The 57671-nt window shown below is 71.1% G+C and carries 45 protein-coding genes (2 of these 45 cut by a window edge); 14 read left to right on the top strand and 31 right to left on the bottom strand.

The genetic code is table 11. The features are described 5' to 3' along the window. The 8 genes from ACYU96_RS13020 to ACYU96_RS13055 all read right to left on the bottom strand — a co-directional run. On the bottom strand, positions 1–728 hold the 5' portion of the coding sequence (locus tag ACYU96_RS13020; RefSeq protein WP_460753940.1) for a dihydrodipicolinate synthase family protein. Its footprint begins 319 nt before the window's first position; only the first 728 of its 1047 coding nucleotides appear in the window; the start codon lies at positions 726–728; its stop codon lies beyond the left edge, outside the window. Beyond that, complete coding sequence (locus ACYU96_RS13025; protein WP_460753943.1) at positions 728–1744, bottom strand: NAD-dependent epimerase/dehydratase family protein; 1017 nt, start codon at positions 1742–1744, stop codon at positions 728–730. The genes ACYU96_RS13020 and ACYU96_RS13025 overlap by 1 nt, the downstream gene beginning before the upstream one ends. 97 nt (positions 1745–1841) lie before the next feature. Continuing rightward, positions 1842–2636 (bottom strand): sugar phosphate isomerase/epimerase family protein, encoded by a 795-nt coding sequence (locus ACYU96_RS13030; RefSeq protein WP_460753946.1) that lies wholly within the window; start codon positions 2634–2636, stop codon positions 1842–1844. Then, on the bottom strand, positions 2633–3649 hold the full coding sequence (locus ACYU96_RS13035) for a Gfo/Idh/MocA family protein (RefSeq protein ID WP_460753949.1): 1017 nt from the start codon (positions 3647–3649) through the stop codon (positions 2633–2635). The genes ACYU96_RS13030 and ACYU96_RS13035 overlap by 4 nt, the downstream gene beginning before the upstream one ends. Before the next feature lie 25 nt (positions 3650–3674). Next, positions 3675–4544 (bottom strand): carbohydrate ABC transporter permease, encoded by an 870-nt coding sequence (locus ACYU96_RS13040; RefSeq protein ID WP_460753951.1) that lies wholly within the window; start codon positions 4542–4544, stop codon positions 3675–3677. Beyond that, positions 4534–5490: a carbohydrate ABC transporter permease gene (locus ACYU96_RS13045; protein ID WP_460753954.1), complete on the bottom strand. Its 957-nt coding sequence runs from the start codon at positions 5488–5490 to the stop codon at positions 4534–4536. The genes ACYU96_RS13040 and ACYU96_RS13045 overlap by 11 nt, the downstream gene beginning before the upstream one ends. A gap of 5 nt (positions 5491–5495) precedes the next feature. Further along, positions 5496–6812, bottom strand: coding sequence for an ABC transporter substrate-binding protein (locus ACYU96_RS13050; RefSeq protein ID WP_460753956.1), 1317 nt, complete (start codon positions 6810–6812; stop codon positions 5496–5498). A gap of 60 nt (positions 6813–6872) precedes the next feature. Then, complete coding sequence (locus ACYU96_RS13055) at positions 6873–7982, bottom strand: GntR family transcriptional regulator (RefSeq protein WP_460753959.1); 1110 nt, start codon at positions 7980–7982, stop codon at positions 6873–6875. Positions 7983–8142: 160 nt separating this feature from the next. On the opposite strand from ACYU96_RS13055, the gene ACYU96_RS13060 reads away from it, so the two are divergent. After that, positions 8143–9318, top strand: a complete 1176-nt coding sequence (locus ACYU96_RS13060) for a mandelate racemase/muconate lactonizing enzyme family protein (protein ID WP_460753961.1) — start codon at positions 8143–8145, stop codon at positions 9316–9318. Positions 9319–9380: 62 nt separating this feature from the next. On the opposite strand, the gene ACYU96_RS13065 is transcribed toward ACYU96_RS13060, so the two are convergent. The 3 genes from ACYU96_RS13065 to ACYU96_RS13075 form a co-directional block, all read right to left on the bottom strand. Next, positions 9381–10361 carry a hydroxyacid dehydrogenase gene (locus ACYU96_RS13065; protein ID WP_460754644.1) on the bottom strand — a complete coding sequence of 327 codons (981 nt, stop codon included), beginning with the start codon at positions 10359–10361 and terminating at the stop codon, positions 9381–9383. A 236-nt stretch (positions 10362–10597) separates the two neighbouring features. Further along, positions 10598–11665: a substrate-binding domain-containing protein gene (locus ACYU96_RS13070; protein ID WP_460753964.1), complete on the bottom strand. Its 1068-nt coding sequence runs from the start codon at positions 11663–11665 to the stop codon at positions 10598–10600. 57 nt (positions 11666–11722) lie between these two features. Next, positions 11723–15160, bottom strand: coding sequence for an early set domain-containing protein (locus ACYU96_RS13075; RefSeq protein ID WP_460753966.1), 3438 nt, complete (start codon positions 15158–15160; stop codon positions 11723–11725). A gap of 405 nt (positions 15161–15565) precedes the next feature. Between ACYU96_RS13075 and ACYU96_RS13080 the strand changes: the two genes are divergently transcribed. Together ACYU96_RS13080 and ACYU96_RS13085 are read left to right on the top strand one after the other, a co-directional pair. Then, positions 15566–16525 (top strand): SDR family NAD(P)-dependent oxidoreductase, encoded by a 960-nt coding sequence (locus ACYU96_RS13080; RefSeq protein WP_460753969.1) that lies wholly within the window; start codon positions 15566–15568, stop codon positions 16523–16525. A gap of 4 nt (positions 16526–16529) precedes the next feature. Beyond that, complete coding sequence (locus ACYU96_RS13085) at positions 16530–17132, top strand: TetR/AcrR family transcriptional regulator (RefSeq protein WP_460753971.1); 603 nt, start codon at positions 16530–16532, stop codon at positions 17130–17132. Positions 17133–17317: 185 nt separating this feature from the next. Here the strand turns inward: ACYU96_RS13085 and ACYU96_RS13090 are convergent, their stop codons facing one another. The 4 genes from ACYU96_RS13090 to ACYU96_RS13105 form a co-directional block, all read right to left on the bottom strand. Further along, the gene (locus ACYU96_RS13090; protein ID WP_460753974.1) at positions 17318–17806 is read right to left on the bottom strand and encodes a Rieske (2Fe-2S) protein; all 489 of its coding nucleotides are present in this window, start codon (positions 17804–17806) and stop codon (positions 17318–17320) included. A gap of 8 nt (positions 17807–17814) precedes the next feature. Further along, positions 17815–18378, bottom strand: a complete 564-nt coding sequence (locus ACYU96_RS13095; protein ID WP_460753977.1) for a DUF6529 family protein — start codon at positions 18376–18378, stop codon at positions 17815–17817. Next, positions 18362–19063, bottom strand: a complete 702-nt coding sequence (locus ACYU96_RS13100; protein ID WP_460753979.1) for a hypothetical protein — start codon at positions 19061–19063, stop codon at positions 18362–18364. The genes ACYU96_RS13095 and ACYU96_RS13100 overlap by 17 nt, the downstream gene beginning before the upstream one ends. A gap of 124 nt (positions 19064–19187) precedes the next feature. Then, on the bottom strand, positions 19188–19775 hold the full coding sequence (locus ACYU96_RS13105; protein ID WP_460753982.1) for a TetR/AcrR family transcriptional regulator: 588 nt from the start codon (positions 19773–19775) through the stop codon (positions 19188–19190). A 64-nt stretch (positions 19776–19839) separates the two neighbouring features. On the opposite strand from ACYU96_RS13105, the gene ACYU96_RS13110 reads away from it, so the two are divergent. Then, positions 19840–20598: an SDR family NAD(P)-dependent oxidoreductase gene (locus ACYU96_RS13110; protein WP_460753985.1), complete on the top strand. Its 759-nt coding sequence runs from the start codon at positions 19840–19842 to the stop codon at positions 20596–20598. A 120-nt stretch (positions 20599–20718) separates the two neighbouring features. On the opposite strand, the gene ACYU96_RS13115 is transcribed toward ACYU96_RS13110, so the two are convergent. Beyond that, on the bottom strand, positions 20719–21957 hold the full coding sequence (locus ACYU96_RS13115; protein WP_460753987.1) for a sulfotransferase family protein: 1239 nt from the start codon (positions 21955–21957) through the stop codon (positions 20719–20721). 185 nt (positions 21958–22142) lie between these two features. Continuing rightward, entirely contained in the window at positions 22143–22727 is a 585-nt protein-coding gene (locus tag ACYU96_RS13120) for a hypothetical protein (RefSeq protein ID WP_460753990.1), read from the bottom strand. A 158-nt stretch (positions 22728–22885) separates the two neighbouring features. On the opposite strand from ACYU96_RS13120, the gene ACYU96_RS13125 reads away from it, so the two are divergent. Genes ACYU96_RS13125 through ACYU96_RS13140 form a run of 4 tightly spaced genes read left to right on the top strand, consistent with a single transcriptional unit; the run spans position 22886 to position 26569 of the window. Next, on the top strand, positions 22886–23800 hold the full coding sequence (locus ACYU96_RS13125; RefSeq protein WP_460753992.1) for an ABC transporter ATP-binding protein: 915 nt from the start codon (positions 22886–22888) through the stop codon (positions 23798–23800). Continuing rightward, entirely contained in the window at positions 23800–24621 is an 822-nt protein-coding gene (locus tag ACYU96_RS13130) for an ABC transporter permease (RefSeq protein WP_460753995.1), read from the top strand. The genes ACYU96_RS13125 and ACYU96_RS13130 overlap by 1 nt, the downstream gene beginning before the upstream one ends. Positions 24622–24671: 50 nt before the next feature. Beyond that, the gene (locus ACYU96_RS13135) at positions 24672–25844 is read left to right on the top strand and encodes a sensor histidine kinase (protein WP_460753998.1); all 1173 of its coding nucleotides are present in this window, start codon (positions 24672–24674) and stop codon (positions 25842–25844) included. Then, positions 25841–26569 (top strand): response regulator, encoded by a 729-nt coding sequence (locus ACYU96_RS13140; RefSeq protein WP_460754000.1) that lies wholly within the window; start codon positions 25841–25843, stop codon positions 26567–26569. Before ACYU96_RS13135 ends, ACYU96_RS13140 begins: the two co-directional genes overlap by 4 nt. A gap of 232 nt (positions 26570–26801) precedes the next feature. Here ACYU96_RS13140 and ACYU96_RS13145 read toward each other — a convergent pair whose 3' ends face one another. Continuing rightward, on the bottom strand, positions 26802–27188 hold the full coding sequence (locus ACYU96_RS13145) for an MmcQ/YjbR family DNA-binding protein (protein WP_460754003.1): 387 nt from the start codon (positions 27186–27188) through the stop codon (positions 26802–26804). 132 nt (positions 27189–27320) lie between these two features. Beyond that, positions 27321–28160, bottom strand: coding sequence for a DUF1206 domain-containing protein (locus tag ACYU96_RS13150; protein ID WP_460754006.1), 840 nt, complete (start codon positions 28158–28160; stop codon positions 27321–27323). Positions 28161–28445: 285 nt separating this feature from the next. On the opposite strand from ACYU96_RS13150, the gene ACYU96_RS13155 reads away from it, so the two are divergent. Further along, on the top strand, positions 28446–29774 hold the full coding sequence (locus ACYU96_RS13155) for a phosphoheptose isomerase family protein (RefSeq protein WP_460754008.1): 1329 nt from the start codon (positions 28446–28448) through the stop codon (positions 29772–29774). Positions 29775–29868: 94 nt separating this feature from the next. Further along, positions 29869–31461 (top strand): FAD-binding protein, encoded by a 1593-nt coding sequence (locus ACYU96_RS13160; RefSeq protein ID WP_460754011.1) that lies wholly within the window; start codon positions 29869–29871, stop codon positions 31459–31461. 213 nt (positions 31462–31674) lie between these two features. Here ACYU96_RS13160 and ACYU96_RS13165 read toward each other — a convergent pair whose 3' ends face one another. The 7 genes from ACYU96_RS13165 to ACYU96_RS13195 form a co-directional block, all read right to left on the bottom strand. After that, positions 31675–34686, bottom strand: coding sequence for a glycosyl hydrolase (locus tag ACYU96_RS13165; RefSeq protein ID WP_460754014.1), 3012 nt, complete (start codon positions 34684–34686; stop codon positions 31675–31677). Between the two features lie 288 nt (positions 34687–34974). Next, the gene (locus tag ACYU96_RS13170) at positions 34975–38913 is read right to left on the bottom strand and encodes a PQQ-dependent sugar dehydrogenase (protein ID WP_460754016.1); all 3939 of its coding nucleotides are present in this window, start codon (positions 38911–38913) and stop codon (positions 34975–34977) included. 64 nt (positions 38914–38977) lie between these two features. Further along, positions 38978–39754 (bottom strand): ABC transporter ATP-binding protein, encoded by a 777-nt coding sequence (locus ACYU96_RS13175; RefSeq protein ID WP_460754018.1) that lies wholly within the window; start codon positions 39752–39754, stop codon positions 38978–38980. Beyond that, positions 39747–40502: an ABC transporter ATP-binding protein gene (locus ACYU96_RS13180; RefSeq protein ID WP_460754020.1), complete on the bottom strand. Its 756-nt coding sequence runs from the start codon at positions 40500–40502 to the stop codon at positions 39747–39749. The genes ACYU96_RS13175 and ACYU96_RS13180 overlap by 8 nt, the downstream gene beginning before the upstream one ends. Further along, on the bottom strand, positions 40499–41692 hold the full coding sequence (locus tag ACYU96_RS13185; RefSeq protein WP_460754023.1) for a branched-chain amino acid ABC transporter permease: 1194 nt from the start codon (positions 41690–41692) through the stop codon (positions 40499–40501). Before ACYU96_RS13185 ends, ACYU96_RS13180 begins: the two co-directional genes overlap by 4 nt. Then, entirely contained in the window at positions 41676–42560 is an 885-nt protein-coding gene (locus tag ACYU96_RS13190; RefSeq protein ID WP_460754025.1) for a branched-chain amino acid ABC transporter permease, read from the bottom strand. The genes ACYU96_RS13185 and ACYU96_RS13190 overlap by 17 nt, the downstream gene beginning before the upstream one ends. 4 nt (positions 42561–42564) lie before the next feature. Next, a complete protein-coding gene (locus ACYU96_RS13195; protein WP_460754028.1) occupies positions 42565–43806 on the bottom strand; it encodes an amino acid ABC transporter substrate-binding protein in 1242 nt (413 codons plus the stop codon). A gap of 171 nt (positions 43807–43977) precedes the next feature. Between ACYU96_RS13195 and ACYU96_RS13200 the strand changes: the two genes are divergently transcribed. Further along, on the top strand, positions 43978–45039 hold the full coding sequence (locus ACYU96_RS13200) for a LacI family DNA-binding transcriptional regulator (protein WP_460754031.1): 1062 nt from the start codon (positions 43978–43980) through the stop codon (positions 45037–45039). 117 nt (positions 45040–45156) lie between these two features. Here the strand turns inward: ACYU96_RS13200 and ACYU96_RS13205 are convergent, their stop codons facing one another. Continuing rightward, complete coding sequence (locus tag ACYU96_RS13205) at positions 45157–47133, bottom strand: thioredoxin domain-containing protein (protein ID WP_460754034.1); 1977 nt, start codon at positions 47131–47133, stop codon at positions 45157–45159. A 245-nt stretch (positions 47134–47378) separates the two neighbouring features. After that, positions 47379–47882: a hypothetical protein gene (locus tag ACYU96_RS13210; protein WP_460754037.1), complete on the bottom strand. Its 504-nt coding sequence runs from the start codon at positions 47880–47882 to the stop codon at positions 47379–47381. A gap of 301 nt (positions 47883–48183) precedes the next feature. Between ACYU96_RS13210 and ilvD the strand changes: the two genes are divergently transcribed. Both ilvD and ACYU96_RS13220 read left to right on the top strand, forming a co-directional pair. Next, a complete protein-coding gene (ilvD, locus tag ACYU96_RS13215) occupies positions 48184–49890 on the top strand; it encodes a dihydroxy-acid dehydratase (protein ID WP_460754040.1) in 1707 nt (568 codons plus the stop codon). A 109-nt stretch (positions 49891–49999) separates the two neighbouring features. After that, positions 50000–50872 (top strand): oxygenase MpaB family protein, encoded by an 873-nt coding sequence (locus tag ACYU96_RS13220; protein WP_460754042.1) that lies wholly within the window; start codon positions 50000–50002, stop codon positions 50870–50872. Positions 50873–50926: 54 nt separating this feature from the next. On the opposite strand, the gene ACYU96_RS13225 is transcribed toward ACYU96_RS13220, so the two are convergent. Then, the gene (locus tag ACYU96_RS13225) at positions 50927–51292 is read right to left on the bottom strand and encodes a hypothetical protein (RefSeq protein WP_460754045.1); all 366 of its coding nucleotides are present in this window, start codon (positions 51290–51292) and stop codon (positions 50927–50929) included. A gap of 188 nt (positions 51293–51480) precedes the next feature. Between ACYU96_RS13225 and ACYU96_RS13230 the strand changes: the two genes are divergently transcribed. Continuing rightward, positions 51481–52707 carry a helix-turn-helix domain-containing protein gene (locus tag ACYU96_RS13230; RefSeq protein WP_460754047.1) on the top strand — a complete coding sequence of 409 codons (1227 nt, stop codon included), beginning with the start codon at positions 51481–51483 and terminating at the stop codon, positions 52705–52707. Positions 52708–52776: 69 nt separating this feature from the next. Here ACYU96_RS13230 and ACYU96_RS13235 read toward each other — a convergent pair whose 3' ends face one another. Both ACYU96_RS13235 and ACYU96_RS13240 read right to left on the bottom strand, forming a co-directional pair. Continuing rightward, the gene (locus ACYU96_RS13235; protein ID WP_460754050.1) at positions 52777–53232 is read right to left on the bottom strand and encodes a DUF6328 family protein; all 456 of its coding nucleotides are present in this window, start codon (positions 53230–53232) and stop codon (positions 52777–52779) included. A 171-nt stretch (positions 53233–53403) separates the two neighbouring features. Continuing rightward, positions 53404–57671, bottom strand: partial view of a S8 family serine peptidase gene (locus ACYU96_RS13240; RefSeq protein WP_460754052.1) — the 3' portion only. The gene runs 262 nt beyond the window's last position; the window shows 4268 of its 4530 coding nt (coding positions 263–4530); its start codon lies beyond the right edge, outside the window — the gene reads right to left on this strand; its stop codon occupies positions 53404–53406.

The following is a 57671-nucleotide window of genomic DNA, read 5'->3' on the forward strand; positions in this document are numbered from 1 at the left end:
CGCCGGGTCCAGACCGCCCACTGGCCCAGCAGCCCGCCCACGACCGGCAGGTCGACGGGCGCCCGGTCGGGGCCGCGACCGGGCAGGCGGCTCATCAGGTCCATCACGATGCTGTCGTCGTTGCCCGTGTAGAGCGCGACGTCGGTCCGTCCGCTGGCCGCGACCCCTCGAGCCACATCGAGGGTCGCGTATCGGTCGAACGGCGCGATCTTGACTCCGACCACACCCGGGATCTCGGCGAAACGGCGCCAGAATGCGGAGTCGAGACGACGTCCTCCGATGGCTGCCTGGATGTAGAAGCCGATGACCGGCATCACCTCGGCGACGCGCACCGCGCGTTCGACGAGCTCCTCGTCCGTGGCGTCCGCCGCACCGAACGGAGTGAGCAGCACGAGGTCGTAGCCTGCCTCGGCGGCGACCCGTGCCTCTGCGACGGCCTGCTCGGCGTCGCCGGCGACGCCGGCGACGAGGACCGGTGCGTGCCCCGTGTACTCGGCGGCTGTCTCGGCCGCGAGCTCGAGCACCGGGGCGAACAGGTCACGGTGGGTGCTGTGCAGCTCGAACTGGGTGGTGTGGACGCCGACGGCGAGCCCCAGTGAACCTGCCTCGACGTAGTAGCGGGTCAGCGCACGCTGGCGTCGTTCGTCGATGCGACGGTCGGCGTCGAGCGCCAGCGGGTGCGCGGGGATGACTCCCCCGTCGCGGAACCTCGTGATGGCGTCAGGCATCAGAACTTCCCGTCTCGTTGCTGGAACTTGGTGGGCTTCTGATGCACCGACCCGCCTGCGAGGACCCACTCGGCGGTGAGGCCGATCAGCTCTTCCAGCGTGGTGTCCGGGTAGCCGAACAACCCGTGGCACGCACTCGCGTCCGAGAGCAGGGCGCTCGGCGACTCCTCACCCGTGAACTCGACGGGCAGGTGCATCCGTTCGGCGAGCCGCTCGGCGGTGCGGCGGACCGATATGGTCTCGGGCCCCGTCAGGTTGAGCACGAACGGCGGGACCGACGCGTGCAGCAGCGAACGGAGTATGACCTCGTTGGCGTACCCCTGCCACACCACGTTCGCGGCACCCATGGTGACGTCGACGGGCTGACCAGACTTGATCATGCGAGCCAGGTCGACGAGCACACCGTAGCGCAGCTCGACCGCGTAGTTCAGCCGGATCAGCGCGGTGGGGGTCGACGTCGTCTCAGCCATGTGGGTGAGGATCCGTTCACGGCCGAGGCATGACATCGCGTAGTCGCCGACCGGCCGCAGGTCGGTTCCCTCGGTGGCTCCGCCCGACGCCACGGGCATGAACGGGTAGACGTTACCGGTCGACAGCCCGACGAGGCGTGAACCCGCGTACCGCCGGGCCACGCCACCGGGAAGGTAGGTGTTCGTGGCCCAGGTCGCAGCCTCCTGCCCGGTGCTCCCGAACTTCGCACCGACGAGGAACACCACGTTCGCGGCGTCCGGGAGCTCGGCCAGCTGCCCTTCGTCGGTGACGTCGGCAGGAATCACCACGGCTCCCGTGGCCTCGGCCGCGGACCGGGCTTCCGTGCTGGCGAACCGTGAGACCGCCAGCACGCGGGAGTCGGATCCCGCCGCCTCGAACGCCCTGACCGCCATGCGGACGAGGCTCGGTCCGAGCTTCCCGCCGGCTCCGACCACGAGGAGGTCGCCGTCGAGGTGAGAGAGGTCTTCGATGAGTGCGGGGCGTGGCGTGGTCAGCCGGTCGTCCAACTGGGCCGTGGTGAGCATCGCTCCTCCTTCTTCTTCTGAGTCGTGTCGTTCGTCCGGTCGTGCGGCGTCAGAGCGCCGACGCACCGCAGAGCCGGCCGAGCAGTCATGGCTTCGGTCACGACCGGTGGGCCGCGAGCGTCCTGCGGAAGGCGCCGACGGCGACCGGGAGCGGAGCCGCCTCGGGATACCAGGCTCGTTCCCACTCGAGAGAGACGGCCCCGGTGTACCCGATGCCGTCGAGCGCGTCGAGGATGCCGTGCAGCGGCACCGCCCCGTCGCCCGGGAGGACCGGCGCGAGCTCCGTCGGTCCGGCGGCGTCCTTCAGCTGCACGTGCCGCAGCCACGGGGCGAGAGCCGCCGCCGTCGCCTCCGGGGTCTCACCGGCGCGCCATGGGTTGACCGCGTCCCACAGCGCGCCGAGCCGGTCGCTCGCCGCGCGCGTGAGAATTCGGCCCAGAGCAGCACCCGTGAGGAACACGTCGTGTGTCTCGATGAGCACCGTCACGTCCGTGCCGTCGATGGCGGCCGCGACGTCCGCGAGACGCCGGGCAGCAACCTCCTCGGACTCCGCGACGCCCTCGACACCGCCGAAGACTCGGACGAACGGGCTTCCGACTGCCTCCGCGAGACGCACGTGCGCGATCGTCTCGGCCACCGGGTTGCCGTCGTCACGGGCGATCCGCACGTACGAGGCGACGCAGACCGGGTCGACGGCAGCCTCGGCCAGAGCCGTGCCGAGCTGCCGGGCCTCGTCGGGAGTGCTGTCGGGGGCCAGCAGCTCACCGTCGGCGCAACGGAGCTCCACCGAACGGATGCCACTGGCGTCGGCGATCTCCTTGAGCCCGGCCACGGTCGCCCCAGGGGCACCGAGCGAGCTGAACGCGAGCTTCCGGTCGTGACGGTCGCTCATGTCGGGGCCCCCTCGGCGACGTGCGCGCGCACCTCGACGGGCTCGCCGAGGCGAGCGGAGTCGTAGACCGCCTGGGCCACGGCCAGCACCTCGAGCCCGTGCTGTGCGCCCACCCGGGGGTGGGTGCCAGAGGTCGCCGCGTGGACGAAGTCGAGGAGCTGGTCGGCGAACGCCGTGGGTATCTCGTCCTTGTCCGGGGTGATCGTGTGCCGCGGGACGCCTCGCTCGAACAGTCGTACCCCGCGCCCGCGCTCGATGGTGAGAGCGCCGGTCTCACCGACGACAGACATGATCTCGGTGAACGGGAGACCGGTCCCTCCGAGGGTGAGTGACGCGTGCGCCCCGTTGCCGAGCTCGAAGACCGACGTCGCCTCCGTCTCGACACGGCTGCCCGGCCGTGCGGCGACGAACCCGTGCGCGCGAACGATCGGGCTGCCTCCGAGCCACCGGATCCGGTCGATGGCATGTGTGCCGACGTTCATGAGGATTCCGCCGCCCGCGATGTCAGGGTCGAAGAACCATGCCGGTCGCGAGCCCTCGGAGTAGTCGGACGCCCGTTGCTCGCTCAGCAGCACCGGCGTACCGATCTCGCCGGACCGGATCAGCTCTTCCGCCGTCACCAGGGTCGGCATGAAGTGCAGGACGTGCCCGACGGCGACCGTCACCCCCGCCGCGCGCGACGCCGCGATGATCCGGCGCGCCTCGTCCGCTCTCACCGCGAGCGGCTTCTCGATGAGCGCGTGCGTGCCCGCGGCGATCGCGTCGAGCGCGATGGACGCATGGAGGGCATGGGGGACCGTGATGATCACCCCGTCGACCCCGGCATCGGCAAGCAGGCGACGGTGGTCGGTGTAGCTGCGTGCCTCGTACGCGGAGGCAAGCGTGTTCGCCGCTGCTTCGCGCACGTCGCACACGGCCACGACGCGGTGTCCCGTGTGGGCGACCGCCGCGGCGTGCAGCTCGGCGATCGCGCCGGCGCCGATGATGCCGACACGGAATGGCGTGGAGTTCACAGGTTTCCTTTCGATGCTCACGCGCTCAGCCCTTGAGGCCGGCGTTCGCGGCGCCTTGCACGAAGTAGCGCTGGGCGAGGAGGAAGACGACGAGGATCGGCACAAGACTCATCAGAGCCGCCGCGGTCACGAGCTGCTCGTCGCCGGCGAACTGCCCCTGCAGGCTCTGCACACCGATCGGGAGCGTGTAGTTCTCAGGGGAGACGAGATAGATCGTCGGCTCGAGGATCGCGCCCCACGTCGCCATGAACGTGAAGATCGCGAGTGTCGCGAGCGCCGGCTTCGCGAGCGGAAGGTGCACCCGCCAGAACACCTGCCACGGGTTGGCCCCGTCCAGGGTCGCGGCCTCCTCGAAGTCCTTGGGAATGGACAGGAAGGTCTGCCGCATCAGGAATATCCCGAACGGGGTCGCCAGCCAGTACGGCACGATGAGCGGGAGCAGCGTGTCGAGCCAGCCGAACGACTTGAACAGGATGAAGCTCGGCACGATGGTGATGATCGTCGGGAGCATCATCGTGCCGATCGCAGCAGTGAGCAGGAGGTTGCGCCAGGGCAGCACCATGCGCGCGAGCGCGTGCCCGACCATGGAGCTGGTGAGAAGGCATCCGACCACGGCGGCGACCGCGACGATCAGGCTGTTCATCAGGTACAGGTGGAACGGGGCTCGCTGCCAGACCTCGAGGTAGTTCTCCCAGTGCGCGGGATCCGGGATCCACCGGGGAGGTACCTGAACGTACTGCTCGTACGACTTCAACGAGCTGCTGAACGCCGCGAGGAAGGGCAGAACCATGACCAGGGCACCCGCGATGACGAACAGGTACGCCGGAACCTTGCGGAGCGCGCGCACGCGCCGACGGCGGCGGAGCGCCGGGCGCTCGGCGGTCTCAAGCGGCATAGTGCACCCACCTCTTCTGCAGACGGAACTGGACGACGGTGAGCAGCATGATGATCGCGAGCAGCACCCAGGCGATCGCCGAGGCGTATCCCATCTGGAAGTACTCGAAGCCCTGGCGGTAGAGGTACAGGACCGTCAGCTCGCTCGCGCCGTTCGGGCCGCCGTCCGTCATCACGAACACCTGGTCGAACGCCTGCAGCGTCTGGATGACCGTGAGGATCAGCACGAGGAACGTGGTCCCGGAGATCCACGGCAGCGTGACGAAGCGGAACCGCTGGAGCCCGCTCGCCCCGTCGAGCTTCGCGGCCTCGTACTGCTCGTCGGGAATCGACTGGAGACCGGCGAGGAAGAGCACGGCCATGTACCCCACGCCCTTCCACACGGCGACGGCCACCAGGGTGGGGATCACGAGAACCGGATCCTGCAGCCAGTCCTGCCGCGGCAGGCCGAGTGACTCGAGCACCGTGTTCGCCACGCCGAACCGGGAGTTGAAGATGGCGTCCGCCACGAAGGCCACGACTACCCACGAGGAGATCACCGGGACGAAGTAGGCCCCCCGCAGCAACGCGATGCCGCGAATCCGCTGGTTGAGCGCAATGGCGAGGAGCAGGGCGAGACCGGTCTGCACGGGCACGAACAGCACGGCGAAGTACGCGGTGTTGCCGAGCGTGCGCCAGAACACCGGGTCACCCGCCAGCCGTTCGAAGTTCGCGAGCCCCACCCACGTCGGTGGGCTCACCATGTCGTACGCGGTGAAGGCGAACGCGAGCGAGGCGAGAAGCGGCCACAGGGTCAGGACCAGCAGGTGCAGCAGGTAGGGGGACGCGAACAGGATGCCCCACCCCATGCCGCGCGGGCGGCGGCGCTCTCCGCGCACACGGGCCGGGGAGACCCGTGCGCCGGGCGGCGCTCCCGCTGTCCGCATCTTCTTCAGCGTGGTGGTCATGGAACCTACTCCTGGCCGGCGAGGAAGCGGTCGATGCTCGCCTGAGCGTCCTGCTCTCCGGTCGACAGCGCGTCAGTGATCGCCACGTCGCCCGACAGGGCGGCAGTGATCTGCTCGCTGATCACGGCGGTGTACTCCGACCACACGGCGTTCTCGCCCAGGTCCTCGGCTTCTGCCAACGCGTCGAGGAACGCCTGCCGGTTCTCCGGGGCCGTCTCGGCCCCGAGGAAGGCGTCCGACTCGGCGACAGCCCGGTTGATCGGGATGCCCTCGCCCAGCTCGGCCCACTTCGTCTGCGGATCCTGAGCCGAGAAGAACTCGATCCACCTCCAGGCCGCGTCCCCCTCGGCGTCCGTGGTCGCAGCGTTCACCGACCAGGCGTTCACGATCGCGACCTCTCCCCGTTCACCCGAGGGACCCTCGGGCATGCGAACGACGTCGAAGTCGGCGCCGCCGGCCAGCGCGGCCTGCGACCGCGCATAGATCCCGAAGGACATGGCCACCGTCTGGTTGGCGAACAGCTCGTGCACGGAGCCGAGCGACTCGGTCGCGACGACGTCGGGCGCGAAACCATCGGGCCCCATGGCCTCGGTCATCCACTGCAGCGCGGCCTCGGAGGCGGCGCTGTCGAGGGTCACATCGGTACGCGTCTCATCGATGGTCTCACCTCCGAAGGCGCGGATCATGGGCCACCAGCTCTCGGTGAAGCCAGGCGAGAAGGCGCGGAAGCCGTAGACCTCGGGCCGGCCGTCGCCGTTCTCGTCGACGGTCAGCTCGCGCGCGGCCTTGGCGAGGTCCTCGTAGGTCCATTCGTCGGTCGGCGCCTCGAGTCCCGCGTCGTCGAACATCGCGGTGTTGTAGAACAGCACTGGCGTCTGGGCCGCCTGCGGAAAGCCCCAGAGGTGCCCGTCCGCATCACGGTGGAGGTCGACGCCGATGTAGTCGGCCTCGTCGATCTGCCCGGCGTACTCCGAGAGGTCCCGGAGACTGCCGCGTGCCGCGAACTCTTGGACGAGCACCCCGTCGGAGAGCCACACGTCGGGTGCGTTCCCGCCGGCGACCTGCGTACGGAGCCGCTTGAAGAAGTCGGCGTAGGGTGCGGACTGCACCTCGACGGACAGTTCGGGATTCGCGTCACGGAACTCGTCGACGAGCTCCTGCATGGTGAGGTCCGCTGCGCTGCCCGCCGCTGCGTAGTACCCGATGGTGAGCGTGTCCGCCTCTGCGGAGCCCTGCCCGTCACCGGTGCAGCCTGCCAGGGTCGTTCCAGCGATCGTCAGGACCGCCGCGGCGGCGACGACTCTGAGGTGTCGATGATTCATGATTCTCCCGTTCTCAGTCACGCACCGGAAGGATGCGCCGGTTGATGGTCAGGACCCAGGTCACGCCGGCCGCTCGACCGGCTCGGCGCTCGGCTCGAGCACGCTCGACGCCCGGACCGTGACACAGGGCTGCAGCAAGGTCCTGGTCGCGTGCCGGGATCCGTCCAGAGCGATCTGCCGCAGCAGTGTGAGGGCCGCGAGGCGGCCCACCTCGAACTTCGGGGGTGAGACGGCGCTGAGCGGCACCTCCGCGAGATCGGCGACCTCGTCGTCGTACGCCACGACGGCGACGTCCGAGGGCACGCTGATGCCCGCTGACCGCAGCCGGGGCAGGAGCGCCGTCGCCTCCCGATCGCCCAGGCAGAAGATGGCGTCGAGCCGCTCGCTCCGCGCCGTGTCCGCATAGCTCTGGAGGGCCGCGGCGGGCCACTGTGCCGCACGCACCACGGCGGAAGGAAGCTGCTCGAGTCCGAGGTCGGAGATCGCCCGGTCGTAGCCCTCGAACACCTGCTCGGCCGTGGCGGTGTCGCTGCGACCGAGGAATCCGATCCGTCGGCGCCCCTGGTCCATGAGGTGGCGGACGGCGGCATAGCCTCCGCCGACGACATCGGTGCAGACGTAGGAGAGCGTGTCGTCCGGCGTCGGCGACGGCGGACGCCGCTCCAGCAGCATGGCGGGGATCGGCAGCGAGCGGATCGCCTCGAACTGATCGGTGGGATCACCACGGTGGAGCGTCGGGGCGATGAGCAGGCCCGAAGCACCCGACTCGATGAGCTCGCGGACACGGGTGAGCTCCAGGGCGGGGTCGTAGTCGCTGGAGGCAAGCAGCAGCCGGGCACCCGCCGCCCCGGTGACCCGCTCGATCCCGGCGATGACGCTCGGGAAGTAGTAGCTCGTGCTGGGCACGACGACACCGACGAAGTGTGAGCCGTTGCCCTGCCGTTCCACGGCGACGTAGGTGCCCGAGCCCTGCCGGCGCCTGACGACGCCCTCCTCCACCAGGACCTCGACCGCACGCCGAACCGTGTTGATGCCGACCGAGTACGCCTTCGAGAGCTCCGCCTCGGTGGGGAGACGACCGTCCAGCGGCCATTCGCCGGCGTCGATGCGATCACGAAGCCGAGACGCCACGGTCTGGAACAGCTTCTGCTGCGAATAGAATGAATTCATTCTACCTTTGTCACCCTCCTCGGCGGACCTCGCGTTGATAAGACGCGACAGTACGCCCGTCGGCAAATGAACGTCAAGAATGAAATCGAGGTAGATTCATCGCAGGGCTTGCACCCAAGGAATGAATAACCCCTATTCATTCTCATCCAGAGGAGGAACTGTGGCAGATCGAGCAGCAGAGCTCATCGGTCCCCTGTCCGGGCTGCTGGTCGAACGCGTCGAGGCGTTCGCGGTCCGCCTGCCGACCAGAGCGGCGTTCGCGATCGCCGGCGGCACCGTCACATCGGCCGACAGCACGACGACACGAGTCCTCGTCCGGGTCGAGGCCGGCGGCCATGTCGGCTGGGGCGAAGCCACCCCGACGCCCGCGTGGACCTACGAGACCGCTGAATCCATCTTCACCACGATCGACCGCTACCTTGGCCCTGCGATCGTCGGACACCCTGTGTGGAACCTCGACGAGGTGGCTCGCCGCTTCGACACCGTGATCAACCGTGGCATCAGCATCGGAGCCCCCCTCGCGAAGAGTGCGGTCGACCTGGCTCTGCACGACCTCGTCGGACGCGCGCTCGGGGTCTCGCTGGGAGAGCTGTGGGGCCAGCGGCGCCGCGACGACATCGAGCTCGGATGGATCGTCTCCGGCGATTCACCCGAGGCGGCGATCGCCGCGGTCGAGGAAGGCCGTGGCCGCGGGCACCGTCACTTCAAGGTCAAGGTCGGCATGCACCGGGCCGCTGACGAAGTGGCCATGGTGCGGGCCGTGCGGGACCAGGTGCCTGAAGGGCAGCTCTGGATCGACGGCAACCAAGGGTTCCGGCTCGACGAGGCACTGAGCCTGGCGCGCGCTCTTGCCGATGTCGGAGTCGTGGCGTTCGAGCAGCCGTTGCCCGCGAACGACCTCGTCGGCCTCGGACGGCTGCGGGCCGCCTCGCCGGTGCCGATCGCGCTGGACGAGAGCCTTCGGCACCCGTCGGACCTGGTCGCCGCGCTCCGCCTCGACGCCCTCGACATCGCGATCGCGAAGGTCCAGCGCAGCGGTGGGCTGCTCCTCGCGCGCCGCCTCTGTCAGTACGCCGAGGACGCAGGAATTCGGCTCATGGGCAGCGGGCTGACGGACACCGAGCTCGGCTTCGCGGCGTCCTTGCACCTGTTCGCCGCGTTCGGTGTCGAGACCGCGGTCGACCTCAACGGCCGCCAGTTCGTCGAGTCGAGCTACGTCCTCGGGGACGGTGTGCGGGTCGAACAGGGAGTCGCGACCGTCCCGGACGCCCCGGGGCTCGGCGTCGAGGTCGACGAGACGGCGGTCGCGGAGCTGTCCTACGACCTGTTCGCCTGACCGGGCGCCGGCTCGCCGCCGGACACGCCTCGTGGCTGACCCGGCGGTGCGCCGTCGTGGTGTCACGCAAGACGCACGAGGCTCTCCACGCGGACCGCGTGCCGAGGCGGCCTCCCGTCGGCGATCCGCCTCGCCTCGTCGACCGCCGCTGCGGCGAGCCGTCGAAGCTCCGACCCGAGCGAACCCGCGATGTGCGGGGTAAGAAGGACGTTCGGGAGGTCGTACAGCCGATCCCCCCGCGCCGGGATCCAGGGATCCGTCACGTCGAGGACCGCGTAGACGTCCCCCGTCGCCAGACGTTCGGTGAGCGCCTGCTGGTCCACCAGGGATCCCCTGGCCGTGTTGATCAGAGTGGCTCCTGGTTTCATCGTCCGGATCATCTCTCTGTCGATGAGGTGACGCGTCTCCGGGAGGGCGGGCGCGTGAAGCGAGACGATGTCGCTGGTGGCGACCAGCTCCCGGAGCTCGAGACGGGTCACGCCCAGCACTGTGGCGTCCGCCGCCGAGAGGTAGGGGTCGGCCACGGCGACGTCAAGGTCGAAGGGACGCAGCAGCTCGATGACGCGGCGGCCGATGGCCGAGGCCCCGACGAGGCCGACCCTCTTGCCGAGATTGCCGATCTCGTGGGTGAGATCGGTCATCGGGTCGAAACGTTGCGTTCTCCCGAGCAAGCGGGACAGATCGATGACCCGCTTGTTGGCGAGCAGGATCATCGCCAGGGTGTATTCGGCGACGGGGAGAGCATTGACCGACGCGGCCGATGTCACGACGATGCCACGCTCCCAGACCTCAGCCGTGAGATGGTCCTTCACCGTTCCACCCGTGTGAACGATCGCCGTGAGACGCGGAGCCCGGTCCAGCACGGCAGTGTCCACCGGTGGGCACCCCCACCCGGTGATGAGCACCTCGGTCTCACGCAGCACGGCGCGTGCCACGGCGCCGTCGAAGGCGCTGAGCGGCTCCGGCGTCAGCAGCAGGACCGCCGGGTCCAGTGCCGTGCGCTGGCCCGGCGGGAACAGTCGCTCCGCGACGTCGCTGCTCATGGCCAGGGCTGCCTTGACAGGGCGGCTCACTCGGCCGCTCCCCCGGACGCACCTGCACACCGGTGTCGCCGAGGAACACCCTGCCGGAGCATCGTGTCGAGGAAACCTGGCCTGGTGAACGGTCGCATCTGCTGCTCCTCATCGGTCCTGAGCCGTGGTCACACGGCGTCACGGCTCAACTATCACCGGCAGCGCCGCACATGAGCACCCATACGAACATCGGCGCACAGAAGATCTCAGCGGTCGGCGCTCGAGGCCCGCGCGTTGAGCACCGGCAGCAGGTCGATACGCGCGAAGGACTCGGATGCCGAACCTCGGCCGGCGGCGAGGAACTGCTCGACGCACATCCGGGCCGCGAGGTATCCGACCCGGTACTTGGGCGGCGCCACGGCGGTCAGCGGGACGGAGGCGAGCGAAGCCACCTCGTCGTCGTAGGCGACGAGCGCGAGGTCGTCGGGGACGACGATCCCCCGGTCCTCGGCCAGCTCGAGGAGAGAGATGGCGACCTCGTCGGGAAGGACGATCAGAGCGTCCGCGACGCCGTCACGGCAAGCGTTCAGGATTCCGTCGAGAGCCCGGCGCAGCGTCGCGATCGGAGCCTCGCGCGGTGGCAGCTCGAACTCGATCGGCGCACGCCGCCCCTCGCCGGCCGTCAATGCGCGTCGGTAACCCTCCTTCACCGGGCCCGCCGTAGGATTCTCGCGCAGGACCAGGCCGATCCGCCGATGCCCTTCGGCCATGAGGTGCGCCACGGCCAGTTCCGCGCCGTGGGCATGGTTGCTCCGCACCGCACCGAGTGCGGCCAGGGAGGCCCTGGAGTCGACGGCGCGTTCCACGACGACGGCTGGGATCCCGACGTCACGGAGCGTCTCGAAGGTCGTGGGTTCCCGGTGGAACGGAAGGCTCGGCGTCACCAGGACCCCGTCGACCCTGTGCGCCACGAGCCGTGAGATCTGCTTCCTCTCGATGTCCGGAGAGTACTCCGAGATCCCGAGGACCAGCCGGCACTCCGCTTCCGCGACAGCCGCCTTCGCGCCCCGGATGACCTCCGGGTAGTAGTAGGTGGCGGACGGTACGACCATGCCGAGGGTCGCGAGAGGCGTCAGTCTCCGGCTTGTCGACACGGCGCCTCGGCGGCGCGGTCTCACCGCACCGCCGTGCACCCGCTCGACCAGACCCTGCTCCTCGAGGAACGCGAGGTCGCGCCGGACGGTCATCCCCGAGATGCCCCACCGGCGGGAGAGCTCCGCGACGTTGACGCCCCCGCGCACCTCGACCTCGCGCAGGATCTGGGAATGTCGCATCGCCCGGTGCATGTGCATCAGTGTGAAGACATGGCGCGTGTGCCTGCAAGGCGCAGACTAGAGCACGGCCACCCTGATGGCATCACTGGAGGTCTTGCCGGCGTAGTTCTCCCATTCCACACGAAAGGTGTAGACGCCTGGTTCGAGCCCTTCGACCTCGTGGGTGGCTTTCTGCGCGTGCGGGGTACCGTCATCGAGCTCGCCGTCCGCGATCACGACGTCGTCCCGGAAGAAGCGGTAGCTTGTTCCGTTGGTACCCCACCACAGATCTCCGCTGATGGTGAACGAGCCGTCTCCCTCGTGGTTGTCGTGACTGAGAACCGGCTTCGCGGGCTTCGCCTGGGTGACCGAGACGGTCAGAGGGAAGAGCGAGGTGCTACCACGGGAGTTGATGAGCTCGCCGGTGTAGACGTAGGTGCCGTCGACACGCCCTTCGAGAGGAACCGTAGCCGTCTGGGCACGCGGGGAGCTCGGGTCGAGATCGACAGATCCGACGAGGACCCCGTCCTCGAAGAGGCGGAAGGTGCTGGCGTTCTCACCCCACCACATGTTCATGGTGACGTCGTAGCTTCCGTCCCGCAGCCCGTCGTCGCCGCTGTCCGTGGAGAGCACGCCACGGGCGGGCGGCGCCGTCGCGCGGCCGGAATGGCGCGGCAGCCCACGGGCGGTGTCCTCGTCGAGCGCGTCGAAGTCCACCACGCGGTCATCGACGACCAAGGTCTTGCCGTGAACCTCGGCGCCGAGGACGCCGCTCTCCGAGGTGGCGAGCACCACACGGAACTCAGCCGCCGTTCCTACCCGGGTGAGGCGCAAGGTGCCGTCGACGACCTCCCCCGTCAGCTGATCACGGTCCAGGACAAATCCGGACAGGACGGCACCGTTGGGACTGGTGAAAGTGAAGTACGGCTCGTCCTCCGCGGCGTCCGGCAGGAGAGCGATCTCCACCCCGGCCTCGGGCCGGATCTGCCAGTCCCAGCTGTGAGACGTGTCGTCGGCGAACGTGTCCTTGATGGCGACGATCGCGTCAGCGGCGCCGCCGGCCGCCAGATCGACCACCTCTTCCCGAACGGCGGTGTCGACGAGGAAGTTGCCGGCCCCGTCCAGCTCTACGTAGCCACCACCCTGCCCCGGGAACGCCCTGGCCTCGAGAGTCCTTCCGGCGCCGGTCTCCGTCTCGTACTGGTTCCGGTACGGTTCCAGCCTGCCGTCGACCAGCGGCTTGCTCCATGCCAGCGGCTCGGTCCACTGTTTGCCGCCGAGCATCGCCCACGTCGTGTCGTGGCTCATCCATGTCAGCGAGAAGGTCTCCGCGCTCGACCAGCCTCGGTGCTGCTGGTTGCGGCTCGCCGTACCGACCAGGGTGTCGTCTCTGTCGGCGTACTCCGATCGAAAAGCGTAGAAACCCTGGTCCTCGTCGAGCAGTGCGGTGTGGGCCTTGGCCGCGGTGAGGTCGCCGGCGTCGCCGCTGGTGTCCTCCGGGTAGAAGAGCACGGTCCAGAGCGCGTGGACCCCGTCCAGGCCCTGGTCGTCCGAGAGCATGCCCTGCACGCGGTCGTACGTGTGCTTCAGTCCAGGCTTCGCGGCGTCCGGTGTGAGCGGGAACATGAGCGGGAGCGCACCGGCCACCTCGCCCTTGGGGCCTGAGACGCCGAACTGGAGCGTGTCGGCTCGGCTGCGTGACGAGACGGCGTGCAGTGCGACGTTCCAGAACTTCGGCCGGGCGAGCTCCGTGTCCAGGGTCCGCACCCCGCTGTCCTGCACGGCGTAGATCGACGGGAACATGTAGAGCGCGGTGTAGTGCAGGTAGTCCCAGCCCTCCTGGGTGAGGCCGGTGTCCGTATACGCCTGCGACAGGTGACGACCGGTCTCGTCGATCAAGAAGGAGATCCGGTGGTCGTGGTCGCCGAAGTCCGCGTCGCCGCGGGCCGCCAGGAGCAGCGCGAGCTCTGTCGAGCGGACCACCCCGACCCAGTTGCTCGTCTTCTCCGTGTCGTCGAGTGCGTCATGGTGATACGTCGACGACAGATCGATCGACCGCGTCATGACGTCGCGGACACGAGCACGTTGCGCTTCGGTCCACCCGTTGAACGCCCAGTCGTAGGTCGGTGCCAGAAGCAGGTTCGCGCGTGCCAGCTCGAGCCCCATGTTGACGGGCCGAGGCTTCACGAACTCCTCCGCAGAGATCAAGGCCTCGTACGCCAGCTCCGCATACTGCCGATCGCCGGTGATGGCATACACGAACGCTGCTTCGCGAGCACGGTACAGGCCGCCGCTCCCGTTGCCCGGGTAGCCCGACTCGGGCCCGGTGATCCGCGCGAGCATCGCTTCCCACGCCGCGGTCGTGGTCTCGTCCCCGTCCCGCAGCTGTTCGTTCACACGATCGACCGTCTGCGTGTCGACCAGAGCGCGCGGGTGGGAGGAGCCACCGACCTGTGCCGTCGCGAGGGTGCTGCCGGCGGAGCGCAGCGTGATCTCCTCGCCGGGCTCTCCGGCCAGGTCGATACCGCCGTCATACCCCTGGACCGGTTGCGGATCACGTTCTCCGACCTGGACGGTCAGGTCCGTGTCGGGCGCGTCCGCCGCGAGCGCCCATGAAGCATGGGCCATCCCCTCGTCGGCCTCGGTGCTGGTGAGGACCGTCGTCGCGGTGCGGTCCCCGAACGTCGTCGCTGTCGTCATGGTGGCGGTGGGGGTGGTCGCGACGATCGTGCCCTCGTCGTCGAGCGCCTGGACCTGATAGGTGTAGGTGGTGGCCGGGTCGACCGTGTCGTCAGCCGTCGTGGTTGCGACCGCCTTCCTCACCAGGCTGGACGAGTCTCCCGGCGGCGTCTGCACGCCCTCGGCGCGGTGCACCGCGTAGCGTGTGGCATCGTCGACGTCGAGACTCCACTGAAGCTCCACGGTTCCGGCCGGGGTCGGAGTGCCGGAGAGGGATCCGGTGCTCGTGTTCTCGTGGATGCCCATCTGCGTGAACCAGACCGTCCCTGAGGAGAAGTCGAGCATCGGCTCGATGGACAAGCGAGTCGTCCCCTGCGGCAGCACCAGGTCGACCGAGTACTCACGCCAGCCGAACGACCCGCTCAGGTAGGGGCCTCTCGCGATCGGTACGGTGACGTCCCCGCTCGCGTCGTAGGCCTGGACACGGATCATCGTGAAGCCTTCCGACAGCCCTTCACCCTTGGTGAGCCCGCGCACCGTCAGCCTGCGCGGGGTGGCGTCGTCCACCACGAGGCTCTGCGTCAGCGCGTAGCGTGCCGTGTCGCCCGACGTCGAGGTGATCGATACCGCGGAAGTGCCACCCGGGCCGTCGGGCCCGACCGCGACGGATGCCGAGCCCACGGGATTCCACACGTTCCAGGCGGTCGGCTGCCCTGAGGCGTCGACCGACGCGAAGTCAGGATTCCTGATCTCGGGGACCTCGGCAGCTCTCGCTGGGCCCGCAGGCGCTCCCACCAGTGACGCCACCACGACGGCGGCCAGGAGAAGGCCCGACATGCTCTTGACGGTCCGTGAAAGAACTACACCTGCAGGTTGCATGGTGACCTCGAATGCCTCAGGTCGATGCGCTGACACCGACGTACGCGTCGTTGCGGTTCTCAGGACACTATCCAGCCCTCCGTCGAGCCGGCACGAGACGCACAGAATCGAACAGACCCGCTGCCGGACGCGATCTCGTGGCCCTGCGTCCCGACCCGCCCTGTTCGATGGTTCCGGTCCGGACGCGATCGCCGTGTGCACGGTCTTCGTCCCGGGGAGCGCCGCTGTCGGCGGGGAGCTCGCGGTACAGCTCGGCACCGCGGAGTTCCCGCGGTCGGTGACCTCCGGCACCTCGGGCACGCGGCGGACGGGGTGGCAGCGAAGGTAGACACCGTGTATCTTCGTAGGTGGACACTGTGAACCATGAGGTTCTCGGGTCGGACGCGGGAGGAAGCCATGCAGGAGAAATTTGTGCTGGTCACCGGTGCCACCGGCGGCCTCGGCCGCAGGACGGTAGGAGAGCTCGTCCGCCGTGGCGTGCCGGTCGTCGTCGGCGGGCGCAGACAGGCCGCCGTCGAGGCGGTGATGGCGGAGGTCACGGCAGCAGGGGTGCCGAGCCTGCCCTTCGTGGCAGACCTGGCCGACCTGGCGTCGGTGCGGCGAGGGCTGGAGAAGCTGGGCGACGTGCGCCTGCGCGGCCTGGTCGCGAACGCGGGGATGAACACCCCGCGGGACGCTCGGACCACCGACGGGTTCGAGATCAACTTCGGGGTCAACGTGCTCGCGCACCAGCTCGTGCTCTGGTCGCTGCGCGACCGGCTCGAGCCGGGCGCGCGGGTCGTGGTGCTGAGCAGCGGGGTGCACGAGCCGGACAACAAGCTTGCCCGCCGGGCCGGCGTCCCGGTGCCCACCTGGATGGGAACGCGCAACCTGGCTCTGCCCGACCAGGCCGAGCCCGATCGGCGGATCGAGGCCGGTGTCGTCCGGTACTCGACCTCGAAGCTCGCGAACGTGCTCCAGGCGCGCGGTCTGCAGGCCCACTTGCGCGACGCCGGACGCGACGTGGACGTCTTCGCCGTCGACCCTGGCCTGATGGTCGACACCAGCCTGGCGCGCGAGCTCCCCCGCTGGCTCCGGCCAGCGCTGCGCGCCCTGGGGTACGCACTGACCCCGTTCGTCGCGAACATGCGCCTGTCCACCACGAGCGCACGCAACATCGCGGCACTCCTGCTGGACGAGAGCTGGCACGGCCGGGGGTTCCAGTACCTCGACGGGCTGCACCCGAAGGACCCGTCGCCGGACGCGATGCGCGACGAGCTCGTCACCGAGCTGTGGACCCAGAGCGCGGAGCTGGTCGGAATCACAGGGCCCCGACTACGCTGACAGGATGCCCTATCCGAGCCATGTCGATCCCGCGCAGATCGGCCCTCGCGCCCTGGCCGTCGTCGAGGCGAGCGGTTGGGACCGGTGGTCGCTACGGGAGATCGCGGGAGAGCTCGGCGTCTCGCCGAACGCGCTCTACCGCTACGTGGACGGGCGCGACGGGCTGGTCGTGGCGATCGGGGCGGCGGCGGCCTGGGCGGTGCACGGCGCACTGGTCGCCGTGGAAGGCGAGGGTGAGGACCACCTGATCAGCATGGCGGATGCCTACGTGAACTTCGCTGTCGAGCGACCCCACGCATTCGCCGCCCTCGTGCACGCCAAGCCCGCACTGAACGATCCCAGGGTCGAGCCGTGGACCGTTCTGTGGCACCACCTGCTGGAGCATTTCGAGCAGGTGGTGCCACAGAACGGGAGCGCGGCCGGGTTCGCCTATCTGGCGCTGGTCCACGGCAGGGCCGAGCTGGCCCGCGGCCCCGCTCGCCAGGCCGCGCCGACGGCCGGCCTGGCCGACGCGGTGCATGCCCTGATCTCCGGCTACCGGGCGATCGGGAAGGTTCCCGACCCGGTCCCGGCGGAGCTGCGCCCGTCCGTGTCGCGCGACATCTGAGCCCCCTGCTTCAGCACCGCCTCGGTCTACCGGACCCGTCTGGTCCGTCCGGACCCCGCAGCTACGGCTGCTGAAGCCGGGTAGTGCTGGCGTGCGCGGCCACCGCCTCCACGGCAGCGGCCGCGCACGAGGAAGCCGTCGCCCCCGAACGGTCGCACGAACGAGGTTCTTGGTGCGTCGGAGTGCTACCCGGTGACGCTGATCTGGTCCCCGTCGACCGACACCGCAACCCCGGGGAGCGGGTCCTGGCTTTCCGGCGTCAGCCCGGACGCGGCCTGGACCACCGATCCGTCCTCGATCGAGAACCTGCTGCCATGGCACGCGCAGTCGATGGTGCCGTCGCGCACCGCGCTCACGGTGCACCCCTGATGTGTGCAGATGGCCGAGAAGCCTCTGAAGTCGCCTTCGGTCGGCTGCGTGATCACGATCCGCTGGTCGGCGAGGATGAGTCCCCCACCGACCTCGACCTCGCCCGTGCCGGCCACGACGTCGGCTCCGGCGCCCGCCTCGCCTTCGGGCGCGCCGTCGCCCTCGGGCGGGTCGACCGGGGGCGGCTGCTCGTCGTCGGCGCCGTAGACCGCGCACCCGCTCGCCGCGCTCACGACACCGACGGCGCCGAGCACCAGCACGTGCCGCCTCGGAGTGGTTCCCGCCCTGGGAGTGATGCCTGACATGCCGCCTCCTAGAATCGAACGCCGAATGTCGTGAAGAACCACAGGGACGACGTCCACCAGAGGGCTACCAGCAGCGTGAACGACGTCCCGCCGAGGACGGGCAACGCCCAGCCCGGCAGACCGTTCAGCCGCAGCCCGAGCATCTTGACGGTGAAGGCACCGAAGAAGAGGGTCCCGGCGGCCGAGTGGATGAGCACACGGGGCGTCGCGGCCTGGAACCCGAGCGCATAGAGACAGTGGACGGCGACCGGTATGGTCAGGAGGAACGCCACCCGCCCCGACCAGCGGTGTACCGCGCCGGTCCAGCGCGGCGGGTCGGACGGGCCGATCTTGCCGTACATCACCAGGGCCGACCCCACCTGCACGATCGCGAGCAGCAGCGCGGCCGACGCGAGCCAGACCTTGGCCTCGAGCGGGCCCGAGAAGCCCGCGACGTTGACGGCGACCCCGGTCGGGGCGTGCACGTTCCCGTACACGCCGAGCACGACGGAGACGACCGCACCGACGAGGAAGGGTACGAGCAGCAGCGGCGCGCTGCGGTCGGGCGTGCCGGCTTCACTCGCCAGATTCATCGAAGCTCCCGTCTACCTGGAGCTCGGCCGTCACGGCCGAGCCCTCGATCGTGACCTCGCCGGTGGCGGGGTCGATCCCGTCCGTGGGCCGTGTCTCGCCGTCGATGTTGACGGCTCCGATCTGCGAGCCGTCGGGGAGGACGATCCAGCCGCCCACCACCTCGGCCCCGGCCACGGTGTCGGCAAAGCGATACAGCCCGTCCGGTGGGGCGACCTGTGCGACGTCGAAGGTCCAGGCCAGGCCGTCGACAGCCACTTCGCCCGTGACGGCGGACTCGTCGTACGCGGCGGACAGCGTCCCCCGCCCGCCGGTGAGCTCGAGACGCCCGTCGGCCGCGCTCCCGCTCAGCCACGCCTCGATGCTCGCGCCGTCGCAGACATACGCGATCGCCTCGACCCCGTCGATGACCACGGCCACCGACGCATGATCGCCGTCGACGTAGCCGACATAGCTCGCCGGCTCGGGTGCCTCCTCCGAGGCTTCCGGCTCGGGCGTGGCCGGCGACGGCGAGGGTCCGGCGGACTCGCTGGCCGCGGCCGGCGTCGCCGGGGTCTGGGAGGAGCCGGCGTCCTGCGTGTCGTCGACCGCCGGTTCCACGGGCGTCGCGGCCATGCCGGCCACGAGCAGCCCGACACCGAGCGCACCGCCGGCGAGCAGGGTGATCAGTGGTCCGTTACGGGACATCCTCGACCCTTCGTCGTCGCGGTAGATCGGGCTGAACTGGGCCGACACTCGCGATTTCGCGCTTAGCGTACCGACCATGACCGGTGGTGAACAGAGGTCGGCGAGAACCCGCCGTGGTCCGTGCTCACCGGAATGGCCGGTCGAGCAGCGTCTGCGCCGCGGTGACGATGTGCGCCAGGTCGTCGTAGCCTGCCCCGTCTCGGGCCTGGACCGACATGCCCTGGATCAGCGCCCCGATGGTCCGGGAGAGCCCGTCGACGTCGGCCGTGCCGGCCAGCTCGCCCTGCGCGACGGCGTCGGCGACGCGTTCGCGGAGACCGGTGAGGGCGTGATCGCGTTCGGCCCGGCAGATCGCCGCGGCGGCTTCGGCATCCTGCCCGGTTGCGAGCAGACCGGTGGAGACGAGGCAGCCACGGCCGGGTTCGGTGGTGAACTCGCGGGCCGCGCGGTCGAGGTACTCGATGACCGCCTCGGGGAGCGGGATGCCCGGACGGATGCCGAAACCGTACTCGTCCTGGTAGAGCCGGACCGCTCGTTCGAAGAGGCGTTCCTTGGACTCGAACGCCCGGTAGAGCTGCGGTGCGGTCAGCCCTGTCGCTTCTTGCAGCGCGGCCATGCTCGCCCCCTCGTAGCCGCGCTCCCAGAAGACCATGAGGGCTCGGTGCAGCGCCTCGTCGGGGTCGAACGTCCGTGGGCGTCCTGCCTTGCGCATTGATTCCATAGTGACTGCTACGATACTCGAAGCCCGATTACGTAACGATCACTACGGAGAAATCGTGACCCGATCCACCGCTCTCGTCACCGGCGCGTCCCGAGGCATCGGCGCCGCCACCGCAACAGCCCTCGCCCGCGACGGCGTCTCGCTCGTCGGCATCCACTACGGCCACGACCACGCCGCCGCGGAGTCGACCGCCGAGCGCGTTCGGGCCCTCGGCGCCACTGCGGTGCTGATCCGGGCGGACCTCGCCGACGGTGAGGTCGCCTCCGCCGCGATCGCGCAGGAGTGGACCCGCGCGGTGGTCGAGCACGGCTTCAGCGGCACCGACGTGCTGGTGAGCAACGCGGGGATCAACGGCGCGCAGACGATCACCGCACTCGACCCCCAGACGTATGCTCGGGTGCAGGCGATCAACCTCACCGCGCCCCTGTTCCTGATCCACCACCTCGCGAACACCCTGAACGACGACGGCCGCGTGATCGCCGTCTCCACCGGCTACACCCGCGTCGCCGCGCCGACCCACCTGGCCTACACCGCCTCCAAGGCGGGACTGGAGGGTGTCCTGCACGCCCTCTCCCCGGAGCTTGCGCGGCGCGGGATCACGGTCAACGCGGTGGCGCCCGGCATCATCGATACCGATCTCAACGCCGACTGGCTCGACGCGCCGGGCGCCCGCGACGGTGCGGCCGAGGTGTCCGCGTTCGGCAGGATCGGCACCCCCGAGGACGTCGCCGACATCATCAGCTATCTCGCCGGCGACGCCGCCCGATGGATCACCGGGCAGACGATCGACGCCACCGGTGGATCGAGCCTCTGACCCCGGCCCGGCACCTAGGACGTGTTGGTCCAGCGATCTCCTCGGTGGTCGGCGGTCTGATCTCCCGGCCACTCGCCCGCGGACCGGTCACGTCCGACCAGCCCTGATCGCAGCGACCCCTCACAGCTCCGCCGCGGCCCCGGTTTCCTGGGTGTCCAGGCGTTCCAGCAGCCGCAGGTACGGCGCGAACATCTCGGTGACCTCGTCACGGTCCAGACCGTAGTCGCCCAGGTCGTAGTGGTGCGCGCGGGTGCCGGCCGGCTTGGCCAGGACGCCGTCGAGCCGCTCGGTGTCGCTCGCCGTCCACGTCGCCCCGATCGCCTGGTACAGCCGCGGCACCTCGGCTTGCGGGTCGGCGCACAGCCGCTGGTAGGACACGTCGACGATGGACGACGGCGGCAGGTTCAGCCGAGCCTGGAGCCCGTTGTTGACGCCGGTCTTCATCATGTTCAGCACGTAGCGGCCGAGCACCTCGCGGTCCGGGTTCTTCTGGGCGACCGCCCACAGCCCTTCGAACATGCTGCAGGTCGAGCCCGCGACCGTGACCGGGTCGCGGTGGGTCCACACGAAGGTCGCGCTGGGGAAGACCTCCTTGATGGTCTCCATGTCGTTCAGGTGCCCCACGTACTTCATCACCCAGCGCTTGCGCGCCCGGCCGTACTGCAGCGCCTGCAACCCCTCCTTGAGGCACCGGTAGTCCTCGACCAGCGCGGCATGGTCCCGTTGCTCGTACCAGGCGTTGTAGGAGGCGAGCTCGCCGTACATCATCGACCAGAAGTAGCCGTGCGGCATGAGCAGCAGGGACTCTTCCGGCTGGTCGCCGGCCGTGGGGTGCATGTGGTGCACGTCGGGGGAGAAGATCTTCCAGAACAGCTGGGTGCTGCGCTCGAACTTCTTCAGCTGCCGGGTCGCGAACTCCGGGTCGGTGAGCTCCTCGATCCCGGTGTGCATCATCTCCCACAGCAGCGGGCCCCGGTGCTCCGAGGACGCCGCCAGCAGGCGGTGGGTCAGCGTCGTCGCGGTGCGCGGCATGCCGAGCACGAACACCGGGTCCTCGACCGGCTCGGCTGCGATCTCCGGGCGCTCGGCCAGCAGCTTCTTGATGCGCAGGCGGTTGGCGTAGCGGCCCTTAGCGTCGTCGAGCACGAACGTCCAGCCCAGCGGGGTCAGCTGGGGCTCGGCAGCGAGGCTGGTCAGCACCTGCTCGAAGCCCTCGGCGAGCCGGCGGTCGGCGAGACCGGCCTCCTTTTCGACGGCCTCGACGGTCTCGTGCCAGGTACCCACAGGATCCTTGCGCCCCTTGCCGACCGGGGCGAGCACGGTGTTCAGCACCTTCGACGTGCGGGTGTTGCGACTCATGGTGTTCCCTCCCAGGTAGGTCGCAGCGCTACCCTCTCCGCCGCGTACTCGCAGGCAAGCGTGCCGGAAATGTTGCGTTGTGTCGAGATGGGCGGTCGCTGGTGCATTGCGAACTATCGGACCAGTACGTGGTAGTTCAGGTGGCCGCGCGCCGCGGGGAGCGCTACCGCACGCACCGCAAGCCCTCAGTTGAACCCTGCTCGTGGCACGGTGAGCTCGATGGTGTCCTTGATGAGGGCCAGGGCAGCTCCGAGCGAGCTCGACCGTCCGCCGCCGCCGACGACTTCTCCCGCCTCGGGACAACCGAGCATCACGGCCTTCTCGGGTCCTGTCGGTGCGTACAGGGGATCTCCCGGCGCAGTCTCTTCGAGGCGGACGTGGACACGGTGCGGTCGTTCGCGTCGCACGCTGGCGACAGCACGCAGCCGCCGTCCGCGGGTGGCCGCACCGCGCGCCGCACGCGCGGTGCCCGAGTCGACGGGCTCCGTGCAGACCCGCACGGCGGCGGGATCCCATCCCCACAGCAGGGCCGCGAGCAGCCGCGCCTTCGTCGCGGCGTCGTCTCCGGACAGGTCCGACGTCGGGTCTGCCTCCGCGATCCCAAGCCGCACCGCGTGCGTGCTGGTGCGGACCGCGGCCACGCGGACGAGGACGCCGTGGCGCTTTGCGAGAGACTCGCCGTGAGATGGGAGATGGCCGAGGAGCACCTGTCCGACCGGGCCGTAGCCCGACAGCACGACTGCTGCCTCTTCGGGCGCTGCGAGCGCCACCGGTGTTCCCCTCTGTCAGCTTGGCCGGGCTTCCGGCACCGATCCACGGCACGGCCTGCCGAACGTACCAGGGTAGGTAGACCGTGGTGCCGGGCAGCGGTCCCCAGTGCGTACCAGGGCCCGTTTCGCAGCGATCGGTGCGTCCATAGCGTTGCAGCATGATCACTGCAGAGCGCCTGACCAAGCGCTACGGCGACAAGACAGCCGTCGACGACCTGTCCTTCTCCGTCCGGCCCGGGGCCGTCACCGGCTTCCTCGGACCGAACGGCGCCGGGAAGTCCACGACGATGCGGATGCTCGTCAGCCTGGACCACCCGACCGGTGGCCGGATCACCATCGACGGGAAGCACTATCGCGACCTGCCCGATCCGCTGCGGCACGTCGGCGTCATGCTCGACGCCAAGGACGTGCACCCCGGACGCAGCGCCCACCACCATCTCCTGGCCGTCGCCCAGACCCACGGGTTCTCCACCCAGCGTGTCGAGCACGTGCTGGAGACGGTGGGCCTGAGCTCGGTGGCGCACAAGAAGGCAGGTGGTTTCTCGCTCGGGATGAGCCAACGTCTGGGCATCGCCACGGCCCTCCTGGGCGATCCGCAGGTCCTCGTGCTCGACGAGCCGGTCAACGGGCTCGACCCAGACGGTGTGCTGTGGATACGCGAGGCCCTCGCACGCCTCGCCCGCGAAGGACGGACCGTCTTCCTGTCCTCGCACCTGATGAGCGAGCTCTCGCTGATCGCCGAGGACCTGGTCGTCATCGGCCAGGGCAAGCTGCTCGCTGCCGGCTCGGTGGAAGACATCGTCAGCTCGGTCTCCCCCAGCACCACGCGTGCGACGACGCCGGACGCCGGCGCTCTCGCCGCGGCCCTCGAGGGACCGGACGTGCGCGTGATCTCCGTCGACGCCGAGACGCTCGACATCCGGGGGCGCACTGCGCGCGAGGTCGGCACGGTCGCGGCCGCCAAGGGCATCACGCTGCACGAGCTGACCACACACCGGCTCTCCTTGGAGGAAGCGTTCATGCAGATCACTCGAGACGCCGTCGAGTACGGCATCCACCAGGAGGTGGCCTGATGACCAGCACCGCCACGCTCCCGCCGACGGGCGAGCCCCGGGATGACCTCGGCCCTGCACGGATCACCGCGGTCGGCCTGCTGAGGTCCGAGTGGACCAAGCTGTGGTCGGTCCGTTCGCTGTGGACCACCCTGGCCGCGGCCTTCGCCCTGACCATCGGGCTGTGCGGGTACATGATCCTCGACGGGGAGATGCTGGGCAGCGAGGAGGGCCAGGCCATCCCGTTCGGCTGGACGGCGATCTACCCGGTCGGGATGCTCGTGCTGGTCATCCTCGGTGTGCTGAGCATCACGAACGAGTACGCGAACGGCTCGATCCGCATCAGCGTGGTCGCGGCGCCGCGCCGCACCGGAGTGCTGCTCGCCAAGGCCGCGGTCGTCACGGGGGTGGCGGCGGTCCTGGCGGCACTCACCTCGGTACTGCTCTACCTCTTGCTGCAGATCGCCGGCACGGTGCCCTCCGCCCAAGGACTCTCGCTCTTCGACCCTGACATGTTCTGGGGCGTGCTCGGCGGCACGCTCGTCCTGCCCTACGGCGCCCTGTTCGGGATCATGCTGGGCGGGCTGGTCCGCAACGCGGCGGGAGCGATCGTGCTGTACTTCGGCTTCTTCCAGATGGGACCCCAGATCTTCCCGGCGTTCCTGCCCGACGGCCTGGCGAGCTTGACGGACTACATGCCGCTGGCAGCCATCGACGTGCTGCGTTCCGGCGGTCTGGCCACCGAGCCCTACGGCACCGGGGTGTCCGTCGTCGTCCTGCTGGCCTGGCTCGCCGCGAGCGGAGGCGCGACATGGTGGCTGCTGAAGTACCGCGATGTGTGAGCGCTCGACCCGTCAGCGCGTGGCCCTGAGCGGGATGTGAGGATGTGACCATGACCGGTCCGGTACAGCGGGTGCGCGCCTTCGACGGGCGCCACCCGCTGTGGTGGGACATCAGCCTGGTCCTCGCACTGACCTTGATCTCGATCAACGCCACCCCGCAGCTCGATCTGCTCGGGACCGCGCTCCTGGTGGTCGTGGGCGGTACGGTGCTCTTCCGGCGCCGCAGCCCCTTCGCCTCGCTGCTGACCGCCGTCACCGGGGTCGGGCTCACCGCCGTCATCGCCTCGCTCACGGACCTGCACCTCGCCTGGGCCTACCTGGGCGTGTGGGTGCTGCTGTTCAACGTGGGCCTTCGCGACGCCGGACGGCGGGTAGCGATCATCGGGGCGCTCGTGGGCGCGACTGCCCTTGCCGCGTTCGCCGACCCGGTCGACGGGACCGCTGCCGACGTCGCGGACCGGTTCCGCTCGTCGTTGACCGTGGCAGCCATGTGTGCGGCGTCGTTCCTGGTGGGCGCGCAGATCCACAGCCAGAGGAAGGCACTGGCGAGTCAACAACAGGAGGCCGCACGGGCAGCGGTCGTCGCCGAACGATCGCGGATCGCGCAGGAGATGCACGACCTCATCGGGCACAACCTCTCGGTGATCACCTCCCTGGCCAACGGCGGCGCCGTGGCCGCCCGGAACGCACCGCAGGATGCCGTACACGCCTTCGACGCCATCGGAGCGGTCAGCCGCTCCTCGGTCCGGGAGGTACGGCGTGTCCTGACCGTGCTACGCCATGACCAGAGCCCGGACGGCGCCTCGCTGAGCCCGCAGCCCGGGATGGGCGACGTCGAGCAGCTCGTCGAGTCGGTGCGGTCCGTGGGCGTGCGGGCCCGGCTGGAGCGCACCGGCGACCTGAGCAGCCTTTCGGCCGGACGCCAGCTCGCCGTCTACCGCATCGTCCAGGAGTCGCTGACCAACGTGCTGCGCCACGCCGACGCTCCGGCACGGGTGGACATCACGATTGCGCGGCAGGACGACGAGCTCGTCCTGCTGGTGGACGACAGCGGCGCCGCGACGCCGGCCACGCACCGCTCGGACGGGGCCGTCCCGGGCCACGGCATCCTCGGCATGCGGGAGCGCGCCCAGGCTTACGGCGGGACCCTGGAGGCTCATCCGTTCGGCACCGGCTGGCGCGTCCGTGCGCGCATTCCCGCCGAGCAGGAGAAGGAGCCATGAGGCCCGTGGGAGCCCGTGAGAACGGCGCTGAGGCCGCACCTGTGCCGATCAAGGTCCTGATCGTCGACGACCAGCCATTCCAGCGCATGGGCATGAGGATGTTCCTCGGCGGGCAGGACGACATCGAGGTCCTCGGCGAAGCCGCCGACGGCCGCCAAGCAGTCCAGCAGGCTCAGGCCCTGCAACCGGACGTCGTGCTGATGGACATCCGTATGCCAGGAACGGACGGGATCAGCGCCACCCGGCAGATCGTGGAGAAGAAGAGCACCACCACGGGCCCCTGGGTTCTGCTCCTGACGACCTTCGACCTCGACGAGTACGTCCTGGCCGGTCTCGAGGCAGGCGCGAGCGGGTTCCTCACCAAGGACGCCGAACCACCGGACCTGCTGTCCGCCGTCCGTGCCGTGGCGGCCGGCGATGCCGTCATCGCGCCCAGCGCCACCCGCCGGCTCATCGACCGGCTCGCGTCCCGAGCCTCGCTGCCCACCGTGCAGCAGGACGCTCGAGAAGGTGCGGCAGTGGGACGCCTCACCGGCCGCGAGAAGGAGATCCTTGTCGCGATCGGACGGGGGATGACGAACTCTGAGATCGCGGGGCTGCTGGTCCTCGCCGAATCCACGGTGAAGAGCTACGTGGGAAAGATCTTCGTCAAGATCGGCGCGCGCGACCGCGTGCACGCCGTCATCATCGCCTACCGCGCCGGTCTCGTCACCGTGGACGGGTGAGTCCCGTCCTGCCGGGCCGCGCGAGGGACCGGGCCATCCGGGTACGTCCGCCGGCAGCACGCTGAACGGGTCGCCCGGCCGGCACCCGAGTACGTCACGGACGGCGCTCATCGCGGTCGCCGGCGCCGAGCCGGTGTCCGCCGGCGCTGATCGCCGGGTGGCTGCGCCGCCGCACCCGTGATGGGAGTCGTGCGCGGTTGACGAGGACCCGGACACCATCGTGGTCGAAGACCTACGAGCAGGGCGCTCCCGGCGCGGGCCGCTGCACCTGAGCCGCCAGGCTCCGGGGGGCCTGGATGCAGTAGGAGTCGGTGAGGAGCTCGGCCAGCTCGTCCCAGTCGGTGTGCTCGTCGAGCACCATGCCGACGACGTTGCTCCCCCAGCCCGCCTTGAAGTACCGCGGTCCGAGGTGCTGGAAAGCCTGGACCTCGTCGGGCTCGGCGCGGAACGTGATCCGGACCAGGCCGTCCTCTCCACCGAACACGTGCCCTACCGTCGCGTCGCGGGCCTTCCAGGCGACGCCGGTCCACGCGTCGTGCTCGTGGCACTCCGGGAAGCGCTCGAAGACGGCGGCGACTCGCAGGACGACGTCGGCCGGGACGGGGGCACGTTCACTCACCCCCGGAGTCTCGCACCAGACACTGACACGACCTCCGCGACGGTGCTGGGGCACTCCCCCCAGCAGGCGACGCGTCCCCTCCGGGGCGGTACGGAGCAGCCGTCCGGACCGCCGACCGCGGCCGGTCCCGTCCTAGAAGCGGGCGAACCGTGCCCGCGCGAAGCTGTACAGGCCGTACGCCCCGATCCCCAGCCCGACGGCGATGAGCAGCGCCTGGCCGAACGGCTGGTCGCGCAGCGTGCGCAGGGCGTCGTCGAGACCGCCGGCGCGGTCCGGGTCGGCCGTGACCGCGGCGGCCACGACGAGTCCGCCGACGACGCCGAGCGCCACCCCCTTGGCCGCGTAGCCCGCCTGCCCGAGCCGCACCACGACGGGCCGGACCGTGCTGCCACCGGCCCCCGTGAGGTCGCGCAGGAACCGCTTCCGCAGCCCCTTGACCACGTGGTAGACACCGACGCCGACGATCACGAGCCCTCCTGCCCCCACCAGCCAGGGACCACCCGGCAGACCCAGGACCTGGGCCGTCATGCTCTCCTCGCTCGTACCGCCGCCGCCACCCCCCTGCGCGTAGCGGGCGCTGCTGGTCGCCAGCACCCCGTAGAGCACCGCCTTGGCCACACTCTTGACGCGCGCTCCGACCTGCCCCTTGGCGTTCGCGACGCCCACGACGGCCGAGGCGAGCTGCCAGAGCGCGAGCGCCGCGAAGCCCACCGCGACCGCCCAGAGGAGCACCTGGCCGCCGGGCACCTGGGAGAGCGTGCTCAGCGCGCCGGACTGGTCCGCCTTCCCGGAGGGCTGTCCGAGCGCGAGCTGCACGGCCAGCCCGGCCACCAGCAGGTGCAGCACACCGGAGGCGGCGTATCCCGCGCGTGCCAGCGCCCGTACGGCACGGCTGCTCTGGGCTCGGCGAGTGGCACCGGCCGCGGAGTCCGCGGCCGATCCGGCGGCTGAGGCCAGGGAGTTCTCAGGCATGGGGGCACCTCCGTCCGGCCGCGGAGATCACGGCGCGAGCCCCATCGTCCCACTGCCGCTGCGGTGCTCCGGTCCACGGGCCCCGGGGCGCGCGACGGCCGCGCCTCGCCTTGCACCCACGGCGCGCCATGAGAGCCTTGACGCAGAGCCGAACGCGCACTCCCCTCGGCCGGCGCAAGACCGCGACGGAACACTCGCCACCTCTTCGACCGGCCCTCAGCACACCCCACCAGACGATCACCGATCGCCAGGCGAACCCATCGAGAATGCTGAGAGGGAACACTCGTGAACGACTCCTCGGTCGGCCCTCACCTCGCCGGCACGCCCTACACGGAGCTCTTCTCCGCCGAGATCGAGCGCATCGGCCGCCATATCCGAGATACCCAGATCCCCGGGATCTGCGAGGCGATGAAGGTCGCCTACGAGTGCCAGTCGGCGGGCGGGCGGATCTTCTCGCACGTCCTGGTGGGGCACTTCGCCATGTTCGCCGCGAGCCCTGGCATTCCCGGGCAGCCCTCGGTGCTGCCGCAGCGTGCCGACCGGAACATCTCGGCGGACTACGACCAGATGAGACCGGGTGACTTCCTGCTCACGAACGGTGCCTCGCTGATCAACCCCGACAAGGGAACCATCCCGGACGTCGGCCCGGACGAAGCTCGCGCCCGCGGCACGTACACCGTCGGCCTCACCTGCAGCTATGCCCGCTTCTACAAGACTCCTGTCGGAGCGTTCCTGCCGGTCAAGATGACCACCTCGATCGAGCAGATCTGCGACCGCGTCATCGACAGCGGCTGCACCTGGAGCTGCGGCGTGATCTCGACCCCCGCGATTCCCGAGTTCAAGATCATCTCTTCCAGCGGCCTCTCGCAGTTCCTCGTCTACTGGGCCTGCACGGCAGCCTTGTGCCAGCAGATCAGCACCCAGGGTGCCGACGACGGCGCTGGCGCGGCCCGTGCCTACCTGGACACCGCCCTGAAGAGCTTCGAGCGCGTCCGCGAGCACGAGTTCGAGCTGATCGACCGCGTGGCGCGCGCCTGGACCGACCGCATCCTGCTCTTCGCCGAGTCCGCAGAGCACCCGCGCCTCCTGGTGTACGGGCACCCACAGGCCGGAAAGCCCTACGAGGGCACCCAGAACATGTTCGTCAACGAAGCCTACGAGACGGCCTCCGGCAGCATGATCATGCAGCCCTACGACCTCTACAAGACACAACTCAGGCCCGAGGACATCGTGCTCATCGGTGCGATCAGCCCCGACGACGGCGACGAGATCCAGGTCGCTCGGTACGCCCGGCAGATCGGCGCGATGGTCGTCGCCTTCGGCCCCTTCGACGAGCACGGGGGCGCCGGCTCCCTGCGCGACCACGTGGACGTCGCCATCAGCACGCACAGCGGCGACGGTGCGGGCGTCCTCGACATCCCGGGCTTCGACGGGCCGGTCTGCCCGGTCAGCGGGCTCTCCGGGAACCTGGTGCTCTGGCTGCTGACCGCTCAATGGACCTACCACATGGTCGAGCGCAACCAGACGCCCCACTTCTGGCAGAACTACTGGGAGGTCGGGGCGAACGAGTACGACGACCGGGCCCTGGCGAGCTTCCTGGAGCGCGGGTACTGACGCCCTCGCGGCACCGCTCCCGGACCACGCACCGGCCCTTCCCGACGACGTTCCCGACCACATCCGACCGCCTCCCCGACCATGGAGACCAGACATGTCCCTCTCGTCTGCGCCCACGGGTTCACGTCCCGTCGTACTCAGCGACCGCCAAGGATTCGACCGGCGCTGGTTCGCCCCGAACCTCGAGGCGGTCTATGTCCCCCGGAACGACACCGAGGCGGTCACACAGATCGGAGAAGCCGTCTCCCGCTACGGGCACGGCGTCAAGGTCGCGTCCGGGCGCCACTGCTACGAGAACTTCGTCTACCACGGCGCGACCCGGGCCGTCGTCGACATGTCCTCGATGAACCGTGTCGGCTGGGACGAACAGCGGGGCAGCTTCGTCGTCGAGGCGGGTTGTGAGAACTGGTCCGTCTACCGAGCCCTGCTCAACGGCGCCAACAAGACGCTTCCCGCGGGATCCTGCTACTCGGTCGGTGCCGGCGGCCACATCACCGGCGGTGGATACGGGCTCTTGTCGCGACTGCACGGCCTGGTCGTCGACCACCTCAGCGCGGTCGACATCGTGACCTGGAACGCGTCGTCGAACAGCGCGGAGCTGCACCACGTGTCGGCGACGAGCCCCTCGGAGGACGAGCGAGACCTCTTCTGGGCCCTCCGCGGGGCCGGCTGCGGCAACTTCGGCGTCATCCTGCGCTACTACTTCGACGAGCCGCCCGAGGCGCCGGAGCACGCGTCGATCTACACCCTCTCCTGGGACTGGGCGTCGGTCGACGCGGAGTCGTTCGCCGACCTGCTCGCCTCCTACGCGGAGTTCGTGAGCCACATGCCCGAGACCGACTTCAGCCTGCTGAAGCTGACGCACGTGTCGGCCGGACAGCTCGGGATGACCGTCCAGGCCGTGTCCCCCGCCGGGGCCACCGGCCACGACCACCGGGCGGACGTCGAGCGCCGGTACGCGGAGGCGCGCACCCGCTTCGGGGCGATCGTCGACCACGCGCCGCTGCGGAACCCGCTCGGCGGCCATCCGGGGTGGACGACGGCCCCTGTCGGCAACGAGCACGTGCAGCACGTCACCTACCTCGAGGCGCTGCAGACCCTGAACGGTTCGGGCCCCAACCAGTTCGGCAAGTACAAGTCCGCGTACCTGAACAAGGCCTTCCCGCCGGACCAGGTCGCGGCGATCCACCGCTGGCTGCACACGACGCCGGACGGTCTCCCCGCGTCGGACATGAGCCAGAGCCTCCTGCAGGTCGACAGCTACGGGGGCGCCGTCAACCGGGTCGCTCCCGGCTCGACCGCGGTACCTCAGCGCGACGCGATCATGAAGCTGCAGTACCAGACCTACTGGCTCAACGCCTCCCGTCCCGGCCAGGGCGGCGGGGACCCCTACGCCGCCCAGGCCGGCGCCCACCTGGGCTGGATCAACGAGTTCTACCGGGAGGTCTACGCCGAGTACGGCGGGACTCCCGACCCGGCCCGGGACCCGAGCGGAACGGTCGCGGGCGCGTACTACAACTACCCCGACAGCGTCCTGGGCACGCACGCCGAGGGCGACGTCGACGACGCCCTGTGGCTCTACTTCCTGGACAACTTCCGCAACAGCCCGCGGAACCTCGTGGCCGTGAAGCGCCGCTGGGACCGGGCGAACGTCTTCCGGCACGCGCAGTCGGTCCCGGTGGAGTGAAGCACCGACACCGCCGTCGGCCCGCACGGCGCCGGGCCTCCCCCTCGGCCAGGGGAGCCCGAGCGCCCTGCGGGCCCGGGACCCCTGGCGATCGCGGGCAGGGGACGACGGCGAGGTAGGGGCGAGTGCCCACGTAGGGGCGTGGGGAGCGCCCCCTGGCGCCTACCTGAGCACTCGCCCCTACCTCGCGGTCGTGTCTACCCGCGTGATCTCTTACCGGCCGCCGACCGTCAGCGACCCGAACGGCACCTCCAGCACGGAGTCGGTGAGGTCCACGAGGGAGGTGGCGTTGCCGATCACGTTCCAGACCTCGACCTTGATCGTGCCGTCGGTGAGGTCTCCGAGGGCACCCTCCGAGCTCTCCATCGCGCGGTTCTGCGAGGTGTAGCGCTCGAAGCCGGGAACCGGGTCCGTCGCGAAGTACTGGTACGACTCCACCCGGTCGAAGGAGCCGTCGCCGTCCAGGTCGTAGGAGACCCGCAGCCGCGTGCCGTTGCCGACGCTCTGCCCGGCGTCCAGGCCGAGGTCGAACGCCGTGGGCGAGCCGCCGAGCTCGCCCGTGACGTGGTCCAGCGTGGCGGTGAGCCCGGTGGCCGGGTCGCCTACCGCATCGGGTCCCGAACGCGCGCCCAGCACGGCCGTGGCGTCGGAGCCGGGCTCCGGGGACAGGGCGCCGTCGGTCGTCAGGTAGAGGGTCGACTCGACCGGGTCCGGCGGGTCGGTCGGGTCCGGCGGATCGGTGGGGTCCGGCGGGTCGGTCGGGTCCCCGCCGTCGCCCGGAGCGCCTCCCCCGCTCCAGGAATGGGCACCCGAGGTGACGGTCCGCCCTGCCGGCACGGCCAGCGAGGTCCCGTCCGAGAACTCGACCGTGAGGGGCGACTGCGTGATGTTCGAGGCCACGTAGGTGCGCGCCCCGTCCTTGGTGAACACGGCCGCCACGGGAGAGTCCGCGGTCACCGCCGGGTCCACCGTGCCCAGTGCGGCGAGGTTCGCCGTCCAGTGATAGGTGTGCGCACGGCTCTCGCCCTCCTCGACCGGGTACCCGGGGTCGCCGTCGAGTGCCGCGAGCGCTCGCTCGCCGTCCCCGAGCGCGAGGTACGACCACAGGATGTCCTGCCAGACGGTCGGTTCGCCGCCGTTGGCCGCGACCATCTCGTCGTAGTTGGCGACGACGTCGTCGGGGCGAAGTCCCAGGTAGAGGTGGCCCCCGGTGACCGGCAGCGTGTTGATGCCCTGGATCATCTCGGGTTCACCGCTGAACCAGGTCGCGTACGCTCCGCCGCTGCCCCAGATCATGCCGACGGTGGAGTGGCCGAACTCCTCGGGCATGGCGCCCGCCTCGTCGAACCAGTAGTGCTGGATCGCCGCCGTCTGCGTGGCGTAGAGGTAGATCCCGGCATCCCGCGCAGCGTCGTCGCCGGTGGCGACACCCCACTGGATCAGACCGTTCGCGAAGTTCTGGCCTTCGGAGCTGGACTCCTGGTTGTTGCCGTTGACGAAGGCGCCGTGCCCGGCCGCCCAGTCGTGGCCGGCGTAGATGTCGAAGTCCCGGAGGTACGGGTAGCGTTCGTCAGCCCGGTCGACGTTGTTGGCGTCGGCGATCAGCTCGTCGACCATGCCGCCGAACTGCTCGTCGGTGGCCCACTCCGGGTCGAACCGGGCCAGCGTCGCGGCCGCGAGGACGAAGTACCCGTAGTGGAAGTGGTGGTCGTTCAGCTCTCGGTCCGACCCGTAGGCGGCGGGGAAACCCACCAGGGTGCCCCAGTCCTCGTTGTAGGCGAACAGGTGCTCCGTCTCCCCCGGGCTCGCCGTGAACCAGTCCGTGAGCGTGTCCTCGATCTGTCCGAGGGCAGTGTCACGGACGCCCGTGCGGCCGAGCTGGTCGGCGATCTCCGCGATCCGCACCGCGCGACCGAGCGCCTTGCCGGTCCAGTACGTGTCGTCGGCGTCGATGCTCATCGGGTCGCCGGCCTCGGCGTCCAGCAGGGCGTCCAGGCGGGCGTTCGCGTCGCCGTCCGACGTCGCGACCGACGGGACCTCCGGCAGCACGCCGGTGAACGGCGTGTGGGTCGTGAACGACGTCGCCCCGACCAGCGTGCTCATCGCGCCGCGCGCCGACGCGTACTCCCGGTCGGACTCCGCACCGCCCCCGGGCCCGTCGCCGGTGGTCTCCTCCAGGTACGCGGCCTGGTGCGGGTAGAGCGACACGATCGTGCCCTGGTTCGCCCCCTCGTGCGCCTCGGTCTCCAGGGAGTAGGTCGTGCGGACGACGCTGGTCGCCTCGTCGTACACGTAGTCGGCGCGGCTCCCGGTCACCTCGACGTAGGCGTACGGGGTGAACGCGTCGGCCTGGGCGGTGCGTGCCGCGTCGTCGGCCCCCGGCTCCGTGGGCAGCGCGGCGACCGAGAGGTAGCCCTGCCCGGAGAGGTCGCTGCGCAGCTCGCTGCCCGACGTCGTCCACGACGAGCCGCTCGGGGCGAACGCCACGTAGTCGGCACCGCCGGTGCTGAAGCCGACCCGGGCACCGTCGTCGAGCCACACGCGCAGGTCCGACCCGCCGCTGAGGACCGCGTCGCCGCCCGCCATCTCGAACCAGGAGACCGGGAGCCCGTGCCCGATCGTCGCGGTCATGGACCGGGTCCCGTCGTCCCAGGACGGGGTGACGGTCCAGTCGCTCCAGTCCGCGACCTCGGCGACGGAGGCGTCCAGCCCCGCGACCCCGACCACGAGGTCCTCGCTGTACGGGTAGTGGAACTCCCCGATCCCGCCGGGCGTCCCGTAGAGGGTGGGCTCCTGGGTGTAGGAGAGCCCGAGGCCCTCCGGGGTCGGCTTGTAGGACACGGGGTGCGCGTGCAGCGGCTCGCTCATCGAGCAGTCGAACTTCTTGAAGTTCAGGGACGACCACCAGTCGTTCGTCGGCACCGCCCCGTCCGGGGCCGAGTCGGTGAGGAAGGCACGGGCGTCGGTCGAGAGGGGGGCGCAGCCCTCGGGCGCCGGGCCGACCTGATCGGTCGTGTAGCTCCCCGCTCCCACGGGCGTCGGGTCGGCCGCCACCGCCGAGGCGGCGGTGATGGTCGAGAACGCGATCACGGCCGTGGTCAGGACGGCGACCCGCGAGCGCCGTCGCCGGGGCGAGGTCCGGGCGCCGGGCCGGCCGCTGCCGGGCGGCCGTGCCGAACCGGGGCGGTTCACCGTGGAGTCGTTCCTGGCAGAGCGATGGAACATCGTTGTCCTCTCTGGCTGGGCCACCCCACCGTCGGGGGGCTCCGCTCATGTCGTTCCCGCGTCGTCGAGGGCGATCAAGAACTGCGGCGTCTCACCGTGGCTGCTGCCGGCAGCAGCCCATGAGAGCGCTCTCAAACTGTGGCAGGCCGGCAACCGGGTCGTCAACCACCGCCCGCGGGGGCACCGCCACGGCCCGTACGGTCCGGGACGGTGCCGGACCGCGCGGGTCGTGCTCGCCGACCGCGTCCGCGGCACCGGCGAACGCGGCACCGGCACCGGCACCGGCAGCTACGGCACCGGCGACTCCAGGACGAACTCGACGGTGGTGGTGTTCCCGGCGACGTCGCGGACGACGAGGGTGTTGTCCCCCTCGAGGGCCCCGAACACCCCGGGTCGGACGAAGTTCAGGTCGGACCACACGTTGTCGACGAGGTCCTTCTCGACCCCGTTGAGCGTGAGGCGGTCGATCCTGCCGGCGTCGTACAGCTTGAACGAGACCTTGCTGTAGGTCCCGTCCGCGCCGCGCGTGAACTGCGCACCGTCCTTGACGGTCACGGTCGGGTCGGTGCCGTCCGTCGGCGTCGCCGTGACCGTCAGGTCACGAAGCCGTCCGGTGTTGTCGAACGAGCCGAAACCGACCCGCCCCTCCGGGAACGTCGTGTCGTGGGCCGTCAGGAGCGGGGTGTCCAGCCCGTCGACGTACACCGCGACGTCGCCGCCGTCCGCGCAGCGGACGAGCCGGACGCCGTGCCACTCCTCGTCCGTGACGGCGGGCGGCGCTCCCACGGACCCGTCCCACTGGTCGTCGATCCGTTCCCGGTCGGCCCCGTCGACCTTGAAGATGCCGTTGTGGGCGTAGATCGTGTTGTCCTGCGAGAGGTGGGCGTAGTAGTACTCCGTGTCCGACTGCCAGCCGAACACGAGGATCACGTCCCGGTTGTTCACGGACGCCGGGGCGTCGAGCCGGACCTCGGCACCGAGCGCGAACGAGCCGAGCTCGGGTCCCTCGGTGAGGACTGCGTACTCGAACGGCCGCCGGATGCCGTCGCCGGGGTCGGTCCCCGCCTCCGCCAGGACGATCTCGTCACCGGGGAACCGCCACCTGGCGGGTGTCCGCGGAGCCCAGTGCTCCTCGGCCATGACGTCGGTGGTCCGGTCGCCCTCGGGCGTGCACGAGGGCGGGGCCGGGGGCTCCACCGGTTCGGCCCCGAAGAGGGCGTACTGCGCGGCGATCTGCTCCGGCGTCGGCACGACGTCGAGGAACATGAGGTCGTCCGTCCGCCCGTCGAACGGGTTCGCCTCCCGCGTGTTCTGCGGGAAGCTGCCGCCGATCTTGAGGCCCGCCGGGTCGGTCGGGGAGGTGGCGCCGGAACCCCAGGGGTTCGCCGCCGTGTACTCCCCGTCCAGCTCCTCGCCGTTCATGAAGAGCCGCATCTCTCCGGCCCGGAAGTCGAAGGTGGCCGCCAGGTGCACCCACCGGCCCTGCTCGAGGATCTGGTCCCACGGCAGGTCGGCCGCGAACGTCCAGGATCCCCCGCCGTCGACGCGGCGGCCGAGGGCGACGAGCCGGAGCTCGCCGTCGACGGTGATGACCTCGAGCAGTGCGCGGACGGCGTGGCCGTCCGACGTCCCCGTGAGGATCCCGGCGAGCCCGATCGCGCCGTAGCGGTCGTCCGGGTCCGCCGTCCCGGAGTTCAGGGCCGGGTGCTCGCCGGTCGGTTTGAACCACCCCATGACGGCGGCCTCCTCGGTGCCGGCGAGGGCTCCGAGCGAGTCGACGCCCTCGGGGTCGTGGACGCCCGCCTTCCAGTCGTCGTCGGACGCCGTGCCCGGGCTCATCTGCTGGGTCTGCAGGGCCCGGCCGGCGCCGGGGTAGGCCGGGTCCGCGACCCGCATCTCGACGCCGCCGTTGACGAGCCCGATGTCCGTGCCCGACCATCCCTGGTCGGCCTCCGACGTCGGCGCGCCGGCGGCCGGATGGTCGAAGTCGTAGTGCGCGACGAGGTGCGGGGCGAGCTCCGGAAGGGCGACCGGCGACGACGCGGCGGCGCGGCGGGCCCCGGTCACCTTCCAGATCTTCCCGTCGGCCTTGGAGACCAGGTACAGCTCGCCGGAGGCGTCGGACCCGAAGCGCAGGTCGACGCGCTCGTCGCCGACCAGCTCCTGGAACGTCGTCTCCTGCCCCTCGTGGAAGACCCGCAGCTGCTCGATCTGCGCGAGGTCCTCGAGGGCGCCGTCGTCGCGCACCATCTCGTCCGCCCGGGTGGCGAGCACCCAGCCGCGCACGAGGTCGGTGAACAGGTACCGGCCCTGGAGCTCGGGGATCTCACCGCGGTACACGAAGCCACCGTTGAGCGCGACGCCCGCGTCGCCCGTCTGCCCCGGGTCACGGTTGTGGTCGTACGCCGCGACGGGGTAGGTGAAGCCGTTCGCGGCGTCGTCCGCGGGCAGGGGGTAGATCTGCCGGTTCTCCGCGACGAACGGGCCCTCGCGCTCGGACCATCCGAAGTTGTCCCCCGGTTCGACGGCGTAGACCGACTCGACCTGCCACTCGCCGATGTGCCCCAGGTACATCGTGTGGTCGCCCGCGGGGTCCCAGCTGATGCGGTGCGGGTCGCGCATACCCACGGCGTAGATCTCGGGCAGTGCGTCCGGGGTGTCCAGGAACGGGTTGTCCGCCGGGATCCCGTAGCGGCCGTTGGCGCTGTCGTCGCCCAGCGGGTCGATCCGGAAGATCTTCCCCTGCGGCGTGGTCAGGTCCTGCGGGTTACCGTTGCCGACCCCGTTGCCGCCGTCGCCGACGAGGAGGTACAGCATGCCGTGGTCGGGGTCGCCCTCCGCGGCGGTGGGGTCGAAGGCGACCTGCTGCACGGTGTGCACCCGCCCGCCGAACGGTACGCGCATGACCTCACGGCTGGTGCCCTCGAAGACCTCGGCCGACGGGTCGGTGGCGGTCCACTCGGTGACGACGCTGTGGAACGCCGTGCCGCCGTACTCCGGGAAGTCCGGGGTGTCCTCGGTCAGTGCGGTACCGCCCTCGGTGTGCACGGTGTAGAGCTTGCCGTTGTCCGCGAAGTCCGGGTGGAACTCGGCCGCCCCGAGCCCGGTGCCGAGGCCCGCGCTGTTGTGGAAGTTGTCGACGAAGGCGTCCCGCACGTTCAGGTAGGGCACGTGCGCGCCGGTGTCCCGGTCTACCGTGTAGAGGACCTCGTTGTTGTCGGGCACCATGAGGCGCCCCGAGCCGTCCGGGACCTCGTCGAGATGGGTGATGCGGTTGTGCCGCACCAGCCTCGGGTCCTGGGGAGCGGGCGTCGGCGCCGACGCCGGGAGCTGGGCGAGCTCGGTGACCTCGATGCCCAGCGTGGAGTGCGAGGGGTCCGGGAGCGGGTTGACCAGCGGGGCGCCCGGCCCGGTGCCCCCGGCGGCGCAGTCGGCGGGGTTGCCGGTCGGGAGGGCGAGGTTCTGGCCCGCCGTGTCGACGGCGACGTCGTCGAGCATCAGCCTGCCGGAGCTGCTCGCCCCGTTGATCCAGAAGAACCTGTCGAGGGCGCCGGAGACCTGCTGCCGGAACCCGAACTGCCGCTCCGACCCCTCCGGCAGGCGCGTGATCTCCTCGTAGGGGCCGCCCTGGCTGTAGACAGCGACCTCGTCGACAGCGTTGTCAGCGACGATCCACACGCACTGCCACGTGTCGCGGGACCAGGCCCCGGCGGGCTCGAACGCCCCGCCGTCCCGGACGAGCATGACGTCGTCGTTCTGGTTGTTGACGTACGCGCGGCTGTTCCCGTAGGTGGTCGGTGCGTCGACGTCCGTGAGGCCGAACGACGTGTCGACGCTCCCCGTGCGCATGAACCGGAAGAACAGCGTGCCGGTGTCCCCGTCGGCGATCTCCGGGACGGCGCGATGGGACCGTTGCCCGCCGCCGACCATCTCGAGGACCTGGTTGTTCGCGTTCAGCGGGTCGGCGACGACCCGCGCGGCCGACGACGCCGTCCACCCGTCCTGGCCGTCGAGGGCGGCCCGGTCGTACCCCTCGAAGCCGAGCGTCTCGGTGAACTCCTGCTCCGCGGACTCGTTCGCGCCGGCGGGCCCGCCGGCCAGGAGCGTCCCGACGAGAGCGGTCGCCGCGACGGCCGCCGTCGCGACCCGTCCGGCACGCGGGGAGAGCCGGGCGGGCGTGGGCCGCCGACGGCCGGGAGTCCGCTGCGGTGTGGTGTGCTCGTGCATCTGAGATCCTCTCAACGTCGTTGTCGATCAGGTCCGTGCCCTCCGCGTGCCGTACGCGGTCGGGTCAGCCTCCGGCGGGGAGCGTCGTCCCGGACGCCCGCCCGCCGAGGTAGAGCTCGGAGAGCTGCGGGTCGGCGAGGAGCTCGGGTGCCGGGCCGGTGATGTGGACCCGGCCGAGGTCCAGGACGCAGCCGATGTCGGCCGTCTCCAGCGCGCGCCGGGCGTTCTGCTCGACGAGGAGCACGGCGACACCCGCGTCCCGCATCCGGGCCACCTGCTCGAACACCGTCCCCGTCGTCTTCGGGTCGAGGCCCATCGACGGCTCGTCGAGCAGCACGACCCGCGGGCTGACCATCAGCGAGCGCGCGAACTCGACCTGCTTCTGCTGGCCGCCGGACAGGAGGCCGGCGAGCTGTTTCCAGCGTTCGCCGACGATCGGGAAGAGCTCCTGCACGAACGCCACGCGGTCGGCGACCTGCTGCTGGTCCCGCAGCGTGTAGGCGCCGAGCAGGACGTTCTCGGCGACGGTCATCTCACGGAACACGCTGTGCCCCTGCAGGACGTGCGCGAGCCCGGAGGCCAGCATCTCCTGCGGACCTTGCCCGGTGACGTCCCGGCCGCCGACGACGACGCGGCCGGAGCGCGGCTTGAGCAGCCCGCTCGCGACCTTCAGGACGGTGGACTTCCCCGCGCCGTTCGGGCCGACGAGGCAGACGACGGTCGCCGCGGGGACCTTGATCGTCAGCCCGCGCAGCACCATCGCCGCCCGGCCGTAGCCGGCCTGGACGTCGTCCAGCTCGAGGAGGTGCTCGGCCGGAGGGGCGGGGTTCGGCTCAGACACCAAGATAGGCCTCCAGGACTCGCGGGTCGGACTGCACCACGGCGGGGGTTCCCTCGGCGATGGGCCGTCCCCGGTCGAAGACGACGACGTGGTGCGACAGGCTCATGACCAGCTCCATGTTGTGCTCCACGACGAGAAAGGTGCGGCCCTCGTCGTTCAGCTCCCGCACGAGCGTCCCGATCCGCCCGATCAGCGCCGGGTTCACACCGCCGGCGGGCTCGTCGAGCATGATCGTGTCCGGGTCGCCCATCAGGACGCCCGCGAGCTCCAGGAGCTTCTGCTGGCCGTACGACAGGTTGCGTGCCTCGACGTTCTCGAGGTGGTCGATGCCGACCCGCACGAGCAGCGCGCGGGCCTTGTCGATCTCGTGCGGGTTGCGCGCGCCCCGGAGGAGGTCGCCGACCTTCGTCCGGCGGACCGCGACGAGCATGTTCTCCAGCACCGTCATCCGGGGCAGGATCCGGCAGAGCTGGAAGCTGCGGCCGATCCCGGCCCGGGCGACCTTGTGCGGGGCCCTGCGCGTGATGTCCTCGCCACGGAACGTGACCGTGCCCGCGTCGGGCTTGATCATGCCCGTCACGCAGTTGAAGAAGGTCGTCTTGCCCGACCCGTTGGGGCCGATGAGCGCGTTGATCCGGCCGGGCTGGAACGTCACGGTCGCGTCGCGCACGGCGTGCACGCCGCCGAAGGACTTCGTGAGCCCGACGGTCTCCAGGTTGCGCGTGGCGGGTGGTACGGCGGTCGTCATCGGGCCTCCTCCTCGGGGGTGGTGGGGGTGGCGTGGGGCGGACCCGGCCGGGGGGCCGCGGGCTCCGCCCCGTCCGGACCGGCACGCCCGGTGTCCGACGCCGCCCGGTTGCGCTCCAGCAGCTCCGCTGCCGTGATCTCACGGATGGAGGAGTCCTGCGGGCCGAACCGCCGGAGCAGCGACTGGAACGCCGGGATGATCCCGTCGGGCATGAAGAGCACGACGATGCCCAGCAGCAGCGCCGTCGCGACGAGGTGGAGCTGGGTGTCGCCGAACTCGAGCTTGAAGTACTCCAGCCCGCTGCCCACGATGACGGCTCCGAGGAGCGGGCCGAACAGGTGCCGCACGCCACCCAGCAGCGCCATGAGCACCATGTACGCGCCCAGCATGATCGAGAACTGGAAGATCGGGTCCAGGTCGCCGAACCAGAGCGCGTACAGGCCTCCGGCCAGCCCCGTGAACGTCGCCGAGACGACGTAGGCGACCAGCTTGTAGTTGCGGGTGGGAACGCCGAGCGCCTGAGCCTTGTCCTCGTCCTCGCGCACCGCCTTGAGCCCGGTGCCGAACCGCGAGCGGTCGATCACCCACCACGCGACGAGCATGACGGCCAGCAGCGCCGCGAAGAGGTAGAAGAACACCGCGTGGTGCTCCGGCCGCAGCAGGTCGGGGAACGGGCGGGGGACGACGAGCCCGTCCGACCCGCCGGTGAACGCGCCCCAGGCCTGGAACACGAGCAGGAGGATCAGCACGAACGCGATGGACACGATGACGAACGACGCGCCGCGTACGCGCAGCGCGGCGATGCCGACGGGGATCGTCACGACCAGCACGATCACCCCCGCGACGAGCCAGGCGGCGAAGCTGGGCAGGCCGGCGTCGCGGATCAGCAGGCCGGTGCCGTAGGCGCCGAGCCCGAAGAACGCCGCGTGGCCGAGCGAGACGTACCCGGTGAAGCCACCCATGAAGTTCCAGGCGGTGGCCGTGCACGCATAGCTGACGACGACGATGCCGGCGGACAGGATGTACGCGTTGGGCGCCATCGACGGGAACGCGAGAAACAGCGCGGCGCCGAGAACGAGGGCGACGACGCCCGCGAGGCGGCCCCACCGTCGCGGGGCGACGGCGGCCGGTCCGGGTGCCGTACCGCCGCGCACGCCCTGGGCGGACCGGGTCTCAGAAGCGTTGGGCAAGGCGACCTCCGAAGAATCCCTGGGGTCGCAGCATCAGCGTCGCGAAGAGGGCGACGTAGAAGATGGTCTGCGCCCACGTGGTGCCGAGCGGCACCTGGAGCAGGCTCTGGCCGATGCCCAGGACCATGGCGGCGATGGCGGCGCCGGGGATCGACCCCAGACCGCCGACCACGATGATCGCCATGAGCGGCCCGATCCAGTGCCAGTGCAGCGACGGATAGATCGTCGCGTCGAGGGAGAGGGCGGTCCCGCCGATCGCCGCGGTGGCGAGGCCGAGACCGAACCCGTAGCCCGCGACGCGGTCGGTCCGGATGCCGACGAGCTGCGCGGCCTCGGGGTGCTGGATCGTCGCGCGCAGGGCCTGCCCGAACCGGCTGTGCTTCATGAGCACGTAGAGCAGCGCGAGCGACAGGGCCGCGAGCCCGAACGCGACGAGCTTGACGACGGCGACGTGCGCACCGAACAGCTCGATGCTCGCACCCGAGTAGGAAAGCTGGATGCGGCGCTGGGTCCCGCTCCAGACGAAGCCGATCATGCCCTCGATGAAGAGGGCGACGGCGAACGTGAGCAGCACCGACATCATCGTGACGGTCGCCGGCCGCAGCCGCGTGATGAGCAGCCGCTGCATCCCGACTCCGACGAGGAAGAACAGCGGCACCGTCACGAGCAGCGACAGCAGCGGGTCGAGCCCGGTGCGCTCGTTGAAGTACCAGGCGAGGTACGCGGCCAGGATGAGGAACGCGGAGTGCGCGATCATCACGACGCGCATGACCCCGAAGTACAGGGTGAGACCGGCCGCCAGGAGGGCGTAGAGCCCTCCCAGCAGCACGCCGAGCACGAGGCTCTGGAAGAGGAGCGTCCCGGTCACGTGCTCACCACTCCGGCTTCGGGTGGACGAACCCGGCTTCCGACGAGTCGTCCGGCAGCACGATCTGGATCTCGCCGTCCACGTACTGCTGGATGAGGTGGGCGCCCTGCGGCTTGCCGGTGTCGTCCCAGCTCAGCGGTCCTACGACGGTCTCCACCTCGTTCTGCCCGAGCCAGTCGACCAGCTCCTGCTGGCACTCGCCCTGCTCGGCGCAGCCCACGGCCTCGACGGCCGCGGCCACGACCTGGCCCGTCGTGTAGGCGTTGGCCTCGTCCTCGCCGGGCGGGTTGCCGTGCAGCTCCGTGTAGCGCTCGACGAAGTCGGCGTTCGACGGCCAGCTCGCGGCCTCCGTGTAGCCCGTCGGGGAGAGGATGCCCTCGGTCTTGTCGCCGATCGCGGCGGCGAACTCGGGGTTCGTCGGTGCCGTCGAGAAGGCCGCGAGCTGTGGCTGGTAGTCGAGCTGCTGCAGGGCGACGATGAGGTTCACCGCGTCCTGGTACTGCGTCCCGCCGACGACCATGTCGGCTCCGGAGTCGTCGATCTTCGCGGCGATCGAGGAGAAGTCGGTGGTGTTGGGCGGGTAGACCTCGTCCACGACGACGTCGAGGCCGGCCCCGGCGAGCTTGTCGCGCAGGCCGTAGGCCGTGCCCTGGGCGAACGGGTCGTCCATCGCGGCGACTGCGACCGTCTGCGGTCGGTCGCCCTCGGGCAGGGCGAGGATGTGGTCGGCGAGGTAGTCGTAGTGGTCGCCCGCGACGGCGGGAGCGGCGTAGAACAGGTTCTCGAAGCCCTGCTCGAACACCTCGTCCGCGGCACCGGCCGGCTCGACGAAGAGCATCCCGTACTCCTCGGCCACCCGGGCGCTGGGCACCACGAGGCGCGTGGAGAACGGCCCGAAGACGAGGTCGACCTCGTCCTGCGCGATGAGCGCCTCGTAGTCCTGCACGACACGGTCCGCGCTGGACTGGTCGTCGAGGATCTTCAGCTCGACCTGGCGGCCGAGCAGGCCGCCGTCCTCGTTGACGAACTCCGCCCAGGCCTCGTAGCCGCGCTGGACGCCCTTGCCGGGCTCGGAGAAGTCACCGGTGAGCGGGAGCGAGATGCCGACGACGATCGGGGCGTCCTCGCCGCCAGACCCGGTGGTGCCGTCGCCGGAGCATGCGGTCAGCAGGAGCGCCGTCGCGGCCAGGCCGGCGACGGCGAGCGCCCCGCGGCGGGGGCGGTGCGAGGTGATCAGTGGGTACATGGAGTAGCTCTCCCTACTTCGTCGTAGTGAGGTCCGGGCCGCACCAGCGCGGACCACGGAGGGAAAGCGCTTCCGGTAAGCGCTTTCACGACGATACGGTACGGGCATGAACTGTGGCAAGCCTCACATCGAAGCTATTACCCCGTTCATGCGCCGCCCGGCCGGCGCCGGGTGAGCGGCACGCGGAGGCGCCGGCACGACGACGGAGCCCGGCCGCCCCAGCCCCGGCTCGTCGACGTCGCGGCCCGAGCCGGGGTGTCTCTCGCGACCGCGTCCCGGGCGCTGGCCGGGGGCCCTGGCGTGTCTGACGCCGTCGCCGCGCACGTGCGCGAGGTCGCGGACCTGCTCGGGTACGTCGCCAACCCGCACGCCCGCACCCTGGCGGGAGGGAGGACGTCGGTCGCGGGCCTGCTGGTGTACGAGATCGGCGACCCGTACTTCTCCGAGATCGCCAGCGGCGTCGTCGGCGTCGCCGTCGAGCACGGCTGGAGCGTGCAGCTCAGCCACACCGAGCGCGACGCGACCGCGGCGGCCGCGCAGATCCGTCTCATGCGGGCGCACCGGGTCGGTGCCATCGTGGTCGCCGGCTCCGGCTACGTCGATCCCGCGATGGAGGCAGAGGTCGCGCAGGAGCTCCACGCCTTCCAGGAGTCGGGCGGCCGCGCCGTGGTGATCGGGCGCCACCACGTGCGCTGCGACGCCGTCCTGCCCGACAACCGTGCGGCGGCCGCCGACGTGGCGCACCACCTCCTCGGGCTCGGGCACCGCAGACTGGCGATCGCCGCCGGCCCCGGCCACCTCAACACCGTCGCCGACCGTCTCGCCGGGATCCGCGACGCCGTCGCCGCGCACGGGCTCGCGTTCCGGCAGGTGCCGGTGGTGCACACGGCGTTCACCCGGGACGGCGGCCGCGAGGCCACGCGGCGGATCCTCGACGGACACCCGCGGCCCACCGCGATCCTCGCGCTCAACGACGCCATGGCGACGGGCGTGCTGTCGGTCCTGCGCGAGCGCGGCATCGCGGTGCCCGAGGAGGTCTCGGTCACCGGGTTCGACGACATCCAGGTCGCGCAGGACCTCGCCCCCTCGCTCACCACGGCGCACCTGCCGATGAGCGAGATGGGGGCGGCCGCCTTCGAGCTCGCGCTCCGCGCCCCCGCGGCGCGCCCGCGCCGCCGGGCGACCGGCCATCGGCTGGTCGCCCGGGACTCCACCGCCCGTCCCCGGGCGTGACCGCCCTGCGGCGGCGGGACCCTGACCACGGTCCCCGTCCCCGCGGCACGACCTGGCCGCCGGGCGCGGCACGACCCCGGACACGACGAGACCTCCCCCGGGCACGTCCGCGGCCGGTCACGCCCCGAGCGCCACGGCGAGGTCCCCGGGGGTCGTCACCGGCCGGTCGCACACGAAGCCCCGGCACACGTAGGCAGCCGCCCGCCCGTCGACGAGGGGCCGGTCGGCGAGCAGGGGCAGGCCCGGGGTGTCCGGCTCGCCGACGGCCACGACCAGCCCGGGCGACGTCGCGCCTCGTGCCACGCGCTCCAGGGCGGCGCGCGCCGCGTCGTCGTGCCCGACGACGGCGACCTGCAGCGGTCCGGCGGCCAGCGCCTCCGCGACGGCGAGCGTCCAGCCCGCGAACCGTGGCGCCTGCCGGGCGGGGACGCCCGCCGCGGCGACGGCCGTCTCGGCGGCCTCGCGGTGCCGGGCCGAGCCGGTCAGCGCCGCGTAGGTGCCCAGTGCACCGGCCAGCGACGACTGGCCCGCGGGCTCTGGCCCGTCGGTGGAGTCCTTCGGCCTGCTCACCAGGCGCTCGGCGTCGTCGGGCACGTCGAAGAAGCCGCCGTCACCGTCGCCGAACCGGGCCAGCGCGACGTCGAGCAGGTCGCCCGCGGCGTCGAGCCATCGCGCCTCGCCCGTCGCCTGGTGCAGCGCGAGGAGCCCCTCGGCGAGGTCGCCGTGGTCGGCCGCGACGCCGGCGGCGGTGCCGACGACGCCCTCCCGCGACGCCCGCCGCAGCCTCCCGTCGACCAGGTGGAGGCGCAGGACGAGGTCGGCGCACTCCCGGGCGCCGTCGAGGTAGGCGGCCACGCCGAGCAGAGCGCCCGCCTCCGCGAGGGCGGCGATCGCCAGGCCGTTCCACGCGGTGACCACCTTGTCGTCGCGGGCGGGCTGAGGCCGTGCGGAGCGCGCCCCGGCGAGCCGCGCCCGCACCCCGGGCCACCAGTCCGGGTCCGGGTCGCCGTGGAGCTGGAGCGTCGAGGTGCCGTGCTCGAAGGTGCCCTCCGGCGTCACGGACAGGACCTGCGCGGCCCGCGCGCCGTCGTCGGCCCCGAGGACGTCCGCGAGCTGCTCCGCGGTCCAGACGTAGGTGAGCCCCTCCACACCGTCGGTGTCCGCGTCGAGCGCGGAGGCGAAGCCGCCCTCGGGCGTACGCAGGTCCGCCAGGAGGAAGCCGGCGGTCTCGCGGGCGACGCGCTCCGCGAGCGCCGAGCCGGTCATGCGGTGCAGGTGCAGGTAGACGCGCAGGAGCTGGGCGTTGTCGTAGAGCATCTTCTCGAAGTGCGGCACGACCCACGCGGCGTCGACGGTGTAGCGCGCGAACCCGCCCGCGAGCTGGTCGTAGAGGCCGCCGCGAGCCATGGCCTCGCAGGTGCGCCCGACGACGCGGAGCGACTCGGGGTCGCCGGTGCGGGCGTGGTGGCGCAGCAGGTGCTCGAGCGTCATCGACGGTGGAAACTTCGGTGCGCCGCCGAATCCGCCCCGGGCCGGGTCGGCGTCCCGTGCCACGAGCCGTGCGGCGTGGCCGAGCGCGGCGTCGTCGAACGCTTCCGGCGGCTGCGGTGCGGTGCTGTGGGCGACGGCGTCGGTGATCGCCGTCCCCTGCTCCACGACGGCGTCACGTCGCTGGGTCCACGCCTCGGTGACCGCGTCGAGCAGCACGAGGAAGTGCTCGCGCGGGTAGTAGGTACCGCAGTAGAACGGCTCGCCGTCCGGGGTGAGGAAGCAGGTCATGGGCCAGCCGCCCTGCCCGGTGAGCGCGGTCGTCGCGGTCATGTAGACGGCGTCGACGTCGGGACGCTCCTCGCGGTCGACCTTGATCGCGACGAAGCGGCCGTTGACGGCCGCGGCGACGTCGTCGTCCTCGAACGACTCGTGCGCCATGACGTGGCACCAGTGGCACGCGGCGTACCCGACGGACAGCAGCACGGGCACGTCGCGCCGCCGGGCCTCGGCGAACGCGTCGTCTCCCCACTCCCGCCAGTCGACGGGGTTGTCGGCATGCTGCTGGAGGTAGGGGCTCGTCGCGGTCGCGAGACGGTTCGTCATGCCTCCAGCCTGGCACCCCTCGCCCCCGACAGCCCGCGGCCACGGGGCTCGGCCACCGGCTGCGGCCACCGGGCGCGCGGCGACCGCGTGCGGCATGGCCGCCATGAGGGGAGCGAGCCCGGCGTCGTGCGCTCGCCCGGACCGTGTGGCGTCGTGGGTCCGACGCGTCACCGGTCCGGCATCTCGTGGCGGCCACGCCTGTCTCGGCCGACGTACCGGGTGCCGGCCCCGGAGCCGACCAGGGATCAGCAGATGTCGAGGTACCAGCCGTCGTACCAGTTCGCGGTGGACGTCTCACCGGGCGCCCACGTCTTGTAGGTGGTCCCGTTCACGTTCTTGAGCCGCGCCGTCGCCGGAATCCGGGTCTGATGGTTGTACGCGGTGCGGGACGTGTCGAGGAAGTCCGACAGCGAGCGCTGGTTGCAGTTCTTGAGGCTCCACACCGAGTAGAGACCGTTCGGCTGGCGCTGGAAGAGGCAGAACTCGTCCACCAGGCACCAGTCGCCGGTCACCAGGGCGTACGCGTTGCTGTACGAACGGTCTCGCAGGACGTACTCGCCCGAGTAGATCGGCGTGATCGTGGGGTTGCCGGCCGCGGCACCCACGTCGGCCCCGGCAGCCGTCGTGAGGTCACGGTCCTGCGGCGCGGCCGCGTCGGCGGTCGGGGCGGTCACGAACAGTGCGACCACCATGGCGACTGCCGCGAGCACCACGGTCGCGCGGGAGCGGGTGGTCGTTGCTGCGTGCATGTCATTCCTCCTCGTTCTCAGTGCTTTCAAGACGGGCATTCACTGCCCGGTGTCCTGTCCGGATCACGGAAACGACGTTACGAGCGCGGAGGAATGCGGGAACGTGGTTTCGCCGACGCGAAAAGAGTTCGGTGGAGCCCGAACCGCGTTGCCGGAGATCTCGATGTCAGGTAGGCCGTGTCGTACCCTCGGCGCGGCGGCCGCTCGCTCCGGCGCCGGCAGGTTATCCCCAGGGGCGACGGCGACGCGTCGCAGACGGCTCCGTCGGGGTATACGGTCGTGGCGGCCCGAGGAGGATTTCATGATCAGCGACGAGAACCCGGTCGACGTCAAGCCCCGCTCCCGCCAGGTGACCGATGGCCTGGAGGCCACCGCGTCCCGGGGGATGCTGCGCGCCGTCGGGATGGGTGACGAGGACTTCGCCAAGCCGCAGATCGGCGTGGCGAGCTCCTGGAACGAGATCACGCCCTGCAACCTCTCGCTCGACAGGCTGGCGAGCGCGACCAAGACGGGCGTGCACGCCGCGGGCGGCTATCCCCTGGAGTTCGGCACCATCTCCGTCTCCGACGGCATCTCCATGGGCCACGAGGGCATGCACTTCTCGCTCGTGTCCCGCGACGTCATCGCCGACTCGGTCGAGACGGTCATGCAGGCCGAACGCCTGGACGGCTCGGTGCTGCTGGCCGGGTGCGACAAGTCGCTGCCCGGGATGCTGATGGCGGCCGCGCGCCTGGACCTGTCGAGCGTGTTCCTCTACGCCGGCTCGATCATGCCCGGCTGGGTCAAGCTCGAGGACGGCACGGAGAAGCAGGTCACGATCATCGATGCCTTCGAGGCGGTCGGGGCGTGCTCGCGGGGGCTGATGAGCCAGGGCGACGTCGACCGGATCGAGCGGGCGATCTGCCCGGGTGAGGGTGCCTGCGGCGGCATGTACACCGCGAACACGATGGCGTCCGCGGCCGAGGCCCTCGGCATGTCGCTGCCCGGGTCTGCGGCGCCGCCGTCGGCCGACCGCCGGCGCGACACGTGGGCGCACCGCTCGGGCGAGGCCGTCGTGAACCTGCTGCGCCACGGCATCACCGCACGCGACATCCTGACCAAGGAAGCGTTCGAGAACGCGATCGCCGTGGTCATGGCGTTCGGCGGGTCCACGAACGCCGTGCTGCACCTGCTGGCCATCGCCTACGAGGCCGAGGTCGACCTGACCCTCGACGACTTCTCCCGCGTCGCTCGCCGCGTACCGCACCTGGGCGACCTCAAGCCCTTCGGCAGCTACGTGATGAACGACGTCGACCGGATCGGCGGCGTCCCGGTGGTGATGAAGGCGCTGCTGGACGCCGGGCTGCTGCACGGGGACGCACTGACGGTGACGGGACGCACCATGGCCGAGAACCTCGCCGAGATCGCCCCGCCCGACCCGGACGGCAAGATCCTGCGCGCCATGGACGACCCGATCCACCGGACCGGCGGCATCACCATCCTGCACGGGTCGCTCGCGCCCGAGGGCGCCGTCGTGAAGTCGGCCGGCTTCGACTCCGACGTGTTCGAGGGCACCGCACGCGTCTTCGAGCGGGAGCGAAGCGCGCTGGACGCCCTGGAGGACGGGACGATCCAGGCGGGCGACGTCGTCGTCATCCGCTACGAGGGCCCCCAGGGCGGCCCCGGCATGCGCGAGATGCTCGCCATCACCGGCGCCATCAAGGGCGCGGGCCTCGGCAAGGACGTCCTGCTCATCACGGACGGCCGGTTCTCCGGCGGCACCACCGGGCTGTGCGTGGGGCACATCGCGCCGGAGGCCGTCGACGCGGGCCCGGTCGCCTTCGTGCGCGACGGCGACCGCATCCGGCTCGACATGGCCGCCGAGACGCTCGACCTCCTCGTGGAGCCGGACGAGCTGGCGGCCCGCGCGGAGGGCTGGGCCCCGCTCCCCCACGGCTACACGCGCGGGGTGCTCGCCAAGTACTCCAAGCTGGTCCAGTCGGCCTCGAAGGGGGCCGTGCTCGCGTAGAGGGGCGGTGCGGGGCATCGCCGAGGCCGAAGGGGGTCGTCACCACGCGACGCCCCGCCCGAGAAGGTCGAGTACGGCCGGCCAAGCTGTACAGCGCGACAATGGCCCCATGCCCGCCATGACGAACCCGATCGAGCGCCTCCGCACGCGGGTGGGCGAGACGATCTTCCTGCGTGTGGCCGGGCAGGACGGCTACGCCACCCGCGACCGCATCCACCTCACGCCCGGGCCGCGCTGGTTCCCGGGCGGCAGCGCAGCGCGGGTCGTCCACGCCGACGCCGCGACGTTCGCCGGCGGGCTGCGCGCCCTGCTGCTGCAGTCGCTGCACCCGCTGGCCATGGCGGGCGTTGCCGGGCACTCGGGCTACCGCAGCGACCCGTGGGGACGCCTCGCGCGCACCTCCACCTTCCTCGCCTCCACGATCTTCGGCACCGCCGAGGAGGCACAGGACGCGGTCGATCGCGTCCGCTCGGTCCACGACCGCATCCGCGGCAAGACGGCCGACGGCACCCCCTACCGCGCGAGCGACCCGCACCTGCTCACCTGGGTCCACGCCGCCGAGGCGGACTCGTTCCTCACGGCCCACCAGCACTTCGGCGCCCGGCGCCTCAGCACCGCGGAGGCCGACGAGTACGTGGCGCAGCTCGGCCGGGTGGCGGAGGCCGTCGGGGCGCACGACGTACCGCGGACCGTCGCAGAGCTGCGCACCTGCCTCGACGCGTACCGCCCGGAGCTGCGCCCCACGCCCGAGGCGCTCGACACCGTGCGGTTCCTGCTCCACGAGCCGCCGCTGCCCGGCCCGGTCCGCCTGCCGTACGCGCTGCTCGCCGCCGGCGCGGTCACCACCCTGCCCGCCTGGGCCCGCGCGCAGCTCGGCCTGCAGCGCCGGCCCGACGGGGGCCCGGCCCGGCTGGCCGGGCGGATCGCCGTCGGCGCCATCCGCTGGAGCCTGGGCACGACGACGGTGCCGGGCGGGGCCTGATACGGCTGACCACCGCACGACGGCGTGGCCGGTACCGGTCGACGGAGCGGCGGTTCACGCGCCCGGGCGCACGATGTCCAGCGTGTAGGTGGTGCCCCGGTTGCGGTCCACACGCCACCTCGGGCGGGACTCCTTGTTCCGGGGGAAGGTGAACCCGGCGTCCGAGACGGCGCGTTCGAGGTCGGCCAGCGTGAACCCCTCGACGACGATGTCCCCGCGCGGCGCCCATGCCGTGGCCGGGGTCGCCGCCCAGACCTGGCAGGAGGCGAGGGTCGAGCCGGCATCGGTCAGCGTGACGCGCAGGGCGACGACGCCGTCGCGCAGCAGCCATCCGTTCACGAACGTCGCGACGCTCATCACCAGCCGGGTCCACCGGTCGGCGGCGACGGCGTCGTCCTCGGCCTTGAAGCCCTTCGTCATGTCGTGCTCCAGTCGCTTCGGGGTGCAGTGACTTGCGAGCGACGGTCTTCTTGCCGTCGTCTTCCACCTTGAGGTACCGAAACCGGCAGAAGTGCCACACTTGTGTGGCAGCCACCCCTAGAGTTGCAAGTGAGGACGTCCCCGGGCGTATGGTGTGAATTCCCTTCCCGCCGACGTTTGGGATACCGATGGACGACGAGCTGATCGGCAAGCGGATCAAACAGCTCCGGCAGGCACGCGGCGTCACGCAGGTCTCGCTCGCGCAGGAGGCGAAGATCAGCCTGTCGCTGCTGCGCAAGATCGAGCAGGGCGACCGGGACGTGTCCCAGCCGGTGGCCGCGATGGTGGGGCGGGTGCTGCGCGTCGACGGGAGCACGCTCACCGGGCAGCCGTACGACCGGGAGGGCGCGTCGCCGGACCACATCCACAAGCTGATCCCGGACCTGCGGCGGGCCCTGAACCGCTGGGACCTCCCGCCGTCGGACCTGGACGCACCGCCGCGTGCCGTGGGCGAGCTCGCGCGCGACGCGCAGCACGTCGCCGAGCAGCTGCAGCACGGCCGCAACTCCCAGCTCGCCGAGATCCTCCCGCCCCTGCTCACCGAGGCGTTCGGGATGGTGCACACCTGCGACGACGAGCAGGACCGCGCCGTGATCGCCCACGCGCTGCTCTCCTACACGCACGCCGCGCACACCGTCGCCCACCAGACCGGCTACGAGGACCTCGCGGCGAGCGTCGAGGACCGCATCCAGTGGATCGCCGCCCTCACCGACGACCCCGCCGCCGCCGGCTTCGCCGCCTGGATGCGCACCACCTCGCTCATGCGCGACGGCCTCTACGACGGCGCGGGCCGGCTCCTGGACACCGTCCGCACCCGGGTCGACCCCGGCGGGCGGGACGACGCCGCGCTCCTGACGGTGGGAGCGCTGCACCTGCGGTCCTCGCTCATCGCCGGCCGCGCCGGCGACCTGGACGGGGCGATGGACCACGTCGAGGAGGCGCACCGCATCGCGACCCACCTGGACACCGACACCGACAACGACTGGGCGCACCTGGCGTTCGGGCCGTCGAACGTCGCGATCTACCGGGTCGCGTGCGCCGTCGAGTCCGGGGACGGGCCGCGGGCCCTCACGATCGCCGACCGGACCCGCCTGCCCGCCCACCTGGTCACCCGGCTGCCCACCCGGGTCGCGCACCACAACCTGGACCTCGCACGCGCGTACTTCTGGCAGGGCATGCACGACAAGTCCTTCGACAGCCTCATGACCGCGCGCCGGACGGCGGCGCAGCAGACCCGCCACCACCCCACGACGCGCGAGGTGACCAGCCTGCTCGTGCGCGCCCACCGCCGCAGCAACGAACGGCTCGCCCGGTTCAGCGCCTGGCTCGGCCCGGGTGACGACGGCGACTGGTGATCCTGCCGGCCGCTGCGCCTCGCGGCCGGCGCCCCTGCCGGCGGGCGGCACTCCCGGCCGACGGGCCCGCTACCGCCGGGCGAGCCGCGGGACGCCGAACCAGAGCCCCCCGAACACCAGCCCCACGCTGACGGCGGCGACCGCGGCCGGCACGGGTCCGACCACGATGTCGAACACGAGCAGCATCACCGCCGCCGACACGATGCCGAGGCCCGCGAGTCCCAGGCGCGCGCAGAGATCGGCCGTCCGCACCAGCCACTCCCGCCTGCTCTGGCGGAACAGGATCCGGTGGAACGCCACTGGTGCGACGATCACGCACGTGGTCAGCACCGCGGCGACCAGCACCCCGAGGTAGAGCATCCGCTGGTGGTCCTCGAGGTCGTCGAACCGTGCCGAGAACGGCACCGTGAGCAGGAACCCGGTGAGGATCTGGACGCCGGTCTGCATCACGCGCAGCTCCTGGAGCAGCTCGTTCCAGTTGCGGGTGAGCCGCTCCGGGGAGAGCTTCCGGTCCGATGTCGACATGGACCGACGGTAGCCCAGGCCCACCCGCCGACGGCAAGGCCGACCGGGGCGCGGGCACGACGTGATCGACCGGCCGGCACCGCGGCACGGGAGCGCGCGCCCCCGAGGACGCCAGCGGCGCCGCCCCCTCGGGAGCGGCGCCGCCGGCGCCTCCAGGTCAGCGGCCCGTCCTCACAGGTCCCGGCACTGGCCCAGATGCTTGCCCCGCACCGTGTTGGGCGCACCGTTGTTCGTCGGCGGCGGGTCGTTGCGGACGCAGACCAGCGTTCCGGTGATCTCGTTGTCCCCGATCACCGGGCCCTCCGACCGGGACACGGTGACCGGTCCGATCACCCGGTTGCCGGCGCAGTCGGCCGCCGGGTCGCCGATCGTGACTCCCGCGCTGCGGACGACGGTCAGCGCGCCCGTCATGCGCGCGTCGCACACCTGGAGCTCGGATGCTCTGGTGGCGCGCACCAGCGCGAGGATCCGGGAGTCGGTGACCCGCAGCCCCGCGCCGTCGGACACGGTGACCCGGCCCACCACCGTGGCGTCCGTGATGCAGGTGGTGCCTTCGGTGACCGAGACCCCGCCCCGGTGCCGGCCGGTGATCACCTCGTCGCAGGGCGCCAGGCCCGTCACGGCGACGTCGGCGGACGCCACCGCCGAGGCGTCGAACGGGTCGGACGTGACGTGCTCGGCGGTGTTGGTGTATGTGCCCGTGATCGCGTCCGGGTCGACCGTCACCTCGTACGACAGCGTGACCGGCTCGACGCTCGGCCCCACGTGGTCGAGGCAGACGCTGCCGCCCTCGGTGAGGGCCGCCGACGGGTCACCCGCGTTCACGACGGCGGTGCCGAGCGTGCCCGCGAGGTTCTCGACGCCGACCGTCGCCAGTCCCGGCAGCGTGCCGAGCTCGCCGTACTCGAACGTGATCTCGGGCCGGTCGTCCGCCACCGAGCTGTAGATCCAGGCCTGGAACTTCCCGACGGAGTTGGACAGGTCGGCCGGGTCGGCACCGTACGGCAGCGGGTCGTCCCACTGCACCACGGCGACCTCGCCGCCCGAGGTGGCCAGCCGCACGCCGCGGTCGTTCGCCAGCGACAGCTCCAGGTCGGACCACAGCGGTGCGATCACGCCGTTCGGCGCGGCCGCGGCCGGGACCGCCTGGGGCTCCCAGGGGCTGCCGCCGTACCCGCCGGCGACGGTGATCAGGCCGTCGTCGGTGACGACGAGGTTCGGAGACTGGTCGGAGTAGTGCGGGAACGGGCCGATGTTCGAGAACGCGTTCACCGCCGCGCTGTCGCCGTCGAGCGAGCTGAACCCGATGCCCACCGAGCCGAGGTCGAGGAACCCGGCCCACGCCGCGCACTGGGCGCTCGTCTCGGGCGTGGACGCCTCGTAGGTGCCCGCGACGCCCACCGCGGTGGGCATGTCGACCTCCCACGTGATGGTCTGCCCGTCGACGACGCCGCCGCCGGTCACCGACCCCGGGTCGATGCTCAGCCCGTCGGGAACGGTGTCGGTGACGGTGTAGGTGAGGTCCTCCGGCGTCACGTTGGGCTCGACGGTGAGGTCGTACCCGATCGTCTCGCCGATGGCGGCGGAGTCCGTCGACGCGGTCTTGGTCACGTCGTCGGCCACGCGGGACAGCCTGACCGGGACCTCGCCGATGTCGTCCGGCGTCTCCGGCGAGCTGCCGAGCACGACGGTGCCGAAGAACAGGTCACCCTCGCTCGCCTCGGGCAGGTCCCAGTGCACGCGCACGTCGTACGGCTCGCCCACCGGCACCTCACCGTCGGGACCGACGACGCCCGCGTTGCCGACGGCCGCGGACGGGACCACTGCCGTGGCGAGCGTGTGCGTGTCCGGCTGGCTGTCGCTGCCGCCCCAGTTCTGGACCAGGACCCACCAGGTCCCGGCGTCCGGGTCGGGGACGTCGCAGGCCTCGGCCGCGGACCCCGTCGTCGAGGCGCACACCTGGGTCTCGGCGCTCGGCGTGCCGCCGGTGCCCACGAACAGGTCGAGGTCCGGCGCCGTGGCCTGCGTGATCTCCGTGACGAGCCGCTCGGCGTCGCCGGGCACCTCCAGCGTGGTGACCTCGACCTGGCTCAGGTCGTCGTACGGCGAGCCGTTCGTCGGGTCCTCGGCGAGGGAGCCCTCGTGCAGGTCGGCGGCGACCAGGCCGTGCACGGAGCCGGTGAGGTCGGACACGGCGACCGACCGGATGTCGGTCACCGCCTGGGAGCCGGTGTCGCGGCGCGTGGTGATCCCGATCTCGCCGGGCAGCACCGCGGCGGCGGGGACGACGGCGACCGGCAGGGTCACTGCCGGGACGTCCGCGTCGCTCGGGGTGAGCGTGATCCGGCCGAACCGCGTCTCGCCCTCGGGAGCACCGGCCACGTCCGCGGTGACGGAGATGCCGAGCTCGTCACCCGGCGAGACCGTGTCCGCGGACAGCGCGACGTCCAGCGCCAGCCCGTCGTCGGCGACCGCCGACGCCGCCCACGTCACGCCCTCGGGCGCCGACGGCGGGGCGACCGCCGTCCGCTCCCAGGAGCAGGTGGCCAGGCACTGGCTGTCGGCGAAGGACGGCAGGTTGAGCGACTTGGGGTCGCCGCCCGCCTCCGGGTCGGCGGCCAGGTAGTTCGCCGGGGTCTCGTCGAACAGCAGGCCCGCCGTCGCGGCGGCTCCGACGTCCATGTGGCCGCTGCCCTGCGCGTACGGTGTGGCCGACGTCCCGTCGTGGTTCAGCACGCTGGTGCGCGCCGTCGTCATGAGCGCGGACTGCTGCTCGGCCGGGGTCCAGTCCGGTCGGGCCTGCGTCAGCAGCGCGCCGGCACCCGCCACGTGCGGGCTGGACATCGACGTGCCCGAGATGATGCCGTACTCCACGTGGTCGTACGCGCCGCCGGCCGCACCCAGGGCGGCGAGGATGTCGACGCCGGGCGCGGTGATGGACGGCACGATCGTGTCGACCGCGCGGTTGGGGCCGCGCGAGGAGAAGCTGGCCATGACGTCGCCCAGGGAGTCGTCCACGGTGAACGTGGTGCCCGTGACGGCGGCGGTGTGGCCGGTGCCCTCTTCCAGCCAGGTCTTCAGGGTCGTGGCGTCGTCGTACCCGAGGAACACGCCCGGGACGGCGTACGCGTCGCCGAGCACGGAGTCGCCGTTGGGCTCGTCGTTCGCGAGCACGTAGCCGACGGCGCCCTGCGCCGCGACGTTCTCCGACTTCTCGACCCGGCCGTTGGTGCCGCGGTCGCAGATCACGATCCGGCCGGTGTAGTCGGTCTCGTGCCCCGTGGTCGTGGTGCACTCCGGGTCGCCGAACGCACCCGCGTAGACGATCTCGGTGGCGGGCAGCGGCCCGGTCAGGGACTTGCCGGTGAGGTCCGGCAGCTCACCCGCGCTGCCGGTCAGGCCGGCGAGCGTGTTGAACGCGTGGCGGTTGTGCGTGGAGGCACCGACAGACGTGAGCCACGGGGCGTCGGCCGGGGAGCCGGTCGTCGCGATCCCGGGGCCGTCGTTGCCGTTGGAGGTCGCCACGAAGATGCCCGCGGCCCGGGCGTTGAGGAAACCGAGCGCGTCGAAGTCGTTCCACAGGTCCGACGGCGAGGACGAGCCGATCGAGTAGTTGATGACGTCGACGCCGTCGGCGATGGCCTGGTCGATCGAGGCCGTCAGGCCGGCGGCGGTGCAGCAGCCGCGGTAGCTGATGACGTTCGCGTGCGGCGCAACGCCGGAGACGTCGAACGTCGGCGGGTCGGTGCCCTCGGGAGCGGTCGGCGTCACGTCGTCGACCACGTTGCCGCCCGACGTCGAGGCAGTGTGGGAGCCGTGACCGTCCTCGTCCAGCGCGCTCCGGTCCGCGTCGGACAGGAACCCGTAGGCGCCGATCAGCTTGCCGTTGCACGGGAAGTCCGGGTCGTACTGGTCGGTGTTCGACGGGTCGCACACGCCCAGGTAGTTCCCGGCGCCCAGCGGGTTGGTGTGCGTGTAGCCGTCGTCACCGGTCTCGGCGAACGAGGGGCTGCCTGGGTGGATGCCGGTGTCGATGGTGCCGATGACGACGCCCTCGCCCTGGTAGTCCTCCGGCAGGCCCAGCTCGTCGACGGCGTCCCACAACGCGTCGGCGTTGCTCCAGACCGGGCCGGCGTCGGTGTGCAGCTCACGCTCCTCGTCGAGGGCGATGTGCTCGACGGCGGGGTCCTTGGCGATCTCGGCCGCCTCGGCCGGGGTCAGGACGGCGGAGACGCCGTTGACGGCGAACCGATAGGTGAACGGCACGTCGACGTCGTGGCCGACCGTGCGCTCCATGCGGGTGACGAAGTCGTCCTGCTCCGCCTCGAGGAACTCGGTGTACTCGCGCACCCGGGGGCTCGACGGGTCCAGCGTCCTGCCCTGCCGGGCGGCGGTGGCGTCCAGGCCCGCGACGCCGCCGCGATAGGTCGGCACGGCGT

This window comes from Myceligenerans cantabricum, from assembly GCF_054777735.1.

What these genes read in the sequence shown, in the direction of transcription:
- ACYU96_RS13025 (WP_460753943.1), bottom strand. Translation starts at nt 1,744, where the DNA reads ATGCTCACCACGGCCCAGTTGGACGACCGGCTGACCACGCCACGCCCC.
- ACYU96_RS13030 (WP_460753946.1), bottom strand. Translation starts at nt 2,636, where the DNA reads ATGAGCGACCGTCACGACCGGAAGCTCGCGTTCAGCTCGCTCGGTGCC.
- ACYU96_RS13040 (WP_460753951.1), bottom strand. Translation starts at nt 4,544, where the DNA reads ATGCCGCTTGAGACCGCCGAGCGCCCGGCGCTCCGCCGCCGTCGGCGC.
- ACYU96_RS13045 (WP_460753954.1), bottom strand. Translation starts at nt 5,490, where the DNA reads ATGACCACCACGCTGAAGAAGATGCGGACAGCGGGAGCGCCGCCCGGC.
- ACYU96_RS13050 (WP_460753956.1), bottom strand. Translation starts at nt 6,812, where the DNA reads ATGAATCATCGACACCTCAGAGTCGTCGCCGCCGCGGCGGTCCTGACG.
- ACYU96_RS13055 (WP_460753959.1), bottom strand. Translation starts at nt 7,982, where the DNA reads ATGAATTCATTCTATTCGCAGCAGAAGCTGTTCCAGACCGTGGCGTCT.
- ACYU96_RS13065 (WP_460754644.1), bottom strand. Translation starts at nt 10,361, where the DNA reads ATGAGCAGCGACGTCGCGGAGCGACTGTTCCCGCCGGGCCAGCGCACG.
- ACYU96_RS13070 (WP_460753964.1), bottom strand. Translation starts at nt 11,665, where the DNA reads ATGCGACATTCCCAGATCCTGCGCGAGGTCGAGGTGCGCGGGGGCGTC.
- ACYU96_RS13075 (WP_460753966.1), bottom strand. Translation starts at nt 15,160, where the DNA reads ATGTCGGGCCTTCTCCTGGCCGCCGTCGTGGTGGCGTCACTGGTGGGA.
- ACYU96_RS13080 (WP_460753969.1), top strand. Translation starts at nt 15,566, where the DNA reads ATGAGGTTCTCGGGTCGGACGCGGGAGGAAGCCATGCAGGAGAAATTT.
- ACYU96_RS13085 (WP_460753971.1), top strand. Translation starts at nt 16,530, where the DNA reads ATGCCCTATCCGAGCCATGTCGATCCCGCGCAGATCGGCCCTCGCGCC.
- ACYU96_RS13090 (WP_460753974.1), bottom strand. Translation starts at nt 17,806, where the DNA reads ATGTCAGGCATCACTCCCAGGGCGGGAACCACTCCGAGGCGGCACGTG.
- ACYU96_RS13095 (WP_460753977.1), bottom strand. Translation starts at nt 18,378, where the DNA reads ATGAATCTGGCGAGTGAAGCCGGCACGCCCGACCGCAGCGCGCCGCTG.
- ACYU96_RS13100 (WP_460753979.1), bottom strand. Translation starts at nt 19,063, where the DNA reads ATGTCCCGTAACGGACCACTGATCACCCTGCTCGCCGGCGGTGCGCTC.
- ACYU96_RS13105 (WP_460753982.1), bottom strand. Translation starts at nt 19,775, where the DNA reads ATGCGCAAGGCAGGACGCCCACGGACGTTCGACCCCGACGAGGCGCTG.
- ACYU96_RS13115 (WP_460753987.1), bottom strand. Translation starts at nt 21,957, where the DNA reads ATGAGTCGCAACACCCGCACGTCGAAGGTGCTGAACACCGTGCTCGCC.
- ACYU96_RS13125 (WP_460753992.1), top strand. Translation starts at nt 22,886, where the DNA reads ATGATCACTGCAGAGCGCCTGACCAAGCGCTACGGCGACAAGACAGCC.
- ACYU96_RS13130 (WP_460753995.1), top strand. Translation starts at nt 23,800, where the DNA reads ATGACCAGCACCGCCACGCTCCCGCCGACGGGCGAGCCCCGGGATGAC.
- ACYU96_RS13135 (WP_460753998.1), top strand. Translation starts at nt 24,672, where the DNA reads ATGACCGGTCCGGTACAGCGGGTGCGCGCCTTCGACGGGCGCCACCCG.
- ACYU96_RS13140 (WP_460754000.1), top strand. Translation starts at nt 25,841, where the DNA reads ATGAGGCCCGTGGGAGCCCGTGAGAACGGCGCTGAGGCCGCACCTGTG.
- ACYU96_RS13150 (WP_460754006.1), bottom strand. Translation starts at nt 28,160, where the DNA reads ATGCCTGAGAACTCCCTGGCCTCAGCCGCCGGATCGGCCGCGGACTCC.
- ACYU96_RS13160 (WP_460754011.1), top strand. Translation starts at nt 29,869, where the DNA reads ATGTCCCTCTCGTCTGCGCCCACGGGTTCACGTCCCGTCGTACTCAGC.
- ACYU96_RS13165 (WP_460754014.1), bottom strand. Translation starts at nt 34,686, where the DNA reads ATGTTCCATCGCTCTGCCAGGAACGACTCCACGGTGAACCGCCCCGGT.
- ACYU96_RS13170 (WP_460754016.1), bottom strand. Translation starts at nt 38,913, where the DNA reads ATGCACGAGCACACCACACCGCAGCGGACTCCCGGCCGTCGGCGGCCC.
- ACYU96_RS13180 (WP_460754020.1), bottom strand. Translation starts at nt 40,502, where the DNA reads ATGACGACCGCCGTACCACCCGCCACGCGCAACCTGGAGACCGTCGGG.
- ACYU96_RS13195 (WP_460754028.1), bottom strand. Translation starts at nt 43,806, where the DNA reads ATGTACCCACTGATCACCTCGCACCGCCCCCGCCGCGGGGCGCTCGCC.
- ACYU96_RS13205 (WP_460754034.1), bottom strand. Translation starts at nt 47,133, where the DNA reads ATGACGAACCGTCTCGCGACCGCGACGAGCCCCTACCTCCAGCAGCAT.
- ACYU96_RS13210 (WP_460754037.1), bottom strand. Translation starts at nt 47,882, where the DNA reads ATGCACGCAGCAACGACCACCCGCTCCCGCGCGACCGTGGTGCTCGCG.
- ilvD (WP_460754040.1), top strand. Translation starts at nt 48,184, where the DNA reads ATGATCAGCGACGAGAACCCGGTCGACGTCAAGCCCCGCTCCCGCCAG.
- ACYU96_RS13220 (WP_460754042.1), top strand. Translation starts at nt 50,000, where the DNA reads ATGCCCGCCATGACGAACCCGATCGAGCGCCTCCGCACGCGGGTGGGC.
- ACYU96_RS13225 (WP_460754045.1), bottom strand. Translation starts at nt 51,292, where the DNA reads ATGACGAAGGGCTTCAAGGCCGAGGACGACGCCGTCGCCGCCGACCGG.
- ACYU96_RS13230 (WP_460754047.1), top strand. Translation starts at nt 51,481, where the DNA reads ATGGACGACGAGCTGATCGGCAAGCGGATCAAACAGCTCCGGCAGGCA.
- ACYU96_RS13235 (WP_460754050.1), bottom strand. Translation starts at nt 53,232, where the DNA reads ATGTCGACATCGGACCGGAAGCTCTCCCCGGAGCGGCTCACCCGCAAC.